The organism is Desulfovibrio piger, assembly GCF_951793255.1.
GTDB lineage: Bacteria > Desulfobacterota > Desulfovibrionia > Desulfovibrionales > Desulfovibrionaceae > Desulfovibrio.
Genome location: NZ_OX636706.1, coordinates 1,279,085 through 1,336,755 on the forward strand (window position 1 = coordinate 1,279,085; position 57,671 = coordinate 1,336,755).

Sequence of the window (57,671 nt, forward strand, 5' to 3'; positions counted from 1 at the left end):
CGGCTGCACTGACCTGAAGCAGGACGAGGACGTGCTGGATACCTGGTTCTCCTCGGCCCTGTGGCCCTTCTCCACCATGGGCTGGCCCGAGCAGACCAAGGATCTGGCCACCTGGTACCCCACCAGCGTGCTGGTGACCGGTTTCGACATCATCTTCTTCTGGGTGGCCCGCATGATGATGATGGGCCAGCACTTCATGGGCCAGGTGCCCTTCCACGACGTGTACCTGCACGCCCTGGTGCGTGACGAGACCGGCCGTAAGATGTCCAAGTCCACGGGCAACGTCATCGACCCGCTGGAGATGATCGACAAGTACGGCTGCGACTCCCTGCGCTTCACCCTGACGGCCTTTGCCGCCATGGGCCGCGACATCCGCCTGTCCGAAGCCCGCATCGAAGGCTACCGCCACTTCGTCAACAAGCTGTGGAACGCCGCCCGCTTCGCCCTCATGAACCTGCCCGAGACCGCGCCCGCCCCGGTGGCCCTGGAAAGCGTGGAAGGCCTGCACCACCAGTGGATCCTGCACCGTCTGGAGCAGGTCAAGCAGGACATGGACAAGGCGCTGGAGGAATACCGCTTCAACGACGCCGCCCAGCTGGGCTACAAGTTCCTGTGGAACGAGTTCTGCGACTGGTATCTGGAACTCATCAAGCCCGACATGCAGGACGAGGCCCGCAAGCCCGTGGCCCAGTATGTGCTGTGGGTGGTGCTGCGCGAGCTGCTGCTCCTGCTGCATCCCATCATCCCCTTCGTCACGGCCGAGATCTGGAACGCCCTGCCCGTGCCCGCCGGCGAGCAGCCCACGGACATCGCCCTGGAGCTCTATCCCGCCGCCCGTCCCGGCTGCCTGCATGAAGCCGAGGCCGCCCGCATGGAACTGGTGCAGGGCATCATCGTGGCCGTGCGCACCATCAAGGCCGAGCTGAACATCAGCCCCAGCCACAAGGTGAGCCTGATGCTGCATCCTGTGGACGAGGCCCAGGCCGCCCTGCTGGAAAGCTGCCGCCAGATGATGACCACCCTGGCCCGCCTGGAAGACCTGCAGATCGGTGCCGACCTGCACGCTCCCAAGGCTTCCGCCTCCTCCGTGGTGGGCGGCTGCCAGGTCATCGTGCCCCTCAAGGGCGCCGTGGATCTGGCCGGAGAACTGGCCCGTCTGGACAAGGAAATGGCCAAACTGGAAAAGGATCTGGTGGGCGTGCAGAGCAAGCTGCACAACGAAAGTTTCGTGAGCCGCGCTCCCGCCCAGGTTGTGGAACGCGAACGCGCCCGTGCCGAACAGCTGCTGGATGCCAAGGCCAAGATGCAGGCCCTGCGCCAGCGCTTCAGCGAAGCCCTCAACGAGGAATAAGGAACAACGTCATGAAGATGTCCGCCGTTGCCACGCCCCCCATGCTCTGCGCTTCCGGGCGCGGAGCGGTGGGCGTCGTGCCCGGCGCGGTCGTCGCCTCCGGTCTTTCGGGCCGGAGGCCGGCGGCCGCGCCGCTGTTTTGTCTGCTGCTCCTGCTGGTGTTCTGCCTGTCCGCCCTGCCGGCCCGTGCCCATGTGGTGGACGAGCTGGCCCCCCTGCTGGACAGCGATGCCATCGTGAACAGCATCCAGGATATCGGCCTGCTCAAGAAGGCCGGTTTCATCTATCAGCCCGACCTGACCATCACAGGCGAGATGTGCCCCGTGGACGGCAGCCAGGACCAGCTGGCCGTGCTCAGCGGCATGCTGGCCGCTGACAGGATGTATGCCTTCTATTTCGGCGATGTGTCCGACGCGGCCAAGAAGAACGAGCTGCTCCAGCAGCTAGTGGGCAAGCCCCTGCCCACGCTGAACAGCAAGGACATGGCCCGCATCCGCAAGGCCCCGCACAGTCAGGAGTCCGCGAACATTCTGGCGCGCTTCCGCCAGCAGGAGCTTTCCCGTCTGCTGGAGGCCGCCCGTCAGGACGACCAGCTGCTGCGCCTGCTGGGGGCGCATCTGTACGGCCTTTATCTGGAACGCCTGTACATGGCCTCGGTCATGGTGCTGGCCGCTGCGGAAAGCGACACGCTGGAGCCGCTCTATCAGGTGCATACCGGTCTGGCCACCCGGCACGGCAAGGCCCTGGAGATCCTTGGCAAGAAGGGCTTGCTGGGCCTGGAAGACTGCGAGGCCCGCGCGGCTCTGGTCAAGAAGCTGCAAGGCCTGCTGACCGCCAACAAGGGGCAGCCTACGCTGGAAGGCCTGCGCGAGATCGTCTCGCTGGTACAGGAGGAGCGTGCGTTCTTCCTGACGCCCTGCCCGCTGCCGCAATAAGAATGTTTTGTGAGGGGGGAGAAGGAAACCTTTTTGGAAAAAGGTTCTCCTTCTCCCCCCTCACGCTCCCCCCACATCCTTCCAAAAACTTTTATCATGGGCCTGAGTGGCCCTGTGAAGCGGCGAGAGCGCCTTTCCCTGAGGGGAAGGGCGCTCTCGCCGCTTCTGGCGTCAGGAAGGGCGTAGGGCGTCAGGAAGGGCGTAGGGCGTCAGGAAGGGCGTAGGGCGTCAGGAAGGGCGTAGGGCGTCAGGAAGGGCGTAGGGCGTCAGGAAGGGCGTAGGGCGTCAGGAAGGGCGTAGGGCGTCAGGAAGGGCGTAGGGCGTCAGGAAGGGCGTAGGGCGTCAGGAAGGGCGTAGGGCGTCAGGAAAGGGGGGAGGGGAGGCGGGAGGGACTGTGAAAGGAGGGGGCCGGTATTCGATGCCGCCCGCGCTGGTCATAAAAAAGCGCTCCGTCCTTCAAGGAGGGAGCGCTTTGGCTGCTTGCATTTGAGGCACAAAGGAAGTCCGCCAGGCCTGTGACGGCATGGGACCTTGTGCAGGGCTGCCCCGGTAGGGGGACAGGCTATTTTTTGTCCGGGTCTTCCGTTTCGGCCTTGCTCACCCAGTCCACCAGGCGGGCCATACGGGCCAGGCTGTAATGACCGGGTTCGGGCTGCTGGCCGATCTCCTGCAGGGTGCCGTTGAGGCGGTAGATGCGCCAGTCCCCGGCGGGCAGGGCACCGTTGTCCATGGCGGTCTTCAGACCGGCACGGGCTTCTTCGGGCGAGCAGAACAGGGGGAAGTCCTGCACGGCCGGGTCGAGGACGACCATGGAGCCGCCCGCGATATCGATGATGTAATTGCCGGGAGCCACGGTATAGACTTCCTGGCAGTCACGATCGGGCGGCAGGGGGGCCGTATTGGGGCCTGTGGTGGCACAGCCGCCCAGCATCAGAAGGGACCCAAGCAGGGCGGGGGCAAGGATCACGGGGAAACGTTTCATGTCATTCTCCTGCCGGGCGTACCGGCATCAGATTCGCCCCCGGGCACGACAAAAGCGGGCAGGTGGCGTCATTGCTGACTACACACCAAGCCCGCTTTTTTGTCAAAAGGTTCGTATGCCGGAGGGGCGGGGATGGCCGTTAGCGGGCCTGACGGCTCATCTCCTGCAGACGGGCGATGCGTTCTTCCAGCGGCGGGTGCGTGCTGAACAGGTTGGCCATGCTGCCGCCGCCGAAGCCGAACAGCGGCGAGACGATGAACATCTGCTCGGTGCTGGGGTTGCCGTTCTGCATGGGGATCTGTCCGCTGGCCACGCCCAGCTTGTGCAGGGCACCGGCCAGGGCCAGGGGCTGGCCGCAGATGCGGGCGCCGGTCTCGTCGGCCAGGTACTCACGCGAGCGGGAGATGGCCATCTGGATGATACTGGCGGCGATGGGGGCCAGGATGGCCAGCAGGAACGCGGCGATGGGGTTGGTGCCGCCTTCCTCGTCATTGCTGCTGCCGCCGAAGATGGCGGCGAACTGCATGAAGTTGGCGATGCTGACGATGACCGAGGCCAGCACACCGGCGATGGTCTGGATCAGGATGTCACGGTTGGCGATGTGGCCGATCTCGTGGGCGATGACGCCGCGCAGCTCTTCGGGGCTGAGGATGCGCATGATGCCGTCGGTGACGGCCACCACACCGTGCTCGGGGTCGCGGCCGGTGGCGAAGGCGTTGGGCGCGTCTTCGGGGATGACACAGACGCGGGGCTTGGGGATGCCGGCATTGGCGGAAAGCTCGGCCACCATGCGGTGCAACATGGGGGCTTCGTCTTCGGACAGCTCGCGGGCCTGGTACATGGAGAGCACGATCTTGTCCGAATACCAGTAGGAACCCACGTTCATGATCATGGCGATCACGAAGGCGATGATGATGCCGGTACGGCCGCCCATGATGCCGCCCAGGCCGATGATGATGGCGGAAAGCAGGGCGAGAAGCAGCACGGTCTTGATCTGGCTGGTCATGGTATCTCCTTGATGTGCGAGGTAGGGATTCGCTCACTGTAGATAAGCATGCGTCAGCAAAGTGGCAAGAGGTGGGGAAATGAAGCTGGGGAAGGGCGGCAGAAATGGCCGGGGAAATAGATGTCCCTGCGACAGAAAAGGAGAGGCGGAGAAGCACGGCGATGCCGTGTTTCTCCGCCTCTCCCTGATAAAGCGCGTTTGGGGAGGAAGGGGGGAGTTTGAGGGGGGAAGGAGGCCCTTTTGGCGCCGGCAAAGGGCCTCCTTCCCCCCTCATAAAAAACCTCTCGCGCTTACGAGCGGTAATCGGCGTTGAGGCTGACGTATTCGTGGCCGAGGTCGGAGGCGCGCAGATCGTAGCAGCCGTCGCCCAGACCCATATGGATCTCCACCGGGATGTCGGTGGCCTTGAGCAGCTCGGAAAGCTCGGCTTCCTTGTCGCCGTTGACGGGCTGGCCGTCGCGGAAACGCTCGATGCCGCAGAGCACCAGGCGCACGCGGCTGGGGTCCACCTGGGCCCCGCTGCGGCCCACAGCGGCCACGATGCGGCCCCAGTTGGCGTCCTGGCCGTAGATGGCTGTCTTGACCAGCTGGGAGTGGCCCACGGTGCGGGCGATGCGGCAGGCGTCCTCATCGGAGGCGGCGCCGCTCACGGTGATGTGCATGACCTTGCTGGCGCCTTCGCCGTCCTTGACCAGCATGTAGGAGATCTGGCCCAGGGTGTCGGTAAGGCCCTTTTCCAGCAGGGCGGCGTCCTCACCTTCGGCACGGATGCCGGAAGCGCCGTTGGCCAGGCCGAGGATAGTGTCGTTGGTGGAGGTGTCGCCGTCCACGCTGACGCGGTTGAAGGTCTTGTCCACGGCGCGGGCGAACATGGCCTGCCAGGTCTCGCGGTCCACATCGGCGTCGGTGAGCATGACGGCCAGCATGGTGGCCATGTTGGGGCAGATCATGCCAGCGCCCTTGGCCATGCCGGTAAGGCGCACGGTGCCGCCGGACAGGGGCACGGTGATGCTGGCGAACTTGGGAAAGGCGTCGGTGGTCATGAACGCGCGGGTAAAGCCTTCGGCATCGCGGCTGCCCAGGCTTTCCACCAGGGAGGGCACGGCCTCGCGCCAGCGGTCCATCTTGAGCTGGTCGCCGATGACGCCGGTGGACATGGGCATGATCTCATGCGGGGCCAGCCCGGTGAGGGCGGCGACCATGCGTCGGGTCTCGAGGCAATTCTCCAGGCCTTCGTCGCCGGTGCAGGCATTGGCCTGGCCGGAGTTGGCCAGCACGGCGCGGCAGGTGCCGTACTCGCGCAGGGTCTGCTGGCAGACCTGCACGGGGGCGGCCTTGAAGGCATTGGTGGTGAACAGGCCCGCCAGTACGGCGGGACGGTCGGAAACAATCAGCCCCAGGTCGTCGCGGCCGGCTTTTTTGAAACCGGCGGCAGCGGCCCCGGCGGAGAAGCCGAGGGGCAGGTCGTTGCGCGTATCGCTCATGGGAACATCCTTTCCGGTCATGGGCTTCCGGGAGGAAAACGATGAAAAAAAGGCGGGGATCTTGCCTTGCAAAATCCCCGCCGTCATATCAAGCAACCAGCGCTGTCCGGTCTTTGTGGGAACGGACGTTCAGGACGCTAGTTTTTGCTCTTCTGGATCTCGTCGGCGATAGCCTGGGGCACACGCTCGTAGTGATCGAACTGCATGGTGAAGGTAGCGCGGCCCTGGGTACGGGAGCGCAGGTCGGTGGCGTAACCGAACATGGAGGCCAGGGGCACCTGGGCACGCACGCTCTGGGCACCGCCGGCGCGGGCTTCCATGCTCTGCACGCGACCACGGCGGCCGTTGAGGTCGCCCATCACGTCGCCGAGGTATTCTTCGGGGGTGACCACTTCCACGTCCATGATGGGTTCCAGCAGGACCGGGCCGGCCTTCAGCATGGCGTCCTTGATGGCCATGGAACCGGCCACGTAGAAGGCCTGTTCGGAGGAGTCCACTTCGTGGTAGCTACCGAAGACCAGGTTGACCTTCAGGTCCACGCAGGGGAAGCCGGCCAGCACGCCGGACTTCATGGCATCCTGGATACCCTTGTCGATGGCGGGGATGTATTCCTTGGGGATCACGCCGCCGGTGATGGAGTTGACGAACTCGTACCCCTTGCCCGGGTTGGGTTCCACCTCGATCACGCAGTGACCGTACTGACCGCGACCACCAGACTGCTTGGCATGCTTCATGTCGGTCTTGGCAGGCTTGGAGATGGTTTCGCGGTAGGCCACCTGGGGCTTGCCCACGTTGGCGTTGACGTTGAACTCGCGGGTCAGGCGGTCAACGATGATTTCCAGATGCAGTTCGCCCATGCCGGCGATCAGGGTCTGGTTGGTTTCTTCGTCGCCCTTGACGCGGAAGGAGGGGTCTTCCTTGGCCAGCTTGTTCAGGGCGGCGGAAAGGGCATCACGGTCGGCCTTGGTCTTGGGCTCGATGGCCACTTCGATGACGGGCTCGGGGATGTTCAGGGATTCCAGGATCACCGGGCGCTTTTCGTCGCACAGGGTGTCACCGGTGGAGGCGTTCTTCAGGCCCACCAGAGCCACGATGTCACCGGCGCCGGCCCACTTGATGTCTTCACGCTTGTTGGCGTGCATCTTCAGGATACGGCCGATGCGTTCCTTCTTGCCGGTATTGGCGTTGTACACGCTGGTACCGGATTCCAGGCAGCCGGAGTAGATGCGGAAGAAGGACAGGTGACCGATGAAGGGGTCGGAGAACAGCTTGAACACCAGGCCGGCAAGGGGTTCCTTGTCGTCGCAGGGGCATTCGATCAGGTGTTCTTCGTTGCCGGGCTCATGGCCGGTCATGACGGCGATGTCCACGGGGGAGGGCAGGTAGTCCACCACGGCGTCCAGCAGGGGCTGCACGCCCATGTTGCGGAAAGCGGAGCCGCAGAGCACGGGCACGATGTTGCGGGCGATGGTGGCCTTGCGGATGCAGGAAACGATCTCTTCGCGGGTCAGATCTTCGCCGCCCAGGTACTTTTCCAGCAGGGCTTCATCTTCCTCGGCCACGGCTTCGATGAGTTCGTGGCGCTTTTCCTCATACATGTCCTTCAGTTCGGCGGGCACGTCTTCAACAGTGAATTCGGCACCCTTGGAGCTTTTGTCGAAGCGGTGGGCCTTGCCTTCGATGAGGTCCACGATGCCTTCGAACTTGTCTTCAGCGCCGATGGGCAGCTGCAGGGGCACGGCCTTGGCGCCCAGACGTTCGTGGATCATGCCCACGCAGCGGAAGAAGTTGGCACCGATGCGGTCCATCTTGTTCACGAAGCAGATGCGGGGCACATGGTAGCGGTCGGCCTGACGCCACACGGTTTCGGACTGGGGCTCAACGCCGGCCACGGCGTCGAACACGCACACGGCACCGTCCAGCACGCGCAGGGAACGTTCCACTTCGATGGTGAAGTCCACGTGGCCGGGGGTGTCGATGATGTTGATGCGGCAGTCCTTCCAGAAGCAGGTGGTGGCGGCGGAGGTGATGGTGATGCCGCGCTCCTGTTCCTGTTCCATCCAGTCCATGGTGGACTCACCGTCGTGGGTTTCGCCGAGCTTGTGGGAAACACCGGTGTAGAAAAGGATGCGTTCGGTGGTGGTGGTTTTGCCGGCGTCAATATGGGCCATGATGCCGATATTGCGCTGTTTGTCTACGGGGGTGGTGCGGGACACGTTATCCTCCAGAAAAGGGGCAGTGGGGCGGGGGGAAAAGCGCCGCGCCCTTGCGGGCGCGGCAGCAGTCACTCGGAATCGAGCTTACCAGCGGTAGTGGGCGAAAGCCTTGTTGGCTTCGGCCATACGGTGGGTATCTTCGCGCTTTTTCACCGCGCCGCCGCGACCGTTGTAGGCGTCCAGCAGTTCAGCGGAAAGCTTGGAGGTCATGCCCTTTTCGCCGCGCGAACGGGCATAGTTGATCAGCCAGCGGATGGACAGGGAAATCTGACGTTCGGGACGGACTTCCATGGGCACCTGGTAGGTGGCACCGCCCACGCGGCGGGCCTTGACTTCCAGATGGGGCTTGACGTTGTCCATGGCCTTTTCAAAGGCGCGCATGGGGTCTTCACCGGTCTTTTCGCCCAGGGTTTCCAGCGAGCTGTAGAAAATCTTTTCAGCCGCGCCTTTCTTGCCGTCGTACATGAGACGGTTCACGAACTTGGTGACCAGACGGCTGTTGTACAGCGGATCGGGCAGCACTTCCCTCTTCGGGACAGGACCTTTACGGGGCATGATATTCTCCTTGAGAATCTCTGTGTTTCGGCGTCACCAGCCCCGCAGCGCCCCGGCGCGCCGTGAGAGGGCAGCCTAGGTGCGTTGCATGACGTACGCCGGAGTTGGCAAAAAATAACCTATTTTGGACGCTTGGCGCCGTACTTGGAACGGCTCTTGCGACGGTCGGCCACACCGGAGGTATCCAGGGTGCCGCGCACGATGTGGTAACGGACACCGGGCAGGTCTTTCACACGACCGCCGCGGATGAGCACCACGGAGTGTTCCTGCAGGTTGTGGCCTTCGCCGGGGATGTAGGCCGACACTTCGATGCCGTTGGTCAGGCGCACACGGGCGACCTTACGCAGAGCGGAGTTAGGCTTCTTGGGGGTGGTGGTGTACACACGGGTGCACACGCCGCGGCGCTGGGGGCAAGCCTGCAGGGCCGGGGTCTTCTTGCGCTTCACCACCGCAGTCCGCTCGATGCGGATGAGCTGGTTGATAGTAGGCATGGTTTCCTCCAAAGTTTCACTGCCTGCCCAGGACGGACAGGCAGCGCATGAATGCCGTAGAGCGGCAACACATACAATGCACGGACGCGCTTGTCAAGTCCTGACGCCCCAACTTTACGGCAGGAAGACGGGACGGCGGCGAATCGCCGACGAAGTGCGGCAGCCGCAGGGCAGGGCGAGTCCCCTTTTTATGGATGCGGCGGCCGGAGCAGGGGGGATGACGGCAAAATCGCCGCAGGCGCAAGGCCTGCGGCGATCCCCGGTACGGGGGAGATGCCCGGCCCCAGAGCGGGGCCGGACATCCTGCGAGGAGGAACGTCCGCCGGTGTCCTGCCGGCGGGCGGGGTGTGTCGTCGGCGGGTTACAGCTTTTTCACTTCCACGTACCAGGCCGCGGCCTGTTCCAGCAGATGGCTGCTGCGGCCGGCCAGCATCTGGGCATCGCGCAGGTAGCCTTCCTGGAGCATGCAGGCGTCGAAGAGGTTCTCCACCATGCCGGCCAGGGTCTTGTCCCGGGGATCGGCCTTGAACATCTTGAGCAGGCTGCGCAGCAGCACATGGTCGCGGTTGACTTCCAGCACCTTGACGGGCAGGGAGTCGTCCTTTTGCATGGCGCGCATGAGTTTTTCCATGGACGAGGTCATGCCGTCGGGCGAGACCAGCACGGCCGGGCTGTCGGCCAGGCGGTGGGAGACGCGCACATCGGCCACGCGTTCGCCCAGGATCTCCTTGATGCGTTCCAGCAGCTTGTCGAAGCTGGCGTTGTCGTCGTCGGAAAGGGGCGCGGCGGCGGGCTTTTCGCTGTCGGCCTTGTCGGCGAAGGCGTCCAGGGCGTCATCGGCGGCGTTCTCGATGGCCTTGAATTCCCAGTCCTTGTACTTGCCCATGCCTTCCATGACGAACTCGTCCACGGGCTCGTAGAGGAAGAGCACTTCGATGCCCTTGCGGGTGAAGCGTTCCAGGTGCGGGCTCAGGCGGGCGGCCTCACGGTTGGGCGCGGAGACGTACCAGAAGGTCTTCTGGCCTTCGGGAGCGCGGGACATGTATTCGTCCAGGCTGGACAGGGCCTCGCCGTCGTCCAGGGCCGAGGTGTTGAAGCGCAGCAGACCGGCGATGCGTTCGCGGTTGGCGAAGTCCTGGTAGGAGAGCTTGAAGATGCGGCCGTGCAGGCGCCAGAAAGCGGCGTACTTCTCGGCATCCTTGGCGGCCAGCTTTTCCAGGTGGCTCAGGGTCTGCTTGATGATGGTCTGGTTGATCTTGCGCAGGACCACGTTTTCCTGAAGGGTCTCGCGGGAGATGTTGAGGGGCAGGTCCTCGGTGTCCACCACGCCCTTGAGGAAGGCCAGCCAGTCGGGGATCAGTTCCTTGTTGCGGTGCTGGATGAGCACGCGGCTGGCGTAGAGGTCCAGGCCCCAGAAATCACGGTCGAGGCCGAAGAGGTCCTGACGCGCGTCGGGGATGTAGAGCAGGGCGTTGAACTGCACGGGCGCGTCCACGGAGATGTGCAGCACGTCCAGCGGCGCCTTGCTGTCATAGGTCAGGGCCTGGTAAAAGGCATCGTACTGTTCCCTGGTGACGGAGGACTTGGGCTCGCGCCACAGGGCGGGCTGGGTATTGACCTGCTCGCCGTCCACCAGCACGGGGAAGGGCACGAAGGCCGAATGCTTGCGGATGACGGATTCCACGCGGAACTTTTCGAGGAACTCCGCGGCGTCTTCCTTGAGGTGGGCCACGATGCGCGTGCCGCGCTGCGGGGCGTCGTCACCGGCGGGGGCCACGGTGTAGGTGCCCAGGCCGTCGCTGGTCCAGGTGGCGGCGCTGTCGTCATCGCCGAAGGCCGGGCGCGAGGTCACGTCCACCTTTTCGGCCACCATGAACACGGAATAGAAGCCCACGCCGAAGCGGCCGATGATGTTGGCGGCATCGGCTTTTTCGCCGTCGGCCTTGGCTTCCTCGGCAGCCAGCTGGGCGCGGAAGGCCTCGGTGCCGGATTTGGCGATGGTGCCCAGGTTCTCGGCCAGTTCGGCGGCGGTCATGCCCAGGCCGGTGTCCTCGACGGTCAGGGTCTTGGCGTCCTTGTCGAGGCTGATGCGGATCTCCAGCGGCAGGTCGTCATGGCGCGGGGTCTCGCCCCGGTTGCTGCGGAAGCGCAGTTTGTCCAGGGCGTCGGAAGCGTTGGAGATGAGCTCGCGGAGAAAGATCTCGCGATTGGTATACAGAGAGTTGGTGAGAATGCTCAGCACTTTGCGCACTTCGGCGCGAAATTCACAGGATTGAGCCGTATTTTCCGGCATGATGACAACCTCCATGGATACTTGCTGGGGAATAAGTAATCTTTCCCAATCAGCCGTCAAGGCCTTGCAGGGTCTAAACTTTGTCTTGCTTTTCGCTAAGGATAACGGTATGCAGGTCGCTCCATAAGGAGGACGATCTATGGATGATGTCATTCTGCTTTCGCGGCTACAGTTCGCCGTGGCCGTCTTTTTCCACTTCATCTTCGTGCCGCTGACGCTGGGCCTGTCCCTGCTCATCGCGCTGATGGAGACCCGCTATGTGCGCACCGGGGATGAGGTCTGGCGCAAGCATGCCAAGTTCTGGGGCAAACTTTTCATCATCAACTTCACCCTGGGCGTGGTGACGGGCATCACCCTGGAATTCCAGTTCGGGACCAACTGGGCCCGGTATTCGGAATACGTGGGTGACATCTTCGGCTCCCTGCTGGCCATCGAAGCCACTGTGGCCTTCTTCCTGGAGTCCACGTTCCTGGCTGTCTGGCATTTCGGCTGGCATCGCGTGGGCAAGAAGACCCATCTGCTGGCCATCTGGCTGGTGGTGCTGGCCGGCAACCTGTCCGCCCTGTGGATCATCCTGGCCAACGGCTTCATGCAGAACCCGCTGGGCTATGTGATCCAGAACGGCCGCGCCGAACTGGCCGACTTCATGGCCGTGGTCACCAACCCCTACGCCTGGGGCATGTACGCCCACACCCTGCTCTCCGCCTGGACGCTGTCCTGCTTCTTCGTGCTGGGCGTGTCTTCCTGGCACCTGCTGCGCAAGAGCAACGTGGAATTCTTCCGCCGCTCCTTCCGCATGACCGCTCCCATTTGTCTGGTGCTGGTGCTGGCTCTCGCCCTGAGCGGCGACATCCAGGGCAAGGTGGTGTCCGAACTGCAGCCCGCCAAGCTGGCCGCCATGGAATCCCACTGGGAGACCACCAAGAACGCTCCCTTCTATCTGGCCGTGGTGCCGGACGAAGCCAACGAGACCAACTCCGTGGAATCCATCGGCATCCCCGGCCTGCTGAGCTGGATCTCCTACGGCGACGCCGATGCCGAAGTGAAGGGCCTCAAGGACTTCCCCAAGGAAGACCGTCCGCCGGTCACGCCCGTGTTCTGGGGCTTCCGCGCCATGATCTTCTTTGGTGTCATCTTCCTGGCCCTGGCCGCCTGGGCCACGCTGCAGCGTAACCGCGAGACCATCAACCCCACGCTCATGCGTGCCCTGGTGTGGTGCATCCCGCTGCCCTACATCAGCATCGCCATGGGCTGGCTGGTGGCGGAAATGGGCCGTCAGCCCTGGATCGTCTACGGTCTGATGCGCACCAGCGACGCCGTGTCGCCGGTGCCCGCCGAGCATGTGTCCACGTCGCTGCTGGCCTTCATCATCGTTTACAGCGTGCTGGGCCTTCTGGACATTTTCCTGCTGCGCAAGTACGCCATCAAGGGCCCGCAGGGGCAGGAGGACTAAGTCATGCTGGAAACCTTGCAAGTAATCTGGTTCATCCTGTGGGCGCTGCTCTGGACCGTGTATTTCGTCCTGGACGGCTTCGACCTGGGCCTGGGCAGCCTGCTGCCCTTCATCGGCAGCAATGAGGAAGAACGCCGCATCATGTACAACGCTGCCGGTCCCTTCTGGGACGGCAACGAAGTGTGGCTGATCTCCGCCGGCGGCGTGACCTTCGCGGCCTTCCCCAAGGTCTATGCCGTGATGTTCAGCGCCCTGTACGCTCCCCTGCTGATCCTGCTGTTCGCCCTGATCTTCCGCGCCGTGTCCTTCGAGTTCCGCGGCAAGGTGGAAAGCGGCGTGTGGCGCGGCTTCTGGGATCTGGTCCACTTCCTGTCCAACCTGGTGCCCTCCCTGCTGCTGGGCGTGACCTTCGCCAACCTGTTCATGGGCATCCCCATCGACGGTGAAGGCGTGTTCCACGGCACGCTCATGGGCCTGGTCAACGGCTACGGCATCGCCGGCGCCATCTTCTTCCTGGTGATGTTCATGCTGCACGGTTCCCTGTGGCTGGCCATCAAGAGCCAGGGCGAACTGCAGACCCGCGCCGTGGCCAGCGCCAACCTGCTCTGGCCCGTGATGCTCATCCTGCTGGTGGCCTTCCTGGTGCTGACCTTCTTCAACACCGACCTGTTCAGCAACTACTGGAGCAATCCGCTGCTGCTCCTGCTGCCCGTGGTGGCCCTGGCCGGTCTGCTGGGCGTGCGCTGCATGCTGCGCCGCGGCCAGCTGTGGAAGGCCTGGATGTGCAGCGCCGTGTACATTATCGGTGTGACCTTCTTCGGCGTCATGGGCATGTTCCCGCGCATGCTCATCTCGTCCATCGATCCCACCGCCACCCTGACGGCCTTCAATGCCTCCTCGTCCGAGCTGACCCTCAAGATCATGCTGGGCGTGGCTCTGGTCATGGTGCCTATCGTGCTGCTGTACCAGTTCTGGGTCTACCGCCTGTTCTCCCACAGCCTGAGCGCTGAAGACCTGAAGGACGAGCACGCTTACTAGCAGCGACGATCCGTCCGCCTCATCGAGCCCGGCAGACAGGCATGCCCTGTCCGCCGGGCTTTTTTCATGCCCGCTGCGGGATGCGCGGGTAACGGACCGCCTTCGCGGCCGGGGAGGCCGCCTGCCGTCATGTGGCAACGAAAGCGGACTGTGCTGCGGAAGGGGCGGAAGACGGGCAGGAATAGCGGAGGGCAAAGATGCCGCCTTGCCGTCAGGAGGACGGAGATTTGCTTTTGGCCTGCTTATCCGGGAAGATGGCGGAGCAGAGCGGAGGCCGTATGAAGACCAAGATAGATGCAACGGATGTGAGGATCGTCGAAGAACTCAGGAAGAACGCGCGCATCACCATGAAGGAACTGGGCGCGCGGGTCTTCCTCACCGGGCAGGCCGTCAGGAACAGGGTGGAACAGCTGGAGGACATGGGCATCCTTCAGCGCTACACCATCAACGTCAATTGCCCGGTCTTCGGCTACAAGGTCCATGCCGTCATCCGGGTGCAGCTCAGGCACGGCCCTGTGGAGGCCCTGAAGGCCTGCTGCCGCAAGGAGGGCAGGCGCACCATCCATTGCTACCGCACCACAGGCGACAACCTCTATTTCCTCGACATGTATTTTCTGGATATGGAGGCCCTGGATGCCTTCCTGGCCGAGGTGGAACCGCTGGGCAGCTACGAGCTGCATGTGGTCCTTCGGGAAGCGGAAGATCTGGCGGAATGAAGGCCCCCGCCGGAGGGGGAAGAGGAAGGAAGGCGTTCTGCCTGGGGACCGGCGGGGACCTGATTCGGGGAGGGCACAGGGCAGGGGTGCCGGGCGGAGCCGTGGACCTGCCGGAGCGCAGGCACCGTGGCGGGACGGATCCCTCCTGCCTGCCACGCTATGCGTCAGCCCGTCCGTCTGCGGGCCGTGCGGAGTTTTCCTGCCGTTAAAAATCGGCGCTCTGGCCGTCGTCGGGCATGAAGACGGCCTCCCGGATGCCGCGACGGCGCAGGGCCTGGTCCATGTCCTGCCGGGTCAGGGCCGCATGGGGCACGGTGTCCATATGGCTGACGATGATCCGCGCTTCCGGGCGGGCGGCGTGCAGGGCGGCCACGTCCGCGTCGTCCATGATCAGGCGGCCCTCGTCCAGCAGTTCGGCCGCGCAGGCATTGACCACGACCACATCGGGCCGGTAACGGCGCAGGCTTTCGGCCACACCGTCGAACCAGATGGTGTCACCGGCCACATAGAGCGTCTTTTCGTCAGGATGCCGGAAGACCACGCCGCAGGACGGCCCGCAGGGGATGATGGTGCCGTGGCGTCCGGGCGTCTTGCTGAGGCGGATGTCCGCAAAGACGGTCTCCTCTCCCAGCACTTCCACCCGGGCGAAGCCGGAGCGCCAGAGCACGGCGGCATCCTCTTCGCTCTGCACGAACACGGGCACCGTCTTGTCCAGCGGCGCGCCCACGCTGCCGTCGGCGGCCATGTCGATATGATCGGGATGCACATGGGTCACGATATAGGCATCCACACCGGCCAGGATGTCGGCCACCGGCATGGGCAGGTCGCACAGGGGCAGGTCCAGCCGTTCGGGGCGGCAGCGGAACATGGGATAGTCGCGGAACGTCCCCATGCTGCCCCTGGGCGCCAGCCAGGGGTCGGTGAGGAAGGTCTTGCCGGCGTAGCGGATGCGGACCATGGCGTTGCGGATCTGCTGTATCTTCATCTGGGTCACCTCTCTGGGATGTTGTTACGGAGTCCCGGTATCCGGAGGGAAAGGTATCAGGGGCGCCGGGGCCGGGCCAGAAGCCGGGCCAAGAAATGCGTGCCGTTTTCTTGAAAAAATCAAGTGGCGCGGCGCGGACGCCACGAGGCGCACGTTTGATGGGCTTCCCTTTCTTGCAAGGCACTGCTGGGGCCTTCCGTGCCGGAGCGGTGTGCCCAGGCGGGACATATGTCGGCTTATCCATGCATTATTTCTATGGTGAAGCATTCGATATAGGTATTTGTCATGGATAGGAGCTGCGGCTACACAGAAAAGAACGCCGGCAGGCACGTTCCTGCCGGACAACTTCAAGCCGGAGCGACATGATGAGCATGTGCAAAACACTGGCGGCGACGATCCTGGCAGGCACGATGCTGTTTGCCGGATCTGCGGCCGCAGCGGACAAGGCCCTCTCTGGCACGACTGCTTTCAAGGATGGTAAGGCTATGGAACTGGTACAGGAATGGGACAAGGTCTTTCCCAGGAGCGACAAAGTGGAACACCGCAAGGTGACCTTCCGCACCCGTTACGGCACTGTCCTGGCGGGCGATCTGTACGTGCCCCGGGATGTCAGGGGCAAGCTGGCGGCCCTGGCCGTGAGCGGCCCCTTTGGCGCGGTGAAGGAACAGGCGTCCGGGCTCTATGCCCAGACCATGGCCGAACGCGGCTTCCTGACGCTGGCCTTCGACCCCTCCTATACGGGCGAGAGCAGCGGCGAGCCGCGTCATGTGGCCTCGCCGGACATCAATACCGAAGACTTCAGCGCCGCGGTGGACTTCCTCACCACGCTGGACGCGGTGGATGCGGAGCGCATCGGCATCATCGGCATCTGCGGTTTTGGCGGCATGGGCCTGAACGCCGCCGCCATGGATACCCGCATCAAGGCCACTGTGGCCGTCACCATGTACGACATGAGCCGCGTCACGGCCAACGGCTATTTTGACGCCATGGATGCCGAGGCCCGCTACGCGCTGCGCCAGCAGCTGAACGCACAGCGCACCCGGGACGCACGTTCCGGCAGCATCGCACCGTCCGCCGCGGGCCTGCCCGAGGCCCTGACGGGCGACGAGCCGCAGTTCGTCAAGGATTACTTCGATTATTACAAGACCAGGCGCGGCTTCCATCCCCGTTCCATCAACTCCAATGGTGCCTGGAACGCCACCTCGGCCCTGTCCTTCCTGAACATGCCGTTGCTGGCCTATGCGGGCGAGATCCGCAGCGCGGTCCTGCTGGTCCACGGGGAAAAGGCCCATTCCCGCTACTTCAGCGAGGATGCCTTCAAGAAGCTCAGCGGTAACAACAAGGAACTGATGATCGTGCCCCGGGCCTCGCATACGGACCTGTACGACCGGGTGGACATCATCCCCTTCGACAGGATCGAGGCGTTTTTCAAAGCCAACCTCTGATACCTCTCTCCCTTCCTTGCTGCATGATGCGGAGCCCCGCTGCCGGGGCTTCGCTTTTTTTGTCCCTGCCGGCGGACGCTGGCCCCGCAGCACGACCCTCCGGCCGGGATGGGCCAGATTGCCGGGCCGTCGCCGGTAGGGCTTTCGCCGGGGCATCTTGCCGGACCATGCGCTCCGGTTTCGCCAGGGCCGCCGGGAGGCGGACAGATTGAAAAGTCCAAGCCCCTGGGGGATAATGCCATATGGCTTCCCCTCATCTCGGCCGGGGAGGGCATGGACTTTTGCTTCCCCTCCGGCAGGGCAAGGCGCTCTGCCCGGAGGCGTATGGTGCGCGGGGCCGCTCCGCTGCCATGCCGCGGTTGCTCTCTGGCACTCTTTTTGCTGATTCACTGGTGTAGCCTGTCCGTTGCCAACGCTGTCGGCAGTACCGCCAACATCAGGAACAGGCCGAAAATATCCCCTGAACTTCTTTAGACCTCTGCACGGAAGGAGGCATCATGATAAGCCGCGAGACCGCCAACACGCTTCTGGAAGAATTTTCCCGCCAGCAGGAGATCGAGCCTTTGCAGCTCGATGACGCCAATTACTGCGCCCTGGCTTCGGCCGACGACCATGTGGTGCATCTGCGTTTCGATGAAGGGCAGGGCACGTTCATCGCCTTCGGCAGCATAGGTACGCTTTCCGAGGATGAGGAAGTGGCCCTGCGGGAACTGCGGGCCCTGCTCACCGCCAACCTCATGTGGCAGGATACCCAGGGCGCCACCATCACCCTGGCCCCGGAGAGCGACACCGTGCTGTTGCAGCAGATGTGGCTGCCCGAACAGGCCACGGCGGACAAACTGGATGCCTTCCTGCAATCCTTCGCCCTGTCGCTGGACTTCTGGACGCAGCGCTGCGCGACCCTGGGCGACACCGTGATGGAGAGCGAGCAGCCCTTTTATGTGAAGGTCTAGGAGGGGAGCCATGCCTATCGATTCCATAGCCGGCCTGCGCCACCTGAGTCAGGCCCAGGGCAGTTTCGTCCGCCTCGACCAGAGCACGGACAAGCTCCAGACGACGACCGCCAAGGCCCGTTTCTGGCAGTTGTCGCAACGCAGCCAGGAAAAGGCCGGGAACAGGGCCGCGGCCGAGCGCGTGCGCGACAGCGTCTGCGCCTACTGCGGCAAGGCCGAGGGCACACGTTTGTTCAACCAGTACATCGGCAAAAAGTCCCTGGAGGGCAAGGCCTTCACCGGCGGCAACCTGTCCAGGCTCCTGGATGCGGCGGCGGAGCGCAACCTGGCCTGCCTGGGGCGCGGCATGGTGGCCACGGGGCGACGGGCCCTCCGGCCGGAGCTTATGGCGGAGCTGGGCCGGGCCGGTGTGGATCCCGACTATTTCGTCAGCCTGGTGAGCCAGGGCGTGCGTCTGGTGGGGAACGATTTCTGGGGGCAGCAGTCCGTTGCCGAGGGCGAGCGGGAGCTTGCCTCGGTCTCCTGGGCGGTGGACGCCATGCGCAGGGATCTGGACACCTTCCAGGCGGGGCTGCCCGCAGGCGCGGAGGGCGTGGCCGGGGTGCTCCATTGTCTGGAAGGGCTCAAGGCGCAGCTGGATACCAAGCGGGACATCATGGCCGCCCAGAAGGAGCAGAGCCCCTTCACGGCCGGGAACGTGCGTCTTGCCTTTCAGCAGACCTATGCCGCCTACGAACGGGTCATAGGGGAACATGTACGCCGGACGGGTGTGGAGCTGGGTACCCTGGATCCCGCTTCGGACAAGGGCATGCGCCTTGCGGAACGGGCCCGGGATCTCAGCAGGCTGATGGCGGCCATGCAGGACAAGATGACCGATCCGCCCGAGCTGCGTGGCCTGGCCGACGGGGAACGCGTCCCCGATGCGGTGATGAAGTCCTTCAACGAGCTCCCCGGAGAGCTGGGCAAGGAACTGCACCGGCTGCTGCCCGGCCTGTCGGCGGGGAAGCTGGCCAGGGAGATCAAGGAGGCCCATATCCAGGTGCTCAACGAGCAGGGCTGGGGCGTCATCCGGCGCGATCTGCAATATCTGGGACGCGGGGGCGCTGGAGTGACGGCCACGTCCACTATCACGCCCGCCTGCCATATCGGTGCGGGCGCACAGCCCGGCCCCATCGGCCGGAGCATGGCCCGGCACGGCATCCATGGCGTCTCCTGCGAGGACAGGGGCCAGCCCAACCATGCCCTGAACCTGGCCCGCACGGAGATCGCCGTGGGCGGCAACACTTTGTTCCGGGGCCTCCGGCACGGTATCAACAGCGCCTATTCCATCAAGAATCCCGCGGCCAGACGGGCGGCCAACGCCACCCGCGCCACGGAGATCTTCACGGCGGCCCTGCAAAGCTCCCCGAAGCTGGCGGACGTCCAGCGCAGGCTGGCGGTGAACCCCGATGCCGTCATCGACCTGCCTTTGCTTTCCACCAGTCTGGTCACGCCTGATGTGCCGCGTGAGATCTTCGGCACGTCGGAAAAGACCTATCTGGCCGAGCAATGCGCTTCGTGGAAGGATGCCTGCGGGCCTGACGGCACCTGCACGGTGAACGTGGTCCTGCCTGACGGGCAGGAAAGGGCGGTCAAGGTCAGGCCGCAGGTGCTCACCTTCAATTTCGGCGTGAACACCGGCGCGCAGGGCGGGCTCCAGGGCCTGATCGGCGGCTGGGGCACGTCCGACCGGTACAACAGGGAAGCCATGGCCCTGCTTTTCGGGGACGACATGCTCGGCGGGATGGTGGAGACCTATCTTGCGCGGTCGGACATCTCCGCCAGGGACAGGCAGAACATACAGGCCCTGCGCTACGAGATCCACGCGCTCTGGGCCGCCGGAGGCTACAGGATGAGCGGGGCCGACCCCTATCGCCTGCCTGCGCGTCTGGCCATGCTGGGGCACATCATGGGCATGATGCCGCTGTTCAACTGCAAGAGCGGCAAGGACCGCACCGGGCAGATGGACGTGGCCTGCAAGACCCTGGCCCTGCAGATGCACGAGAACGGCGGCCTGCTGCCGCCCTTCAATGCCCCGCGCAGCTCCATGGACCAGCAGATCTTCCAGCAGGTGGCCCTCAACGGCGGCAATCTGGAGATGCAGCGCCTGAACACCGGTCTGGCGGGCTTCAAGACCAAGGGCGTGGCCGGTCTCGATGCCCTGTTCACGGACGAGGCCAGGGAGATCCACCGGGGCCTCAGCAGCTATGTGAAGGCATAAGGCGTCAGCACGACCAGGCGGTCTTCTCCACGCATCCCTTCTTTTCAAACCTCATTCAGGGGCGGGCCTCGGCCTGCCCCTGTCGTTTGCTGTCCGTCCCAAATAGCGCCAACCCATGGGGGAGCGTCTTCCCGGGCCTGTGGTGCACCCTTGTCTCTTTTCCCAACCCGTATGAGCGGTTTTTAAGGGGTGGGGGAGCGCGAGGGGGCGGGGGAACTTTTTTCCGCCAGGAAAAGTTCCCCCGCCCCCTCGTCCATCCCGGAAGGCTGCCAGCCGTACCGGGCCTCTTTTTTTATCCGTTACATCCCCCGGGCGCGCAGCCAGAGCTGGAGCACGAGCAGCGTCCAGAGCGGCTTGCGCAGGTCGGCCTTGCCGGAGCAGTGGGCGTCCACCAGGGAGCGCACGGCCTCGGGCCGGAACAGGCCCTGGGCACGCAGGCGCTCGGGAGCGAAAAGCTCTTCCATGAGCGGACGCATGCGCCCGCGCAGCCAGGCCGCCACGGGGATCTGGAAGCCGCGCTTGTTGCGGTGCAGGATCTCGGGCGGCAGCACGTCGGTGAAGGCCTTCTTGAGCAGGTATTTGCGCTGGAAACCGTGCAGCTTGTGCCGGATGGGCAGGCGGGCCACATATTCGGCAAAATCCTTGTCCAGGAAGGGCGCGCGCACTTCCAGCGAGTGGAGCATGGAGCAGCGGTCCACCTTGACCAGGATGTCGTCCAGCATGAACTGGCGGGCATAGACGTGGAAGGCCCGTGCCAGGGGCGAGGGACCGGCGGGCCAGTGCTCGAACTGCTCCCGCGTGGGCGCGAAGAGGTTCTCGCGGCGCAGGAAGTCGTGGTCGGGCCGGGCCAGCAGCTCGGCCTGCATCTCGGGCGTGAAGGAGGTGAGCAGGGTCTGCACCCGTTCCCAGGCCGGGGCGTGGGCACCGCGCAAAAAGGTCTCCACCGCCAGACGGGGATTGATGTATCCGGCCGAAGCGGGCAGGAGCCGGGTCAGGGGCTCGATGACGCCGCGGCGCAGGATGCCGGGGATGGCGTTGTACCATTCGGCGATCTTGAAGGCGATGTAGTGCTCGTACCCGGCCCAGAGCTCGTCGGCACCGTCGCCGCCCAGGGCCACGGTGACTTTTTCGCGGGTCACGCCCGAAAGCAGCCAGGTGGGCGCCACCGAGGCGTCGGCCATGGGCACGTCCATGCGGCTGATGATGTTGGGCAGATGCTCGGCGCAGTCCTCGGCCGAGAGCACGCGCTCGTGATGGTCGGTGTTCCAGCGCTGGGCCACCACGCGGGCGTAGCGGCTCTCGTCGTAGCTGGCCTCGGTGAAGCCGATGGAAAATGTCTTGATGGGCGTGGAAGACTGGCGGGCCATGAGACCGGCCACGATGGACGAGTCGATGCCGCCGGAGAGGAAGACCCCCAGGGGCACGTCGCTGACCATGCGGCGGCCCACGGCGCGGGTGAGCAGCTCGTGCACGTCGGCGCAGATGTCGGCCTCGGAGCGACGGTCGTCCTCATCGGCCGGGGGCAGGTCCCAGTAACGGCGGATGCTCAGGCGCCCGTCCTCCACCAGCAGCCAGTGCGAGGGCGGCAGGCTCTTGGCCTCGCGGTACATGGTGTCCGGGGTGGGCACGTATTCGTAGGCCAGGTAGCGCATGACGGCCTGCGGATCGAGGGTGAGCTCCAGCCCCGGCACGGCGGCCAGGCAGTTGAGCTCCGAGCCGAAGAACAGGCTGCCCTGCTGCAGGGTGTAGAAGAAGGGCTTTTTGCCGAAGCGGTCACGGGCGCAGAACAGACGGCGGCGGGGAGCATCCCAGAGGGCGAAGGCGAACATGCCGTCGAAGCGCTGGAGGCAGTCCGTGCCCCAGACGCGGTAGGCCTGGAGGATGACCTCCGTATCGGAGTGGCTGCTGTGGAAGCGGGCGCCCGCCTGCAGCAGTTCCTGCCGGAGTTCGGCAAAGTTGTAGATCTCGCCGTTGAAGACGATGCAGAGCTCGCCGTCCACGTCCTGCATGGGCTGGCTGCCGCCGGAAAGGTCGATGATGGACAGGCGGCGGTGCCCCAGGCTGACGGGCCCTTCCTGCCAGATGCCGCTGCCGTCGGGGCCGCGGTAGGTGATGACGTCGGTCATGGCCCGGACATGGGCCCGGGCGTCCTCGTTCAGGGGCTGGCCGTCAAGACGGCAGATACCGGCTATTCCGCACATGGCATATCCACAGGGCGTACCGGAGGTTCAGGCCGCCGGCCGCCGGTTGCAGGTGTCGGGGAAGGGGCTCCGGCGGAAGACCGTCGCGGAGCGGGGAAAGGGGGATTGTTTGCGTTCCCGGCAGGGGGCGCTGCCGGAGGGAGCGCCGCGGCTGACCACGGCAGGGCAGCTTTCCGAAAGTGCCCCGGAAAAGAGGGCCGGGGAAGGGCCAACTTCCGTACTGGCGGAAGGGCCCCTTCCCCGGTGATCCCTTTCTAAACGTTGGGGCCGTGGGTGGTGCGCCACTGCGTGTACTGTTGGCAGTAGAGATCCTGCAGGGCCGCGATATTGGTCTCGGTATCGAACATGCGGAAGACGAGCTCGCGCCCGGTCTGGGCCATGCGCAGGGCCGCCTCGCGGTCGGAGAGCATGCGGCGGATGGCATCGGCCAGGGCGGCGGGATCGCGCTGGGGGATGAGGTAGCCGGTCTCGCCGTTGCGGATGACCTCGCCCACGCCGCAGACATCGGTGGCCACCACGGGCATGCCGCAGGAAAGGGCCTCCATGATGACGTTGGGGATGCCGTCGCGGTCGCCGTTGGTGTGCACCACGCTGGGCACCACCAGCATGTCGTGCTCTTCCATGAAGGTACGGATGCGGTCATTGGGCACGAAGCCCGGCATGTCCACCAGATCTTCCAGATGCAGGCGCTTGCGCATCTCCACCAGCTTGCGCTTCCAGTTGCCGTCGCCCACCAGGGTCAGACGCACGGGGAAGCCGTCGTCACGCAGACGGGCCATGGCCGTGAGCAGCTCGGGGAAGCCCTTGGTGCGGGCAAAGCGGCCGATGGCCAGCAGGCGGTAGGGCTTCTGGAAGGGAGCGCGGCAATCCACGCGGCGGCCCAGGGTCAGGCCGTTGTAGATGACGTGCACCTTGTCCTTCTGTCCGGCGGGGCAGAAGCTCTGGAGCCAGGGCTTGTTGGCCATGTTGTTGGTGCGGATGAAGATGGCGTCGCGCGATTTTTCGGCCAGGATGCCGTCCTGCGGGTAGATGTCGCCCGCGCGGCCGGTGAAGGCGAAGGGGATGCCCGACAGGCGCGAGGCCACCCAGACGGCGGTGGCGGGCCCGTTGCCCCAGGAGGAGTGCAAAAGCTCGATGCCGTCGCGCTGGGCTTCTTCGGCCAGCAGGAAACCGGCCAGGAAACACCAGAGGTTCTCGGCATAGGCCTCCAGATTGCGCATCTTGCGGAACAGGCCGCGACGCATCAGGGTCTTGACGGTCTCGCGGTCGCGTTTCCAGGCGCGCCAGAAGGCCTTGAGCAGGCGCAGGGTCGCCACGGAGCCGAAGCGTTTGATGGGCCCGGCGTAATTCTTCATCTCGTCGCTGCAACCGCGCAGCTTCTCGCCGTACATGGTGTAGACGCGGATATCCATGCCGCGCTGGACCAGCTGCTGGATCTCACGGAAGACGAAGGTCTCGGAGGAGAGGGGGAACCAGAGCAGCACATAGGCCATACGGGGGGACAGCATAGGGACCTCGGATGGGCAGGATGTTGGGGAAGAAAAAAAAGGCCGGGCAGGGTGCCCGGCCTCGTGCTGTGCGACAGACTAGGCGTTCTGTTCGTCCTGGTGCTCGCGGCGGAATTTCTCCACGATCTCCCGGGCCACGGGGATCTCTTCGACCACGGTGTCGATGGTCTTGCGGATCTGCTCTTCCGTGTGGGAGGCGGAAAGGAAGAAGCGCAGGCGGGCGGCGCCTTCCTTCACGGCGGGGAAGGTGATGGGCATCACATAGATGCCGCGGGCAAAGAGGCGGGTGGCCAGGAAGCCGCTGACCATGGAGTCGCCCACCATGATGGGCACGATGGCGTAGCCCTGGGCGGCGCCGGTATCCAGGCCCTTTTCCTGGGCGTAGTTGAGGAAGAACTGGGAGATCTTCTGCAGCTTGTGCACGCGCTCGGGCTCACGCTGCATGAGTTCCAGGGCCTTGTGGCAGGCAGCGGCCACGATGGGAGGCATGCCCACGCTGAAGACGAAGCCCGGGGAACCGTACTTGAGGTATTCCACCAGCTCCTTGCGACCGGCGATGAAACCGCCGCAACCGCACATGGCCTTGCTGAGGGTGCTCATCCACATGTCCACTTCGTTGGCGTCGATGCCGAAGTATTCGTGCACGCCGCGGCCGGTGGCGCCCAGCACACCAAAGGAGTGGGCCTCGTCCACCAGCAGCATGCAGTCGTACTTCTTCTTCAGCTCGATGATGCGCGGCAGGTCGGGGATGTTGCCGTCCATGCTGAACAGGCCTTCGGTGACGATGCAGGCGCGCTTGTGCTTGCCGCGGTGCTCCTTGAGCATCTTCTCCAGGGCATCGCAGTCGTTGTGCTCGTAGGCGTAGCGGTCGGCGCCGGAAAGGCGGGCGCCCTGCATCAGGGAGTTGTGGGCGAGACCGTCATAGAAGATGGCGTCGCGGTGACCGAAAAGGAAACCCAGGGTGGAGACGTTGGTGGCGTGGCCGCTCACATAGGCGATGCAGTCCTCGACACCGTAGAAGTCGGCCAGGGCGCGCTCGAGCTGGCGATGGGGCGGACGTTCGCCCCCCACCAGGCGGCTGGCGCCGGCGGAGCTGCCGAAGACCTTGGCGGCTTCGGTGACGGCTTCGGTGATCTCGGGATGGGTATTGAGGTCCAGATAGTCGTAGGTGGAGAAGTTGATGTACTCCTTGCCATTGATCACCGTGGTGGCCTTAGCCGCCCGCTCGTGGCACAGGAAGAGCGGGTTTTCCATGCCCATCTTGGCACCCATTTCCACCATGCGCTCAAACGACAGTTTGGAGCGCAACCGTGTGAAACTGCTGGTGCCGCTCTCCTGGGCGTTCTGGCTGGAGTGGTTTTCTTTCATTCCGGATCCTCTCAGATATAGTATAAAAACCGTACGTTACAGGTGACGTACAGTAAACGTTCCGGGCAAACTGCCCGTAAAAATTGTTTTTAACGGCTAACCATATCCCAAGAGTTCCACCAAGGCAAGCGAGAAAGCCTCGCGGTTGGCGCGGGCTGGACAAGCGGCCTGAGATGGCCTAAAATTTGCTTTTAACATTGTGATAGAATGGCCGCGGCTCCCCTGGGCCGCGGGCTGTACATACCGGACCCCTCCGGGTCCCTTACCCGCCGGTGGCGGTATTCCCGGTATCCTTACGATGCAACGACCCGAATCTTGCGGAGCGTCTGCGGCTCTCGAACTTTGGCCCCTTGCCGGGCGCGAGGGCGCCGACAGCGGCGAGTCCTGCCGCCTGCTCCTCGAAGAAGCTTCCCGCCTGCCCCAGCTCCGGGGCAAGGCCCCCCGTCTCGTCCTCAGTCCCGCCGGCAGCGGGCAGGCCACAGCCGCCGCGCTCGACATGCTCCGTCCTCTGGCTGCCGGGCTTTGGCCCGGTCTTGAGCCCGAGGCCCTTCCGGCTGTCCCCGGTCCCGGCGATCTGGCCCGGCTGGCCGGTGGAGACCGTCCTGTCCTGCTCCTCCAGCCCCGCCCCGAAGGCCCCTGGGAAGGCATGCTGCTTGCCCGCAAGGATGACGTGGCGGCTCCTGCGCCGGAGGCTGCCGTGGTGAGCATGCCCGACATGCCCGCACCGTCCTGTGAGCCCGGAGAAGGGGAGATCGCCTGTGACGGCGTGCGCTTCGCCGACCTGCCGCACGGCGGGGCCATCTGGCACGCAGGCTCCGTGGTGCCCGCCTGGCGTCAGGAACTGCTGGCCCTCGGGGCCCGTCCCGATGCCGCGGCCCTCGAAGCCATGGGACAGCGGGGCATCTGGCTGCATCCGCAGGGCGACGTGCCGCCGCTGGCCGTCATGTGCTGCGGCCAGGGGGCCGTCTGGCCCGGCATGGGCCGCGAGCTCTACGACCACTTCCCGGCGGCCCGGGCCGCCATGGACCGCATCGCCCGCGCCGCCGACTGGGACGTGCTGGCCCTGCTGGACGAGACCGATGTGGAAAAGATCGGTCTGACCCGCTGGCAGCAGCCCTACCTCTTTTTGCTGGAATACGCCCAGTGGAGCCACCTGGCCTCGCTGGGACTGCGGCCTTCCCTCATTTGCGGGCACAGCCTGGGCGAGCTCATCGCCCTGTGCCTGGCCGGCGTCTACGAACCGGAAGTGGCCTGGTACATCCTGGACACCCGTTCCACCCACATGGCCGAACTGGAGGCCCGCGCCACCCGCGAGACCGGCATGATGGCCGTGCCCGCCGAGGCCTCGGTCATCGAAGAGGCCCGCAAGACCTGGCCCCAGCTCTACGTCTCCAATTACAACTCCCCGCGCCAGTTCATCATCAGCGGCCCCCGCGACGTGCTGCTGGAGGCCCGCAAGAGCCTGCGCAAACGCCGCATCCCGGCCATCATGCTCAACGTGAGCCTGGCTTTCCATCACCCCAGCATGCGCGTGCTGCGCGACATGTCCCTGCGCCGCCTCAATGCCCTGGCCATGCAGGCGCCGCAGATCCCCATGCTCAGCTGCATCACCACGCGCCCCTATCCCGATGACCAGCCCGGCATCTGCGAGCACATCGGCGACCTGGACGAGAATTCCGTGCGCTGGGTGGAATGCGTGCAGGCCATGTGGCAGCGCGACGGCATCCGGCATTTCGTGGAAGTGGGCCCGCAGGATACCCTGTGCGGTCTGGTGAACGACATCGAGCCGCAGGCCCTGTGCCTGGCTGCCGGCCGCAAAGGCAAGGAGGCCGAAGGCATGCGCCAGACCTGCGCGCGCCTCTATGCCCTTGGCCATCTGACGCATGACGGCGTGGCGCGGCACCGGCAGCGCTGGCTGGATGCGGCCCCCGCTCCGGCCGCCTCTGCGGAGGCCCCTGCCGCCCCGGCGGCGCGCGCGGCTGCTCCGGCCAGGGACGAGCTGCCCGAGGCCGCCCGCAAGGTACTGGAGATCCTGGCCGCTGCCTGCGGTCGTGACGCGGATTCCCTGAAGCCGGAGATGGATCTGCGCTATGACCTGGCCCTGCGCTCCAGCCGCTTCCCGCTCATCGTGCAGGAAGTGGAGGAAGAGCTGGGCATCAGCGTGGATTTCGAGGCCCTGCTGCACGTGGCCACCGTGGGCGACCTGCTGCGCGTGCTGGCCAGCCTTGCCCCGGCGGAAAGGGAGCCCGGAGAGGTCGCTCCCCTGAGCGCGCCGCAGCACGGCTCCGGTGAAGATCTGCCGCCCCTGTGCTGCTTCGATCTGGGTTGCTGCGACGAAGACGGCCGGCCGTTGCCTCTGGTCCTCGATCCGGCCGCCCGGGGCATGGGTGCCCACGCCGGTGACGTGCTGGCTGTCTGGGGGCCCGATGCCCAGGCATTGCCTCTGGCCGAGCTGCTGGGGTCGCTGGCTCCTCTGGGCATGACCTTTGCCCTGCCTGATGCCGCGCTGGAAGATTGTCTGTCGCTGGAGCAACTGGGCGGCCACCTGTACGGCCTGCCCGCGCTGACGGCCCTCACGGCCCTGCCCGAGACCGTGCATCGTGCCTGCGGGCGCCTGGACGGCATCCTGCTGTGCGCACCCGCGGACAGGGCGCTGGCCGCTGACGAGATGGAAGCGCTGTGCCGCTCGGCCAAAGCCTGCGGTGTGCGCTATGTCTATGCCCTGCGCTGGCTGCATGCCGGTGATGCGGCCCATGCGGCCCCCTGGCAGGAAGCCGGTGAAGCGGCCGCCCGTGAGCTGGACCTGCCCTGGCGGGTGGTCTGCGTGGACGACGGCGGACGGCCTCCCATCCCCCGCGAACTGGGCGACCTGCTGGCCCGTGCCCTGACGCACGGGACGTCCGACAGGGTGCTCTGGCGGCGCGCCCCGGCCGATGCCCCCGTCCGTGACTGGCAGTGGCTGGAGCGGCCCGAGCTCTTCCCCCGTGTGTTTTCCGCCGCTGTGGCGCACGAGGCCATGCCCTGGCCAGAAGCCGCCCGGCCTTCTTCCCGCCAGATGCTCGCCTGCGCGCAGTTCTCCCGCTATGCCGATCCGCGTCTTGCCGGGCATGGTGCCCTGCCGCAGGACGGCCAGCCCTGGCTGCCCCTGAGCGAACTGCTCCAGACCATGCTGGAGAGCGGTCGTTTGCAGCTGCCGTGGCTGGAACCCACCGGGTTCTCCGACCTGCGCTTTGCCGCGCCCCTGCCCCTGCCCGAGGCCGTGACCCGGGAGTGCCGCATCACGGCCCGTTCCCAGTCCTGGCTGCTGCAGGACGGCGTGATGACGCGCATGTGCCATGTGCGCCTGCAAAGCCGCGATCTGGCCCCCAACCTGCGGCGCATCAACCATTTTTCGCCTCTGGCACGGGGCATGGTCTTCCTGGCCGCTGCCGCGGGGAGCCTGCCGCCCCTGTGGGACGGCGAGATGACCGTTACCGGCCCTGATCTGCCTCTGAAAGACTTCTACGCGGGCTGCGGCATGGCGGAAGGCTGGCGCCTGCTGGAAGAGCTGGCTCCGGCGGGCGATGACCTGTGGCAGGGCCGCTTCGACGGCATGGCGCAAGGCATTGCCCCGGCTGGCAAATCCGGCTATTGTAGCTTGCTGTCCGCTGTGGACGCCATTTTGCAGGCAGCCTGCCGTATCATGGAAGAGACCGTCCCCGGGGCGGAGCTTGCCGGAGGACGTCTGCTCTGGCCGCAGGGCTGGCGTCTGAGCGGCATCGGCTTCATCCGTTTCGCGGATGCGGGGCTGCTGTGCGGTGCCCGGATGCCCTGGCGCATCCAGTTGCGCCGCGGCTGGGACGATGAACGTCTGCAGCGCTATGACGCCCAGGTCGTGGATGCGGACGGCCGGGTGCTGCTGACATTGCACCAGATGGAATTTGAAAAGGATGTCCGGCCGCAGGAAGGCGCCGGTGCCTAATATTTGTCGCAAGGGAATGACCATGACGAAAAGAAGGGTTCGCTGGAAACGGGGACTGGCTGTGGCGGCCTTGTGCGCCGGGATGGCGCTTTCGGGATGTGCTTCGCAGAAGGCCGGGTCGGATGCCCCGGAACTGCCCGCCAAGCACTGGCTGGAAGACGTGCCCGGTGTGCCGGTGGAGAACAAGGGCAAGCTCGATGCCGTGATCCCCAACCTCTATGACCCGGCCAAGAAATTCTCGTTTGAGGATTGCGTGTTCCTGACCATCCAGCAGTCGCCTCTGCTGGTCAACAGCGCCGTGGAACTGGAGATCAAGCGCCTGGCCCTGACCGATGCGGTCTGGAAGTATCTGCCCGAACCCCGCATGACCGTGGAAGTGGGCAATACCCTGACCTATTACAATGCGGACCGTGACGATGTGCCCAGCAATTACGGCAAGGTGGTGCCCCGCATCGGCTTCTACGCGCGTTTCCCCAACCCCGTAGAGTCCTATTTCAATCATCAGGCCCAGAAGATCATGGTCAACCTGGCCATCTCCACGCACCGCAAGGCCGTGGGCGAGGCCATCTACAAGGTGGCCCAGGCCTACCTGCGTCTGGAGGCCAAGAACGAGATTTTGCGCATCCAGAAAGAAGTCGCTCCCCTGGCCAGGGAAACGACCCGTTACTGGGAGCAGCTGGAGTCCGCTGACGGCCGTCAGGGCGTGGCCCTCAATCTGGCCCAGCAGCACGAGCGCGAAGTGGAGCTGACCAGCGAGCGCATGACCATGGAAGAGGTCATGGAGCGCACCAGCCTCAAGATCCTGGCCGGTGTGGAGCCGCAGCAGCGCCTGAACATCGACAGCAAGAGCGCCAACGACATCCTGCGCGGTTTCAACGGCAAGGATTACCGCTGGGAAGACCGCTGGCTGGTCACGGAAGACAATCTGCTGCTGCGTTCCCAGATCCGTCTGGGCGATTACAACATCATGCTGGCCTGGGCCGAATACGTGCCCGACATGACCATCCGCGTGGACAAGAACCCGCCCGCCGGTCAGTACCAGCCCGCTGACGGCCAGGAAGACTACTTCTGGCGCCTGACCTTCGACTTCCCGCTCATCGACTGGAACCGCCGCTATCGCGGCGTGCAGGCGGCCCGCATGAAGAAGGCCCAGGCCTTCCATGAGTTGTCGCGCAAGCGCACGGATTACTCCAACACCTGGCTGCAGTGCGAACAGCGCGTGGCCCTGGCCGAGACCAACCGCCGCCTGGCCAAAGTCCATTTCGAAACGGCCGAGATGCGCTACAAGGAAGCCCGCATCTCCTTCGAGACCGGTCTGGGCGACATGCCCGCCATGAGTTCCGCCCACGAGGCCATGGTCCAGAGCCGCATCAAGCTGATCGAAGCCGAACTGGAACTCAAGCTGGCCAATCTGGAATGGATGTACGTCGCCAACCTCTTGCAGGAACGCTTCCTGGGCCTTCCTGCCATGGAGATTGAAAAATAATGAAAAGACTGACCGTTTTCTGGGCCCTGCTGGCCTGTCTGCTGCTGGCCGCCCCGGCCATGGCCGTGGAGACCACCGCCACCGGCAAGGTGGTGGCCACCGTGACGCGTGATGTGCGTCTGCCCTTCAATGCCGTCATCGACGAGGTGCTGGTCCGTCCCGGGGATGCCATCAAGGCCGGGGATCCGCTGGTGCGTTATCATCTGCAGGACGAGGCCGAACGCGTGCTGCAGCGCGAAGTGACCACCGGTGCCGCCACCGAGAGCCTGCGCGGCCAGATCCTCGATCTGGAGCGCGAACTGGTGCAGGCCCGCGCCGAGCGCAATCGCGCCAGCCAGCTGGCCGCTTCCGGGCTGGGCTCGCGCCAGGCCCTGGGGCGTCTGGAAGAGAGCGTGCGCTCCCTGCAGCACCGCATCGAGCTGACCCAGATCTCCATCAAGAAGAACGAAGAGAGCTTCCGGGCCCGCCTGAAGGAATTGGAAGGCTATTACGGCCAGCCCATCCGGGAGGGCGAGACCCTGCCGGATCAGCTGGTGCTGACCTCCCCCATCGACGGCTATGTGCTGCAGCTCATGCCCAACCTCAATCCCGATGTGCTGCTGCCTGCCCAGGCCACGCCCGTGACCGTGGGCCAGCTGGATCCCGTGCTGATCCAGGTGCCGGTCTATGAAGGCGACCTGGGCCGCATCAAGGAAGGCGGCCATGCCCGCGTGGAGATCCCCTCGCTGGGCGACAAGGTGTTCTCGGCCACCATCACGGAGATCTCGTGGATCTCCACCAACATGGATGTGGCCCAGCCCTCGTATTACACGGTGGAACTGACCGTGCCCAACAGCCAGCTTGAGCTCAAGCCCGGCTTCAAGGCGCTGGTGCGCTTTGGCGCTGCCGAGTAGCCCATGAAGCTGAAAAGCCTGCCGCGCCAGCTGGGATACATCCTGGGGGCCCAATGGACCAGGGACCTTTCCTGGACCATCTTCACCATCCTGCTGGCACGGCGCAGCCCCGAGATGCTGGGCCAGATCGCCGTGGCCCTTTCCTGCGGCTATCTGGTCAAGACCGTCTCGGACGTGGGGCTCAACGACTTTCTGCTGTCCACGTTCGCCCGTCGGGAAGAACGTCCCCGTACCCTGCTGGGCGAGGTGACGGGCCTCAAGACCTGTTTCATGATGCTGGCCCTGATCGTCACCTGGTTCGTGACGGGCTGGCTGGGGTACAGCTTCGAGCTGCGGCTCATCGTCCTGTTCATCGCTACGGGCTTCGGTCTCGACGGGGTGACGGACTCTTTCTTCGCGCTCTGCCAGGCCCGCGGGCGGCAGGACGTGGAGATGCGCATCCGCGTGCCTTCGGCCCTGCTGGGCATAGGCTACGGCATCGTCTGCGTGGTGGCCGGAGCGCCCCTGATCTTCATCGCCCTCTACAAGCTCATCGAATCCGTCCTCTGCACGGGCTTCGCCTTCCGTGCTCTGGGCCGCAATCCCTTCGTGGGGTTCGGCTACGACAATGTGCGCGACCTGGCCGTGAAGATGAAGAGCGGCTTCATCTTCACCATCATGGCCGCCTGCGCCATGTTCTACAACAAAATCAATGTGTTCTTCCTCAAGAACTACGGCGGCGACGCTGCCGTGGGCGGCTACAACGTGGCCTGGGAGACCGTGGAAGGCCTGTCCGTGCTGGTCTCCAGCGCGCTGCTCGGCAAGGTCATCTTCCCCTTGCTGGCCCGCTACTGGGCGCAGGACAGGGCCGCGTTCCGTCAGCTGGCGGGGCAGACGGCCCGCTCGCTCTGGGCGGCCTCCCTGCCGCTGATCTTCCTGATCTGCGTGGAGAGCGACCGCTTCCTGCCCACCATCTACGGCCCGGGCTACGAGATGGCCGCCACGGCCCAGCGCCTGCTGACGCCCTGCCTGGCCACGGCCTTCCTGCACAATCTGGCGGCCTATGCCATGATAGGCATGAGGAAGCATACCCTGCTGCTTTTCTTCTATCTGAGCGGTCTGGTGGTCAACATCGTCTGCTGCCTGACCATCATCGAGCCCATGCCGCTGGAAGGGGCCGCGCTTTCCCTGACCGCCACCAAGGTCTGGGTGGCCATCCTCACTGTGGGCTATTTCCAGTGGGTGGCCCGTCCCATGAGCCTGGGGCAGTGGCTGCTGATGCTGGCCGCCATCGCCGTGGCCGTGGGCCTGTGGTGGTCGCTGGGCATGATCCTGGCCCTGCCGCGCGAAGTGGCGGAACTGGCCGGCCTGCTGCCCCTGCTGGCGCTGTTCTGGTACTGGCGCCCGCCGCCGGCTTTTGAGAAGGAGCAGCGTCAGGAGGCCTGATCATATGGAACGACGCGGCTTTCTCAAATCGCTGGCAGGTGCCGGCCTGGGAGCGGGGATGCTCTCTGCCTGGGGAGCTGCGCCCCCGGCTCAGGCGGCCGGGCTGGAAGATTGCCTTGCTGTGGTCGTGGATGTGGATGCCTGCACGGGCTGCGGGGCCTGCGTGCAGGCCTGCCATGAGCGGGCCGCCGCCCGGGTCCCCCAGCCGGTATCGCCCATCCCGGCTTCCCGCTGGGGCCGGGACAGGAAGCCCGACTGGTGGGGACGGCGCAACGTCACGGATCGGCTGACCCCCTACAACTGGCTGTATCTGCAATCCTGTACCGTACAGACGGCCCGGGGCGAGCGCCGGGTCTTCATGCCGCGGCGCTGCCTGCAATGCCTCAACCCGCCCTGCGTCAGCCTGTGCCCGCTGGGGGCCGCCCGGCAACGTCCCACCGGTGCCGTCTACACGGAGATGTCCCTGTGCTTCGGCGACAGTCAGTGCATCGCCGTCTGCCCGTGGCACATCCCGCGCCTGCAGGCCGGGGTGGGGCCCTACCTGCATCTGGCGCCCGGTTACCTGGGCTACGGCCAGACCTTCAAATGCGATTTTTGTGAAGACATCATCAGCGACGGCAAGCCCCCGCTCTGCGTGGCAGCCTGCCCGCACGGCGCGCAGCATTTCGGGCCCTATGCGGAGATGACGGCCCTGGCCCGCCGCATGGCGGAGGAGCGGCACGGCGATCTTTTCGGTCTGCAGGAGAACGGTGGCACCTGCCTGATATATGTCTCGTCCATACCCTTCCGGGATATCGAAGCCTCATTGCTGCGGCAGGGGCTGATCTCCGCCGGACGGCCCAGCCTGCGCCCGGCCGGGGCCAGTCTGGAACGCGAGAACGATCTTGTGGGCACGGTGCTGGCTGCGCCGCTGGCCGGGGCCGCACTGGCCGGCCTGCGCCTGCTGCGCGACCACTGGAGGGACAAGGATGAGGACTGAGCGACGTCCCCTGTTCGGCTTCCTTTTCCGTTTGCTGTGGCGGATCAGCGTGGTCTGGGCGGTGGTCAGCGGCTTCGCGCATCTGCCCGTGATCTACCGCTACGCCGAAGCGGCCCTGCCCTGGCTGCGGCCCGCAGCCTATTCGGGCACAGTGGCCCATTATTGGGCCGCAGCGGCCATGCTCTGTCTGACCAGCTACGCGGCCATCGTCTGGCTGGTCAGGGGCTCGCGCAGCTACAGCCTGACCCCCTTCGGCATGCTGCGCCTGGTCTTGCTGGCCCTGCTCATGCTTTCCGGTCTGGGCCTGATCCTGCACAACTTCCAGGACTTTTCCTTCTACGGCCCTGTGTACACCCTCATCAAGCATGGCCACCTGGGCTGTGCGTTGCTCTGGGCCCTGCTGGTCCTTGTCCGTCTGGCCCGCCGCGGGCTGTGGTGGGATCGCCGCCGGGGCACGGACCGACGGGCTCGCGCCTGAGCTTGTCAGCCATGCCCTGCGATATGGCCTAACAAAACACCCATCGCTCCAGATAACGAAAAAAGACGCCCTGAGGGCGTCTTTTTTGTTTATGGGCTTTAGCCTGTTGAGCGCCTGACAGGCGCGAAACAAAAAACCACCCGCTATGCGGGTGGAGACAATACGTTATACACACAAAAACACCTTTCCGCTACGATGAAGTTGTTCAAGCCCATCGCAACATTAACGGAAAGGTGTTTTTGTTATGGGAACCAAGGCTCATAGCCTAGCGCATACGAAATGGTTGTGCAAGTATCATATCGTCTTTACTCCAAAATATAGAAGAAAAATAATCTTCGCACAGCTCCGTGAAAGTATAAAAGAAATTCTGCAATGCCTCTGCAAATATAAAGGGGTTGAGATTCTGGAAGGGCATCTGATGCCGGATCATGTCCACATGCTGGTGTCCATTCCTCCTAAAATCAGTGTGGCAAATTTCATGGGCTACCTGAAAGGGAAAAGTTCGTTGATGATATTCGATAAGCACGCAAACCTTAAATATAAGTTTGGCAACAGAAAATTTTGGGCCGAAGGATATTATGTCAGTACGGTGGGGCTTAATGAGGCAACGATCAAAAAATATATCCAGGATCAGGAACGTCACGACATTATGAGAGACAAGCTGACATCACGCGAATATCAAGACCCCTTTAAGGGGTAGCCAAGGCGGCAAGGGCACTGGGCTTGAACAGCGTGAAAGCCAGCGTCTTTAGGCGCAGCCGGTAACAGGCCCTTACAGGGCCAGAGCAAACCACCCGCTTTGCGGGTGGTTCTGATTTGCATGTCTCTCTTTCCGGACATTTGTTTTTCTGCGTCCAGAGGGGCGCTGGGAGGGGATAAAAAGGGTCTCCTAACCCTGTGACGGTCTTCGAGCTGCTTTCCCCACCTGCTCTAGAAAAAGCGCGTTTGAAGAGGAAGGGGGACGGGGGAGGAGGCACGTTAGCGCGGGCAAAGCGCCTCCTTCCCCCGGAAAGCATTCCCGTCTAGGCCTGTTCCCCGGACTCGTTCTGGCGGGCGGCCTTGAGCTGGCCACAGGCCGCCTTGATGTCCTGCCCCTTGCTCTTGCGGATGATGGCCGTGATGTTGCGGTCCCAGAGGTACTGCTCGAAGGCCAGCACGCGTTCCGGCGAGGGGGCCTTGTAGGGATCGCCCTCGGAGGGGTTGTAGACGATGAGGTTGAGCTTGCCCTTGACGTCGCTGACCACGCGGGCCAGCTGCCGGGCCTGTTCCAGACCGTCGTTGACGCCGCCCAGCAGCAGATATTCGAAGGTGATGCGCTCGCGGGTCTTGAGCGGATAGGACTTGAGGGCCTGGAGCAGGTCCTCGAGGGGCCAGCGGGCGGCCTTGGGCATGATGCGGGCGCGCAGCTCCTGGGTGGGAGCGTGCAGGGACACGGCCAGATAGGCCAGGCCGCTCTCGCCCAGTTCGCGCAGGCCCTTCTCGATGCCGCAGGTGGAGACCGTGATGCGGCGGGGCGAGAAGTTCAGGCCCTTGTCGTTGTTGAGGCTCTCCAGGGCGCGCATGACGTTCTTGAGGTTGAGCAGGGGCTCGCCCATGCCCATGAAGACCAGGTTGCGCAGCACGGGCCAGTCGGGGCGGGTATCGCCCAGGTGCTCGCGGGCCACCAGGATCTGGCCCAGGATCTCGCCCATGGTCATGTTGCGCTCGAAGCCCATGGTGCCGGTGCTGCAGAAGGTACAGGCCATGGCGCAGCCCACCTGCGAGGACAGGCACTGGGTCCAGCGGCGCACGCCTTCGCGGGAGTCGCTGGGGATGAGCACGGTCTCCACTTCGGCGCCGTCCTGGAGGCGGAGCAGGAACTTGGTGGTATCGTCGCTGCTCTGTTCCACGGTGACGATCTCGGGCCAGCGGATCTCGGCACACTGGGCCAGGCGTTCCCGGCAGGCTTTGGAGACATTGGTCATGGCATCGAAATCGCGGGCCATCTTCTGCCAGATCCATTGCCAGACCTGGACGGCCCGGAACTTGGGCTCGCCCAGCTCGTTCTGCATCCAGTCGGTGAGTTCGGGCAGGGTATAGTCGAGGAGATTGATCATGGTCTTCGGGGGTGCCACGGCAGGGCTCGACCGTGGGTTGGAGGACAGGCAGGGCGGCGGGGCGGCTGTGGCCCCGTGTCCGGCACAAGGGCCGCCTGCCGGGAAAATGCCGGAGCGGGAATATGAGAGGGAGAGGGAGACGGCATGGCGCCGTGCTTCCTCTCCCTTATGGTCGTGTCGTAGCGGTCCCGTTTGGGGTCGCAGGGGGCGGGAGGCGTCTAGCCCACGGACTTGCGGGCGTATTCGCACACGAAGTGCAGGGCCGAGGCACGATCCGTGACTTCGCCCGCGATCTGGGCCTGGAGCAGGGCATCGCGGATGACGCCCACCAGCGGGCCGGGGGCCAGCTTGGTCTCGCTCATGATCTCGTTACCGTTGAGCAGGGGCTCCAGCATCTGTTCGGGGGTCTCGGCGCGCTCCAGATACTTCATATTGTGGTTGAAGTAGGTGTAGCTGCCGTCGCGGGCCTGGATGTCCGCACGGGACATGGCGATGAGGCGCGGGTATTCGTCCAGGGCCTTGAAACGGCGGATGCCGCGGTCCGTGAGCATGAAGTGGAAGCGCATGTGGTAGCGCACCAGATGGCAGAGCAGGTCGATGTCTTCGGGGCTGAAGTGCAGACGGCGCAGGATCTTGCGGGTGACCTTGGCGCCCACGCGGTGGTGCTGGTAGAAGGTCCACTGGCCGTCGAAGTATTCGCCGGTGAAGAGCTTGCCCACATCGTGGAAGAGCATGGCCATGGTGCCCAGCCAGTCGTAGTGGAAGCCTTCTTCGGGGTAGTGGCGCATGCACTCCAGGGTGTGGTCGAAGACCGTCTCCTCGGTGTCGTCATCATCGTTGCGGCGCTGGCGGATGCAGGCCAGGGCGGCCACTTCGGGGATGAGGCCCTGGAGGATGTGGGCGTCGAACATGAGCTTCACGAAGCGGTACATGGATTCGGCGGCCACTTTGCGCCATTCGTCCATGATGTCGGCGGCGGGCACGTAGTCCAGCACGCGGGTGGACGAACGCACGATGGCCAGCCAGGTGTTGGGCTCGATGGGGATGTCGAAGTTGGCGGCGAAGCGCAGGGCGCGGATGGCCAGCAGATAGTTGTGGCGCAGGGTCTCGTCCGGCAGGCCGGTGAGCTGGATGAGGCCGCCCTTGACGTCCATGAACCCGTCATAGACGTCCCCGGTGGGGGCCGGGCTGCCGAAGCCGGTCATGCGCAGCTGCAGACGCTCCTGGGGGTCCATCATGTTGGCCATGGTGGGGGTGATGCGCAGCAGGGAAAGCTCGGGATGGCTGGCATCCTCCACTTCCAGGGCATAGAAACGGAAAAGAACGCCGTCTTTTTCCATCTGGGCGATGGCACGCTGGTCCGGCTCGACGCGGGCTTCGGGGAAGAGCTTGAGAAGCGTCTCGAGGTCGGGCTCACAGGCGATGTCCACAGCCAGCTGTTTGCTGTGTTTCAAAAGATGTTCCTGCACGGGCGCATTGATGACGTGGGCGTCATAGCCGTTGCGCAGCAGGGTTTTGCAGATGGTGATGGCGTCTTTTAGCGCTTTTTCCATGAAAACTCCTCAAGCGGCAAAGCCGCATCCAGGGAAATCCCCGGCATACATGCGTTGTGAAGGCCTGACCGCATTGCAGGCCGCTGATTTCAGTATCGGCGGCAATGGGGGCAAAGTCAAGCAACAGTGCGCTCCGGGCGCGATGTCTCCCGGTGGCAAAAGGGGCTGGAAACGATGCCCTGGCCTGCGGGGAGAGCCTTGCCCGGATGCCCGCACAAGCTGCCGGTGCGCCCCTCACGACCGCCCCCGGAACGCCTGGGGGCGGGCAGGATGAGAAGGCATGAATCCCGGCATCAGGCCGTGCGTTCAGGGGAGGGGCAGACCTGTGAGAGGCATGCCGCCGTCCGGCGGGGGGCCGTGCTGTCCTTTCAGGTAAGGTGGGCGGTCTCGCTCACGCGGAGGCCCCGGGCAACAAAAAAGGCCCCGTGCGAGCACGGGGCCTTTGGAGTGCGGGATCGTGAAACTAGTCGCTGAAGTGACCGGTTTCGCGCTTCACGCCCAGGGCGATCTTCCAGAGCAGGGAGAGCACCAGGGCGCCCACGGCGTACACGCCCAGGGCCACGATGATCTCACGGCCGGTGGGGGCGTATTCGGTGACGGTCTCAAACATGTTGGGAGTGAAACCACCGATGAGCAGGCCGAGGCCCTTGTCGATCCAGGAAGCGGCAACCAGCAGCACCAGAGCCAGGGGCAGCAGGGGGCCGGTACGCCACTGCGGCGGGATCAGGATGATCAGGGAAGCGGCGGCCATGACCACAGCGGCCCACATCCAGTTGGTCACCCAGGAAACGTGGCCTTCATGACCAGCGAACAGGAAGACCAGAGGATGCTGATGACCGGGGATGCCACTGTAGAACGCGGTGAAGACTTCCAGCAGGTAGAAGAACACGTTGATGCACATGGCATAGGTGATGATGGTCGTCAGGGTCTTGATGGCGTCGCGGCCGGGATCGAAGCCGGTGAGGCGGCGCACGATGAAGATCAGCAGCAGCAGGATGGCGGGACCGGAGCAGAACGCCGAGGACAGGAAGCGGGCGGCCATGATGGCGGTCAGCCAGTAATGGCGGCCGGGGATGCCGGCGTACAGGAAGGCGGTCACGGTGTGGATGGAGAAGGCCCACAGGATCGAGAGGTAGATCAGGGGCTTGATCCACTTGGGCGGTTCCACGTCATGGCGCTCGGCTTCCAGGGTGACCCAGCCGATGACGGCGTTGAGGGTCAGGTAGCCGATGAGCACGATCATGTCATAGAACATGACCGAATTGGGCGTGGGATGCAGCAGCACGTTCATCATGCGCTGGGGCTGGCCCAGGTCCACCACGATGAAGAGGGCGCACATGACCACGGCCGAGATGGCCATGAATTCACCGAAGATGATCATGCGCTTGAACTTCTTGTAGTGGTGGAAGTAGGCGGGCAGCACCAGCATGACGGCGGAGGCGGCCACACCCACAAGATAGGTGAACTGCGAGATGTAGAGGCCCCACGAGACATCGCGGCTCATGCCGGTGATGGAGAGGCCTTCCTGCAGCTGCTGCAGGTAGACCAGGCCGCAACCGGCGATGACTGCGAGCAGGAAGAGCAGCCACAGGTAGTAGGTCTTGGGACCGGTAAGCAATTTTTCAAGCATGGCCTGTTCTCCCTAGATGAGGTAGTAAACGCCGGGCTGGGTGCCCAGATTGGGCTTGCGGCGAATGCTGTAGTTGGAGGCGAGGGCCTTGCACACATCGGACTTGGGATCGTTGAGATCGCCGAAGAGGATGCGGCCGCCGGCAGCTTCCACGCAGGCGGGCATCTGGCCCACGGCCAGGCGCTCGGCGCAGAAGGTGCATTTTTCCACCACACCGATCATGCGGGTGGGGTAGGCGGGGTTCGGCACGGGATCGCTCAGGTACTTGCGGGGATCCACAAAGTTGAAGGAGCGGGCGCCGAAGGGACAGCCGGCCATGCAGAAACGGCAGCCGATGCAGCGATGGTAGTCCATGGCGATGATGCCGTCTTCCATCTGATAGGTGGCCTGGGTGGGGCACACGCGCACGCACGGCGGGTTGGTGCAGTGGTTGCACAGCAGGGGATAGCTGGCATCCTTCACACGGGAGGTCAGGTGTTCGTTCAGGTCGTCGGGGAAGGCGTGGTCGAACTTTTCGAGCCACATCCACTTGATGTCCTGATGGCCTTCCATGGTGGGCACGTTGTGGGCCTTGTGGCAGGCTTCGATGATGGGAGCGTATTCCTTGGCGTTCTTGAAGGCGCGGGTGTCGATGACCATGGCCCAGCGCTTGGCCTTCAGGGCCTTGGCGTTGGGTTCATAGGAGCCGATGCGCGCACCGGCCTGGGCAGAGCCGGCCATGGTGGCCAGGCCGCTGCTCAGGGCAAAGACCGAGAGGCCCGCCACCTTCAGAAAGGATCTTCTGCTTTTGTTCATTACTTGTTCCCCTTGGGAAGAATGTGGCAGGTCCAGCAGTAAGGATCGACGCTGTTGGACACGTGGCACTTGTCGCAGAACTCTTCGTAGTTGCTGTGGCACTTCAGGCAGGTGTTCTGCAGGCTGATGGTCCACTTTTTGCCGGTGGACGACACATAGGTGCGGTTCTCATAGCGCAGGGCCTGATCGCGCCATTCGTTGAGCAGGTACATGTGCTCGGCGCGCATGAACTCGACGGGTTCCACGCATTCCTTTTCATTCTGGGGCAGGACGATGGCAGGACGCTTGTAGTCCTTGGTACCGCCGAAGTTGGCCCAGAAGGGGGTGGAGAACAGGACCGCGAAAACGAGGATCCCGAGAATGACAGCTTTGGCGTTGTACATGTTGTTATTCCTCCTCGGCCTCGGCGGTCACATTGGGCAGGTCTTCCTGACGCAGGTCCATGGTGCGCTTGCATTCGCCCTTCATGACCAGGGCATTGGCCACCAGTTCGTGCACGCCGCTCACGGTCACGCCGGGGGCCCAGTAGTCGGCCAGGGGCGGCAGGGTGGCGCGGTCGATGGCGCAGACGCAGGCCATGTGGTTGACGCCGTACTTTTCCTGCACATAGCGCAGGGCGTTGCCACGAGGCATACCGGAACGCATGCGCAGTTCCATGATTTCTTCGGTGTTCAGACCGGAACCGGCGCCGCAGCAGAAGGTCTGCTCACGGATGGTGTTCTCGGGCATTTCCACGAAGTTGTTGCACACGGCCTTGAGCACGTAACGGGGTTCTTCCAGCAGACCCATACCGCGAGCGGGGTTACAGGAGTCGTGGAAGGTGGTGATGATATGGTCGTTACGGCTGGGATCCAGGTTCAGCTTGTTGTGCTTGATCAGGTCGGCCGTGAACTCGGTGATGTGCACCATCTTGGTGGCAGCCGCGTTGGTGAACTTGGTGCCGGTGATGGGGGAGGTGGGCACATCCATCATGCAGGACGGGGCCGGGCCGTTGTAGGTGGCCATGTACTGGTTGATGACGCGCCACATGTGGCCGCATTCGCCACCCAGGATCCACTTGGCGCCCAGACGTTCGGCTTCGGCGTACATCTTGGCGTTGAGCTTCTTGGCCATGTTGAAGGTGGTGAAGGAACCGAAGTTGCCGCCTTCAGAGGCATAGGTGGAGAAGGTGTAGTCCAGATCCAGTTCGTGGAACAGCATCAGGTAGCCCATGAAGGTGTAGATGCCGGGGTCCGCGAACACGTCGCCGGAAGGCGTGATGAACAGGATCTCGTGGCCCTTTTCGTTGAAGGGGGTCTTGGGACGGATGCCGGTGATGGTTTCGCAGTCATCGGCCAGCATTTCCACGATTTCCACGAAGGAGTGGGGCTGGATGCCCAGGTGGTTGCCCGTGAAGGAGCAGTTTTTCACCGGGTCCATGATCCAGTGGATGCCCAGGCCCACTTCGTGCAGCAGTTCACGCACGATGGCCGTGATCTCGGCGGTGTCGATGCCGTAGGGGCAGAACAGGGAGCAGCGGCGGCATTCGGTGCACTGGTAGGCGTAGTAGAAGAGTTCCTTCACCACTTCCTTGTCCCAGCTGCGGGCGCCGGCGCGCTTGCCGAGGATCTTGCCCAGCTTGGTGTAGTCGCGGCGGTACAGGGAGCGCAGCAGCTCGGCACGCAGCACGGGCATGTTCTTGGGGTCGTTGGTGCCCAGGAAGAAGTGGCACTTGTCGGCGCAGGCGCCGCAGCGCACACAGATGTCCATGAACAGCTTGAGGGAGCGGTGCTTCTGCAGGCGTTCCTCAAAGGCGTCACAGAGGATCTGTTCCCAGTTTTCGGGCAGGTTCCAGTCTTCGGCCGCCGGATCCCAATCGTGGGGATTGGGCATGTGCAGCAGCTCCATGGTTTCCTTCTTGGCCGGATAGCAGAAGCTGCCCGGCGCAAACTGGGGCTTGATGTCCAGCCAGGGTTCCGAGGGAAACTCGGGACGGCTGGCGATGAGTTCTTGTGGCGTAGGTAATTTAGCCATGATGTCAGCTCCTTACTCGGCGGCCTTGGAAGAGGGCTGCTTTTCCAGCGGCAGGCCGGCTTCGGCCATGGCATCGCGGTAAACGTCCTCATATTCGGCATAGGTGAAGTACTGCTTGGGCGGGTTCCAGGGGTTCACGTGGCGCACTTCGCGGGTGTTGGTGGGAAGGTTGCGCGTGGGGCTGAAGAACACGCCAGGCATGTGCATGAGCTTGGAGAAGGGGAAGTACAGCAGCAGCACGCTGACAAAGGCCAGATGCATGAAGAAGAGCGGGCTGATGCCGTCGGGGGCCACGGGCGAGAAGTGCACCAGACCCATGATGAAGACCTTGACCTGGGCGATGTCGGTCTTATCGAAGTAGCGCATGCAGATACCGCTCAGAACGACGCCCAGGATGAGGAACAGGGGGAAGTAGTCGTTCATCAGGGAGATGTAACGCAGACGCTGGTTGAACAGACGACGGGCCAGCAGGAAGAGCACGGCCACCAGCAGCAGGCCACCGGTCCAGAAGAAGCGGGGGGCGCCGATCTGCATGATGCCGTCGATGCTTTCCATGAAGGTCAGCCAGCCGGGCACCGGATCCATGAAGAAACGGAAGTGGCGGATGAAGACCAGCAGGAAACAGTAATGGAACAGCAGGGCGAAGAACCACAACCACTTGGAGGAGTAGTAGATGGTGCGGGGGCCCTTGGTCACAGGGTCGAATTCACGCACGTCGGCCGCGGTATTGCGGAACAGCGAACGGAAGAAGCAGACTTCCAGGAACATGCGGACGACCACACCGAACTTGGTGTTGGGGCAGTCCCACTTTTCATGTTTGATGAAGTCCAGCGACTTTTCCTGACCCCCGGTCGTGGGGATGCTGAAAGGCACGGGCGATTTGGCCCAGTAAACCATGCGCCAGATGACGCCCAGGAAGAAGGTGACTACCGCCACATAGGGCAAAACCACGCCGAACAGGTACGACAGACCAATGGCCGAACCTGCCCAGGCAATGGCCCCGATGAGCGCCACCACCAGCAATGATGCGAACATTCCCTACCTCGCTTCGAAGAGTGTTAGCTTTTGCCCGAAACCGGGCTGCCATCCACCGATTGCGCCCAGCGCACCAGCTGGGCATGCTGATTGCGTATTTCGGCGATGCGCGTTTCCGCCAGGGTCTCGCGCGCGGCCGAATACAAATCGAAGGCCAGCAGCGTGACGCTGTCCAGCCGAGATTCCGCGTCCAGATACTCCGCCAGATCTTCCTTCTCCCGGCACAGGGGAAGGATGTGTTCGCGCAGCAGGGGCTTCATGAGGAAGAAGACCCCCAGGCCCTGACTGGGCGTATACTGCTGCACGGCACGCAGCCGCACGAAGCGGTCCAGGGCGTGCTTGATCTTTTGCGGCGTCACATGTTCGCCGGCGATCACGTTGTAGATGAGGCCGGCGGCTTCCTTGGTCATATCCCCCACCGGATTGGTGAAAGGATCGTTCTTGGTGCGCAAAAAGCCAGTCGTTTGAAGGGGATAGGTCGAATAGACCGCATTGATCCACCCCTCGACGATGACAGCGCGCTGCTCACGGAAAATTTTTTGTACGTTCATGGCAGTACTTTGGCAAAAGGGTAAACGGGCATTCCTATAAAGTGCCCGGCTTTTCTCGTCAAGTTTTTCATCGTCCGGCGACGGCGGCTACGGGCAGGGCGCAGGGCCGCCGCACTGTCCGGCCACCTGGGGTTCCAGGGGCAGGACGGCGTCCGGGAACGTCTGGCCACCGGCCGGTGAAAATTCGATGACCGGCTCCTGTGCACGGGCAGGGGCCGGAGGCTGGGCCTGTTTTTTGAGCATGGCCGGCAGGCCGTGATACTCGAAAAACGGTACCGTACGGGAACCGGCATTGAAAATATGGGCCCGGTTGCGCTGCAGGCGCAGGCGCAGGCCCCACTGCCCCGGATGCAGGAACGCCCAGAGGCCCGGCTCCTCCACGTTCTGGCAGGCGGCCACGGCTTCCTTGAGGGGCTTGCCTTCTTTCAGCAGGAGCAGCATGCGCTCCACGCGGGCCACATCGGCATCGTTCTCCGCCACCGGACAGAAAGCGACGTCCACGCTGCCCGACAGGATGCCGATGCCTTCGCGGCAGGCCGAGCAGGACGGCGAGAAGAACATGCGCACCGTGGCCTGGTCGGAGTTCTCGCTGATGCTCCAGACCTCGCCCTGCATGCGCACTACCTGGCCCGCATTGACCACGAACAGCACCAGCCAGGCGCAAAGCAGGAGCGAACGTTCCTGCGGGCGTCTGTCGTCCCGGTGCAGCGCACGGCGGAAGAGCCAGTAGGTCAGGGCAAAAAAACAGGCCACTACCAGGCAGCTGACACAGGGGGAGGTCAGCGCCATGAGCAGCAGCAGAAAAATATCGCCCAGCAGGGTCAGTCCCGCCAGGAAGTGCCCCGCCGGAACAGCGCCCAGCAGCGCAAGGCAGGCCAGCACGCCAAAAGCGGCCGTGCCGATCCACCACATGGAGAGACCGCCGATGACAAGGTCCTGGTACAGAGAGCAGCCCGCAGTGACGCAAAAGGCCACTTCGTTGCCCAATGCCGTCCAGATGCAGAAGAGCATACCCAGAAGGGCGGCCGCCAGTGCGCCGCCGGAGATGCCGTAGGCCTGTTTCATGGCTCTCCTTGGTAAAGGAACTACGTCCGGCAGATGCAGACGCACACCCTGTATACTCCATAATCCCGGACAGGTAAAGGCATCTTGTCATGCCTGCCGGGAGTTGCGTTGTGTAATATGGCCATGATCTGGCCAAAGGGGAAAAATGGCTGTCTTGTTTTGGAAACAAACAGAGCTGACAAGGATATCCTTCTGCAAGGAAAAGAGGAAAAAAGAAAAATTTTTTTCCATTGCTGAGCAAGAGAGCCAAGTTGCAGTCATGACGCTTTCCTAAAAAAAGAACTGCATCATGGTGCGGGCAGCCTTCCTCGCAAGTCTTGCCTGATAAAGAACGGCCGTTGCATGAGGGAACATTGTGATTCCGTGCACGATGCCGGAAATATGAAAAGGCGGGCAGGCAGGGCAAAAAAAGGGGCGCCCCCGAAGGGGCGCCCGCTATCAGGATTTCGCTGGGAAAACCCGGCGATGCTTACATGGTGGAACCGGAAGCAGCGCGCTGCATCTTGATTTCGACCTTTTGGGTCAGGCCGGAGTAGTATTCGCGCAGGATGGCGAGCACTTCTTCACGACCGAAATGATCCGGCACTTCAGCGCCTTCGGACAGCATCTTACGCAGCTTGGTACCGGACAGGATGACGCGGTCTTCCTTGCTGTGGGGGCAGGTACGCATGGAGGCCATGCCGTCGCACTTCTTGCAGTAGAAGGTCCAGTCGATGTTCAGAGGCTGGCAGAGCAGACGCTTGCCTTCTTCGGCGGGCACAGGGATCTTGCGGAAGATTTCCTGGGCTTCGAACATGCCGTAGAAGTCGCCCACACCGGCGTGATCACGGCCGACCAGCAGGTTGTTGATGCCGTAGTTCTGGCGGAAGGTGGCGTGCAGCAGGGCTTCGCGGGGACCGGCATAGCGCATGTCCAGAGGATAGCCGGCCTGGATGACGAAGTCTTTCACGAAGTACTTGTCGACCAGGGTGTCGATGCATTTTACGCGCACTTCGGCCGGGATGTCACCGGGTTTCAGGGCGCCCACCAGGGAGTGGATCACGACGCCGTCGCACACTTCCACGCCGATCTTGGCCAGGTATTCGTGAGAGCGGTGCATGGGGTTGCGCAGCTGCAGGGCGGCAACCTTCTGCCAGCCGCGTTCGTCCATCTTTTCGCGCAGCTGTGCGGGGGTCATGTACACGCCGGGGAACTTTTCGGGGAATTCGCCCTGGGACAGGACCTTCACGGTACCGGCCAAGTTGTATTCCTTCTGGGCCAGGACCATCTTCACGCCGGGATGGTCATTGGGGGCCACTTCCCAGAACTTTTCGGAGTCGGGGCCTTCGCCCTTGAACACCAGCTCGCATTCCCACTTCTTGTCGGCTTCGGTCATTTCATAGACTTCTTCGACCTTCAGAGTAGCCATGATCTCGCCCTTGCGGACCAGGGCCACTTCGTCGCCGGCGTTCAGGCCCTTGGCGTCTTCAGCGGAGATGTCCAGGGTCACCGGCACGGGCCAGAAGGTACCGTCGGCCAGGGTCATCTTTTCGCACACGCTCTTCCAGTCGGCTTTGTTCATGAAGCCGTTCAGGGGAGAGAAGCCACCGATGCCCATCATGATCAGGTCGCCCTTGGCGCGAGAGGAAATCTCAATCTGCTTCAGGCCGGCAGCCTTTTTCTTTTCTTCTTCCAACGCCGCGCCTTCCAGAAGACAACACACCAGGCCCTTGCCACCATGAGGGGGAACCAGTTTGGACATTGAGAAATCCTCCATTTGATTTGTTGCTATACCGTTGCGCAAGTGGCGCATCCGTAACGTCTCTTTGTGAGTTGCATCTTGTGAATAATCTAACAAAAAGTCAACCACCTTTCCGGATTTTTCACGGAAACGACACGAAAAAGACGTAGCGGAAAACGGCTATCACATTGATTTACAACACAAAGAGTGCGAGAAAAATTTTATTGTGAAAATTGACGCGCACTCGGGCCCCATACCGTCCCGGCTGGAAGATCCCGGCACGCTCATGGCCGGGGCTCCTGCCGGAGTTTGGGAGGAACATAGCATGGCCGCCAAAGCATGAAAAGGGGGCCTGCGGGCCTGCTGCTGTATCCTTTTTCCAGCCCTGCGGAAAACAAGGACAAATTCTTGCTGCCTCGTGCGCCCGCACACGGGGCGGGCGCCGTCCCGCTCCGCCGGACGCAAAAAAGGCCCGGCACCACAAGGTGCCGGGCCGGGGATGCTGCGGGTCGTATCCGGTCAGGTCAGGTTAGCGGGCCACGGCCTCGCCCTGCACGGGACGGCCTTCATGCTGGCCGGTCAGGGTGCGCAGGAAGCCCACGATGAGGGCACGGTCCTTCTGGGGCACGTCCAGGCCGGAGCAGTAGATGCCCATGATGCGCACGGCTTCGTCCAGAGTGGTCACGGTGCCGTCGTGCAGGTAGGGATGGGTCAGCTCCACGTTGCGCAGGTTGGGCACCTTGAAGCGGTGCATGTCCTCTTCCTTGCCGCTGGCGTTGAAGCGGCCCTTGTCGGAACCCAGGGGCTTGCCGCCGCGGTCGGCGAAGTAGTCCTTCTTGAGGTCCAGATATTCGTAGGACTGGCCGCCCATGCTCTTGCCCACGTGGCAGGAGGCGCAGCGGTAGGCCTTGAAGCGCTCGTAGCCTTCCACTTCGGCGGCGGTCAGGGCGCTCTTGTCGCCGCGCAGCCAGCGGTCGAAGCGGCTGTCGGGCGAGATGAGGGTCTTTTCGTATTCGGCGATGGCGTCCGTGATGTTCTTGCCGGACCAGCCGTCAGGATAGACGGCGCGGAACTTGGCGGTCAGTTCGGCATCGGCGGCCAGACGGGCCACGATCTCGTCCCAGTCCTTGCTGCCCATCTCGATGGGGTTCAGCGGCGGGCCACCGGCCTGTTCCTGCAGGTCGGCAGCGCGGCCGTCCCAGAACTGCACGAAGTTGAACACGGCATTGAAGGTGGTGGGGGCGTTCACATCGCCCAGCTGCTTGCGGATGCCTTCGGAGAAGCGGGCGTTGTCCGTGCCGGCCTTGTCCATGGCATGGCAGGTGGCGCAGGCCACGGTGCTGTCGGCGGAGAGGCGGGCATCGTTGAACAGGGTCTTGCCCAGGGCCACCTTGGCCTCGTCCACGGGCAGACGGTGGGGGATGGGCTGGATGGGCTCGTTGGCATGCTCGGGAGCGGCGTCCGTGGCGTAGTGGGCCTTGCGGGTCTGGGCCACCCAGGTCAGGATGTCCTTCTTGTCCTGGTCGGACAGGCGGCTGCCCCAGTGCACCACGGCGAACTTGGCGGGCGGCATGGTGTCATTGAGGATGACCCATTCCATCTTGGCCAGCACGGTCTCGCCCACGGGGCGATCCTTGCGCTGCACCAGCTCCTGGTTGAGATCCATGGCGCGGATGCCGTCCCTGTAGTCTTTTTCGATGATGGCGCTGATGCCGGGGACCTTGGCATAGAACGGCAGGTCATAGCCGCGGGAGTGGCAGGCCATGCACTTGTCCTGCACGATGCCAGAGACACTGGCGAACTTGTGCTTCACATCGTCCAGCCCCTGCGCCATGGCAGGGGTACAGGCCAGCAGCACGAGGGCCGCGGAAGCCAGCAGTTTTTCCTTCATATCGTCCTCCTTGGGGGGCGATGCCGGGTCGGCATCACGGGTTTTGCCGGTGGCAGCAGGAGCTTTTTTTCACAAGTATTGCCGAAAGTCAACAGGAATTTTTACTATTAGCAGGATAAGTTGTTATTTTCTGTATATTTTTTATGAAGGATTTTTGACTGTTCGTGCTGATGGATAATTATTCCAATTAGATAACTAATATTTTGTCATGGCCGTCTACCCCGTCTGCCCCGCCTGTCCCGCGTCCTCCGGAAAGGCCGCCTGCAGGGAATCCCGGCAAAAAAAGGGGGGAACAGGGGCTGTTCGGGCCTGGCGGTCGCCGGACACAAAAAAGCAGGGCGCTCCCCGTGAGGAACGCCCTGCCATATGCTTCAGATGCGGCATCCGTGCCTAGAAGGGCACTTCGTCCATGTTGGAAGCTTCGGAGGGGAAGGCGGGACCCAGATCGTCGTCGCGCTGCTGGGGCGCGGGACGGCGCGGGGCCTGGCGCTGGCCGCCGCCCATGTTGCCGCCGCGGGGAGCGCGGGGAGCGGGCGCAGGCGCACCATAGTCGTCTTCATAGCCGCCCATGTCGGCACGGGGGCCATCGCTGCGGCGATCCAGGAACTGGACGCGCTGGGCCTTGATCTCGGTAGTGTAACGGTCCTGGCCGTTCTGGTCCTGCCACTTGCGGGTCTGCAGGCTGCCTTCCACGTAGACGAGGCTGCCCTTGGTCAGGAAGTTGGCGCAGTTCTCGGCCTGGCGCTGGAACACGGACACACGGTGCCATTCGGTACGTTCCACCTTGTTGCCGTCACGGTCCATGTAGGATTCGTCGGTGGCCACATTGAGGGTGGCCACAGGGGAACCGCTCTGGGTGTAGCGCAGTTCGGGGTCGCGGCCGAGGCGACCGATGATCATGACTTTGTTCAGCATAGATTCTGTTCCTCGAACGGTTGTTCGTTGTACCGTCTCAGCGCAGGCCGAAAAGGCGCCGGAAGAAGGACGGTTTTTTGCGTTTGGGGCCGGAGCCTGCGGCAAGCAGGCTGTCTTCCATTTCGGTCAGGGCGTCTTCCAGGGCCTCGCTGGCGCGATGGGCGGCCCGGGGATCATTGGCACGCAGGGCCGCATCCAGGCTGCTGCGCTGCGTAAGGGCATCGGCCAGAGCCTGTTTGAAGGGGGCCTGCTGCTCGGGCCAGCGGTCCTCGGCCATGCCCCGTTCCAGACGGTCCAGCAGGTCGCGGACACCGGCGCCGCCCACACCGGCATGGCCGAACGCCAGGAGACTGAGCCCGGGCCAGCATTTTTCCAGCAGGCCGGAGTTCCAGGTGACGTCCACGGTGGCGATGCGGGCCACGGGCGTGGTCAGCGGGGGCCGGATGGCGGACTGCGTGAGCGTGGCCTCCAGCGTGTCCAGCAGGGCGGCCAGGGCCTGGAGGCCCGCGGCGGCGTCTTCGGCCTGCCAGCTGCCCAGGGCGTCCTCGCAGTGGCGCGTCAGGTCGCACAGGGGGCGCAGGGCGTCCAGCGTCAGGGGCGCCAGGTCGTCCACGTTGCGCATGGTCAGGCGGCTCAGGCATTGCGCCAGTTCCAGCAGGCAGGGCTCGGCCTGTGCTTCGGGCACGGCCAGCCAGGCCGCCACGTCCTCACCATAGGGACCGGCAGCCTTGCGGGCCAGGGCCAGCAGGGCGGGCCAGCGACGGGCCGTGAGCCCCTGGGGGCTGTCGGCGGCTTTCTGGCGGATCTGCAGTGCCTTGCCCATGACGGTCTAGCCCTTTTCCGTCCACTCGGTCTGGACGCGCACGATGACGTCCTGGATGACGGGCAGCTGGTCTTCGGGGCAGACGCCGATGAGGGGGGCGTCCGCATCCATGTTCTCGTTGTAGCTGAAGTAGACGGCGTAGATGACGCCCGTGGGGCCGCTGTAGTGCAGGGGCACCTCACGCTTCATGCGCGACATGATGAGCAGCTCCATGCCGTCGCGCACCACCACGGAGTGGGCGTCCGCGGCGCGGATCTTCTTGTCCACCTCGGGGGTGAAGTAATACTTGGCCCGCTCGGGCGCGCGGAACAGGTACAGGGCCTTCTTGAGGATCTGGTGTTCCACTTCGCTGCGGGTGAGCATGTGGCGGATGACCATCAGGGGCGTGCCGGCCTCCACGAACATGCCTTCGAGCTGGCTGTGGATCTTGCTGATGATGCCCTTTTCAGGCGAGCAGATGGGTTTGGGGTTGCGTTCGCGTTCCAGGGTGGCCAGGCGGGTGCCGGGCTTTTCCTTCCACTGGCCCTGGGGGCCGAGGACCTCGTCGCCTTCCTTGATGTCGGCGAAAGTCACCACGCCGGTGTGGGGCGTACGGATGACGATCTCGCGGTAGGGGGAGGCTTTTATCTCATCCAGCAATGCGGAAATGTTGATCATGTGGTTTTCCCGCTTTTTCGTTTGTCTTGGGTGGGGCCGCACCGTCAAGGGCGGCGAAAGGCGGGGCGGAAAGTCCGCCCCGCCGTCTGCTTGCTAACGGTAGTACAGGTTGCGGCCGCCCATGGTGAGCAGCGCCTGCTTGAGGTTGGCACGGATCTGGCGGCGGTCCCAGATGCCCTGGATATGGCCGCGGGACAGGGCCCGGTAGGAGCGGTGATACTTGGGCGGGATGTCCATGCCCGTGGTCTCCTTGATGACGCCGGGGCCGGCAAAGCCGATGTTGGAGGAGCGCACCGCGAACTGGTAGGGAGCGCAACCCAGGAAGCTGGCCACGGGACCGGCGAAGGAGTTGGTATCGTACAGCACCAGGTACAGGCCGCCGGACTCGATGTAGCGGCGCACGGCCACGGTGCAGCGGGGCATCTGGATGACGCCGTGGGTGCCTTCCTGGATGCGGATGCCGGCGGTGCCGTGCACATAGGCCAGGAAGGGATAGCGCTTCTTGGCGGCGCGGGCGGCGGCCTCCACGAACTTGTAGCCTTCGGCCGCGCCGAAGGAACCGCCGCGGAATGTGCCCATGAGCATGGCCACCACCAGCTTGGTGCCGTCGATGCGGGCCTCGAAGGTCATGCAGCCGCTGCGGCAGCCGGTCTTTTCCTGGGCGGCCTTGATGCGTTCCTCGAAGTTGGGGAAGTTCAGCGGGTTGCCGGCTTCGATCTCGCGGTTGAACTCAAAGACCGAGCCCTTGTCGAAGACGTTCTGCACGTACCATTCGGGCTCCATGGGGAAGTGGTAGCCGCAATGGCTGCACACGCCCGCGAACTCGGCGAACAGATCGGGGCCCCAGAGGTCGAGGCAGCCGTACGAGGCGCTGTTGGGGCAGGTGATGGTACGGTCGACCTTGTAGCGCGGCGACAGGTAGTTCCACTTGCTCACGCGGTTGTCGTCCACCCAGTTGGAAAGGGTGGTCAGTTCCTTGGCCGTGGCCTTCTTTTCCGCCGGGCTGGCGATGCGCTTCCAGGGGCTGAAGAGGCGGCCCTTGAACACATCCCATTCGCTGCTCAGCTCTTCCATGATGTTGTGCAGCTTGCGCTGGTGACGGCGCACGAAGTCGTACTTGAAGTGCATCCAGGGCTTGGTCACCCAGTCGCGCAGGGCGGCGGCGTTCTTGGCCAGGAAGGGACGGTTGTCGATGGCGGCCGCGCGGGAGAGGCGCAGGAACTTCTGCTGGCGGCGTTCGCGCATGCGGTTCTTGGCCGCGCCGGACATGCCCCAGCGCACGTACATCTCGTCCAGGTTGGCTTCGGGGTTGCGCAGGCGCGCCAGGGCCAGGCCGCGGATCATGGGCGGCTTGGTGTTGGTGATGACCACCTCGTCGGTGGCGCGCAGCACTTCCTGCCGCAGGGAGCGGAAGAAGTCGAAGTGGTGCGGGCGGGCGCCCAGGGCGGGTTCCTGCACCACGCTGTCGATGTAGCCGAAGGAGAGGTTGTCCTGCGCGGTGATGTGCAGGTTCTGGGCGCAATGCTCGATGAGCTCGGGCGCGGCGCGCTGGCCGGCCTTGAGGCGACCTTCGATGGCGGCCCCGCCTTCGGGCGAGATGACCGAGTAGTAGCCGTGGGAGAGCATGAGGCGCTTGTCGGCCAGGCCGATGGCCTCGGCGCCGCCGGAACCGCCCTCGGAGATGATGGAGATGACGGGCACGCGCAGACCGGCCATGGTGTAGATGTTGCGGGCGATCTGCTGGGCCGCGCCGGGGTAGTCCTCGATGGGGTAGGAACCGGGCGTGAAGATGTAGCAGTGGATGGGGATGCCTTCGGTCTCGGCCACGCGCATGTACTGCAGGGCCTTGGCATTGCCCCAGGGCTTCACGGAGCCGCCGTTGCGGAACTCGGCGCCGTGGCCTTTTTCCTGGCCGATGACCATGACGGACTGGGTGTGCATCTTCTTGCCGCGGCGGCGGGTGATGACCGCACGGGCGATGAGCATGCTGGGGTCGAGGCTGTGCTCGTCCTGGCCGCCCACTTCGGTGAAGTTGTCGTAGACGTTCTCCAGGATGTCACGCAGGCAGATGCGCTGGGGATGGCGCACGATGCGCACGCGGTCCATGGGCGTGATGAGCTTTTCCAGGCGTTTTTCCACGAAGACGAAAAGGTCTTCCAGGGAAACGATCTCGGTATGGGGATCCTCGACCTCGCCGTTGCGCACACGATTGGTGAACTCGGTCAGCTTCTCGTCCAGCAGGCGGATGCTGTCCTCGTGCTTGCCGGCGAAGATGTCGCGCGTATACGAGAGCCTGTCGTTCAGGCTTTGGATGCGTTTTTCGATAGTGTTGTCCATAATCTCTTGCGCCGTTTGACGTTGATGGAAGGGGACCGCCGGGGCGGCCCGTCAGCTAGAAGCGCAGGGTGCGGGCGGTGTTGGCCCGCAGGAAGTCCACGTTGGACTTGAGCGCTTCACCGGCGTTGTTCCGGCCTTCCAGGTGCAGGTTGTCCAGGAAGGAGACGCCGCGTTCCCGGGCCTCGGCCAGATCCTTGCCCCAGATGATGGCCAGGGCCAGGTTGGGGTCGAATTCGGTGGGGATCTCGTAAGGCGTGTCGGTGGGCACGTGGGTCAGCATGGTGAGCCAGGGCTCTTCCTTCCAGGCAAAGCGCTCGATGCGGCCCACCCAGGGGGTGAAGCCGTGTTCGGGGTCTTCGGCGATGAGGCGGTATTCGATGCCCACGCCGTCGAAGGTCACGTCGTCCTGGGTGTAGCCCAGGGGCTCGCCCAGACCGATGCGGATCTGTTCGGCGATGAGGTCCACGGGGCCCTCGTGGTTGCGGATGCTGGAGATGCGGGCCGAGACGCCGTTCTCCACCTGGATGCGGGTGTTCACTTCCATGAGGAAGGGCTCGCCCTGGCGGGTGACGATCCATTCCCAGGTGCCCACGTTGTCATAGCCCACCTTGCGGGCCATGGTCAGGGAGTAGTGGACGATGTCCTGCAGCACCTTGGCGGCATCGAAGCTGTAGTCCATCTGGGCGGGCACGAAGCCGGGGGCCACTTCCACGCGCTTCTGCAGGCCGGTGGACTGGATGGAGCAGTTGCGGGTGCCGAAGTGCACGGGGTTCTTGCCGCTGCGGTCGGACACGATCTGGACTTCCAGGTGGTTGAAGTCCGTGATGCGCTGTTCGATGAGCACGCCCTCGTCCTTGAACTGGCGCAGGGCGTAGTTGCGGATGCGGCGGTACACGGAGCGGAAGTTGTCGATGTCGTACACTTCCTCGATGCCCATGCCGCCACCGCCGGCCGAAGCCTTGACCAGCACCAGCGGGCGCTTGATGCCCTGCTGCACCTGGAACTCGAACACGCTGCGGGCGATGCGCTCGGCTTCCATCTCGTCATAGATGGGGCGGTCGGAACCGGGAACGGTGGGCACGTCCAGGCTGCGGGCCAGACGTTTGGTGTTGATCTTGTCGCCCAGCTCGCGGATGATCTTCCACGAGGGGCCGATGAAGATCATCTTGCGGTCGCGCCTGGTCACGCGACGGGCAAAGCGGAAGTCCTCGGCGAAGAAACCGTAACCGGGATGCACGGCCGTGCAGCCGGCCTGGTCGGCCACGGACATCAGTTCGTTGGCGTCATGATAGGAAGAAACACGGAACAGGCTGCGTTCGCCGCCGTTCTCGCGGGCGTAGCGCACATGGCCCGAAGCGGCGTCTTCGGCGGTAAAGATGGCGGTAAAGGCCACACCCAGCTTGCGGCAGGCCCGCATGATGCGTATGGCGATCTCGCCGCGGTTGGCGACGAGAACCTTGTGTTGTTGCAAAGAGTCTTTCTGGCTGGTCTCCAAGGCGGTCTCCTGAGGGCGGTGCTGTGCCGCTCTTGTGGAATGGGCGTCAGCACGCTATAAAGCGGTTCGCTTTTGCGACTGAAAAGCAAGAGCTACTACAGCATATCGGCTTGGTCTTCAATATCTGAGGGGGTCAATTCTATGCAAAACTGGGAAGAAGTCCAGCTTGCGGTGGCGGCGCTGCGCCAGCGTCTGGGGGCCGCGCTGCCCTCCCGGCCCGATGCGGCCATCATCCTGGGCACCGGTCTTTCGGGGCTCGTGGAACGCATGGAGGACACGGTCAGCGTGCCCTATGCCGACCTGCCGGGCTTCCCGGTGTCCACGGTGGACTCCCATGCCGGGGCCTTCGTGCTGGGACGTCTGGGCGGCCGCACCGTGCTGGTGCAGCAGGGCCGCTGCCATCTGTACGAAGGCTTCGGGCCGGACAAGGTCTGCATGGGCGTGCGCGTCATGGCCGGGCTGGGCGCGGACACGCTTATCCTTACCAACGCGGCGGGCGCCCTGGACCCGCAGTTCGATGCGGGCGGGCTCATGTGCATCAGCGACCAGATCAACTTTACCGGCGTCTCTCCCCTGAGCGGGCCCAACCATGAGGCCTGGGGCGAGCGCTTCCCCGACATGAGCGCCATCTACGACGCCGGCCTGCGCGACCTGGCCTGCCGGTGCGCGCTCGAGCTGGGCATCCGGCTGGAGCGCGGCGTCTACATCGGCGTGCGCGGCCCGCAAATGGAGAGCCCCGCCGAGACCCGCATGTTCCGCCAGTGGGGCGCCGATGCCGTGGGCATGAGCTCCGTGCTGGAGGTCATCGCCGCCCGCCATATGGGCCTGCGCGTGCTGGGCATCTCCTGCCTCACCAACAAGAACCTGCCCGACTGCATGCGGCCCGCGCCGCTGGAAGAAGTCATCGCCGTGGCCGGCCGGGCCGGGAAGGACCTGGGCCGCCTTGTGGAAGCGGTGGTGACAAAGTTGTAAAAATCGCGTAAACCATGCGCCCCGGCAACGTTCCGGGGCGATTTTTTTACCAGAGCGAGACAGAACTATGCAGCAGAATGACAAACTTCGTAACGTGGCTATCATCGCCCACGTTGACCACGGCAAAACGACCCTGGTGGACGCCCTTTTCCGTCAGAGCGGCGTGTTTCGAGCAGACCAGCAGGTCGATGACCGCGTCATGGACAGCATGGATCTGGAACGCGAACGCGGCATCACCATCGCGGCCAAGAACTGCGCCGTGCACTGGAACGGCGTGAAGATCAACATCATCGACACCCCCGGTCACGCCGACTTTGGCGGTGAAGTGGAACGTTCGCTCTCCATGGCCAGCGGCGCCATCCTGCTGGTGGACGCCTCCGAAGGCCCGCTGCCCCAGACCCGTTTCGTACTGCGCAAGACCCTGGAAGCCGGTCTGCCCGTGGTCGTGGTCATCAACAAGATCGACCGCAAGGACGCCCGTCCCGATGAAGTGCTCAACGAGGTCTACGACCTGTTCATCGATCTGGACGCCAGCGACGAGCAGCTGGAATTCCCCGTGCTCTACGCCATCGGCCGCGCCGGTGTGGCCATGCGCAACATCGACGACGAGCAGAAGGACCTGACCCCCCTGTTCGAGACCATCCTCGAAAAGATCCCCGGTCCTTCCTACGATCCCGAGCAGCCCTTCCAGATGCTGGTGGCCGACCTGGACTACTCCGATTACCTGGGCCGTCTGGCCGTGGGCCGCATCATGCACGGCAGCATCTACGCCAACGAGAGCCTGGCCTGCATTGGTGAAGACGGTCAGGCCCGCCCCCTGCGCGCCTCCAAGATCCAGGTCTATGAAGGCCTGCAGCTAGCCGAAGTGGACAAGGCCCAGCCCGGCGACATCGTGGTGGTGGCCGGCATCGAGGACGTGACCATCGGCGACACCATCTGCACCCGCGAGAACCCCCGCGCCCTGCCGCGCATCCGCGTGGACGAGCCCACCGTGGCCATGCGCTTCGGCATCAACACCTCGCCCCTGGCCGGCCGTGAGGGCAAGCTGGTGCAGAGCCGCATGATCCGCGACCGCCTGAACCGCGAATGCCTGCGCAACGTGGCCGTGCGCGTGGAAGACACCACCGACAAGGACGCCTTCCTGGTCAAGGGCCGCGGCGAGTTCCAGATGGCCATCCTCATCGAGACCATGCGCCGCGAAGGCTTCGAGCTTTCCGTGGGCCGTCCCGAGGTCATCCTCAAGAAGGACGAGAACGGCAAGACCCTGGAGCCCATCGAGCACCTGTATGTGGACTGCGACGAGGTCTTCATGGGCGTGGTCACCGACAAGATCAACCAGCGCAAGGGCCGCATGCTCAACTGCACCAACAACGGTACCGGCCGCGTGCGTCTGGAGTTCTCCGTGCCTTCCCGCGGCCTCATCGGCTACCGCGACGAGTTCCTCACCGATACCAAGGGCACCGGCATCATGAACTCCTATCTGGAAGGCTACGAAGAATGGCGCGGCGACTTCCCCACCCGCTATTCCGGTTCCATCGTGGCCGACCGTCCCGGCAATGCCGTGGCCTACGCCCTGTTCAACCTGGAGCCCCGCGGCACCCTGTTCGTGGAGCCCGGCGATCCGGTCTACGAGGGCATGATCGTGGGCGAGCACAACCGTG

44 protein-coding genes (2 of these 44 running past the window's edge) are annotated in these 57,671 nt (G+C 64.0%); 17 read left to right on the forward strand and 27 right to left on the reverse strand.

Translation table 11 applies throughout. The annotated features are described in order from the left end of the window. On the forward strand, nucleotides 1-1,351 hold the 3' portion of the coding sequence (locus Q4I12_RS05830; RefSeq protein ID WP_168934908.1) for a valine--tRNA ligase. Its footprint begins 1,310 nt before the window's first position; only the last 1,351 of its 2,661 coding nucleotides appear in the window; its start codon lies beyond the left edge, outside the window; it ends in the stop codon at nucleotides 1,349-1,351. An 11-nt stretch (nucleotides 1,352-1,362) separates the two neighbouring features. Further along, nucleotides 1,363-2,286, forward strand: a complete 924-nt coding sequence (locus Q4I12_RS05835) for a hypothetical protein (protein WP_204626158.1) — start codon at nucleotides 1,363-1,365, stop codon at nucleotides 2,284-2,286. Nucleotides 2,287-2,848: 562 nt separating this feature from the next. Here the strand turns inward: Q4I12_RS05835 and Q4I12_RS05840 are convergent. The 7 genes from Q4I12_RS05840 to htpG form a co-directional block, all read right to left on the reverse strand. Further along, the gene (locus Q4I12_RS05840; protein WP_302260998.1) at nucleotides 2,849-3,268 is read right to left on the reverse strand and encodes a DVU_2496 family lipoprotein; all 420 of its coding nucleotides are present in this window, start codon (nucleotides 3,266-3,268) and stop codon (nucleotides 2,849-2,851) included. A 139-nt stretch (nucleotides 3,269-3,407) separates the two neighbouring features. Next, nucleotides 3,408-4,274 carry a zinc metalloprotease HtpX gene (locus tag Q4I12_RS05845; RefSeq protein WP_204626662.1) on the reverse strand — a complete coding sequence of 289 codons (867 nt, stop codon included), beginning with the start codon at nucleotides 4,272-4,274 and terminating at the stop codon, nucleotides 3,408-3,410. A gap of 290 nt (nucleotides 4,275-4,564) precedes the next feature. Then, complete coding sequence (argJ, locus tag Q4I12_RS05850; RefSeq protein WP_302261000.1) at nucleotides 4,565-5,758, reverse strand: bifunctional glutamate N-acetyltransferase/amino-acid acetyltransferase ArgJ; 1,194 nt, start codon at nucleotides 5,756-5,758, stop codon at nucleotides 4,565-4,567. Nucleotides 5,759-5,895: 137 nt separating this feature from the next. After that, complete coding sequence (gene fusA, locus Q4I12_RS05855) at nucleotides 5,896-7,974, reverse strand: elongation factor G (protein WP_302261003.1); 2,079 nt, start codon at nucleotides 7,972-7,974, stop codon at nucleotides 5,896-5,898. 84 nt (nucleotides 7,975-8,058) lie between these two features. After that, nucleotides 8,059-8,529 (reverse strand): 30S ribosomal protein S7, encoded by a 471-nt coding sequence (gene rpsG / locus Q4I12_RS05860; protein WP_287438725.1) that lies wholly within the window; start codon nucleotides 8,527-8,529, stop codon nucleotides 8,059-8,061. Nucleotides 8,530-8,648: 119 nt separating this feature from the next. Continuing rightward, nucleotides 8,649-9,020 (reverse strand): 30S ribosomal protein S12, encoded by a 372-nt coding sequence (gene rpsL, locus Q4I12_RS05865; RefSeq protein WP_287438724.1) that lies wholly within the window; start codon nucleotides 9,018-9,020, stop codon nucleotides 8,649-8,651. 361 nt (nucleotides 9,021-9,381) lie between these two features. Then, nucleotides 9,382-11,313: a molecular chaperone HtpG gene (gene htpG / locus Q4I12_RS05870; protein ID WP_302261004.1), complete on the reverse strand. Its 1,932-nt coding sequence runs from the start codon at nucleotides 11,311-11,313 to the stop codon at nucleotides 9,382-9,384. Between the two features lie 139 nt (nucleotides 11,314-11,452). Between htpG and Q4I12_RS05875 the strand changes: the two genes are divergently transcribed. From Q4I12_RS05875 to Q4I12_RS05885, 3 genes are all read left to right on the forward strand, one after another. Further along, a complete protein-coding gene (locus Q4I12_RS05875) occupies nucleotides 11,453-12,766 on the forward strand; it encodes a cytochrome ubiquinol oxidase subunit I (RefSeq protein WP_302261006.1) in 1,314 nt (437 codons plus the stop codon). Nucleotides 12,767-12,769: 3 nt separating this feature from the next. Continuing rightward, on the forward strand, nucleotides 12,770-13,804 hold the full coding sequence (gene cydB, locus Q4I12_RS05880; RefSeq protein ID WP_302261007.1) for a cytochrome d ubiquinol oxidase subunit II: 1,035 nt from the start codon (nucleotides 12,770-12,772) through the stop codon (nucleotides 13,802-13,804). A gap of 278 nt (nucleotides 13,805-14,082) precedes the next feature. Further along, complete coding sequence (locus Q4I12_RS05885) at nucleotides 14,083-14,520, forward strand: Lrp/AsnC family transcriptional regulator (RefSeq protein WP_302261009.1); 438 nt, start codon at nucleotides 14,083-14,085, stop codon at nucleotides 14,518-14,520. Nucleotides 14,521-14,725: 205 nt separating this feature from the next. Here Q4I12_RS05885 and Q4I12_RS05890 read toward each other — a convergent pair whose 3' ends face one another. Beyond that, the gene (locus tag Q4I12_RS05890) at nucleotides 14,726-15,505 is read right to left on the reverse strand and encodes an MBL fold metallo-hydrolase (RefSeq protein WP_302261010.1); all 780 of its coding nucleotides are present in this window, start codon (nucleotides 15,503-15,505) and stop codon (nucleotides 14,726-14,728) included. A gap of 485 nt (nucleotides 15,506-15,990) precedes the next feature. Between Q4I12_RS05890 and Q4I12_RS05895 the strand changes: the two genes are divergently transcribed. The 3 genes from Q4I12_RS05895 (at nucleotide 15,991) to Q4I12_RS05905 (ending at nucleotide 20,163) form a co-directional block, all read left to right on the forward strand. Next, nucleotides 15,991-16,950, forward strand: coding sequence for an alpha/beta hydrolase (locus Q4I12_RS05895; RefSeq protein ID WP_302261011.1), 960 nt, complete (start codon nucleotides 15,991-15,993; stop codon nucleotides 16,948-16,950). Nucleotides 16,951-17,447: 497 nt separating this feature from the next. After that, nucleotides 17,448-17,903, forward strand: a complete 456-nt coding sequence (locus Q4I12_RS05900) for a type III secretion system chaperone (protein WP_006007678.1) — start codon at nucleotides 17,448-17,450, stop codon at nucleotides 17,901-17,903. Between the two features lie 10 nt (nucleotides 17,904-17,913). Continuing rightward, a complete protein-coding gene (locus Q4I12_RS05905) occupies nucleotides 17,914-20,163 on the forward strand; it encodes an inositol phosphate phosphatase SopB (protein WP_302261012.1) in 2,250 nt (749 codons plus the stop codon). Nucleotides 20,164-20,462: 299 nt separating this feature from the next. Here the strand turns inward: Q4I12_RS05905 and asnB are convergent, their stop codons facing one another. From asnB to Q4I12_RS05920, 3 genes are all read right to left on the reverse strand, one after another. After that, complete coding sequence (gene asnB / locus Q4I12_RS05910) at nucleotides 20,463-22,364, reverse strand: asparagine synthase (glutamine-hydrolyzing) (protein ID WP_168934921.1); 1,902 nt, start codon at nucleotides 22,362-22,364, stop codon at nucleotides 20,463-20,465. 254 nt (nucleotides 22,365-22,618) lie between these two features. Next, nucleotides 22,619-23,872 (reverse strand): glycosyltransferase family 4 protein, encoded by a 1,254-nt coding sequence (locus tag Q4I12_RS05915; protein WP_302261013.1) that lies wholly within the window; start codon nucleotides 23,870-23,872, stop codon nucleotides 22,619-22,621. Between the two features lie 78 nt (nucleotides 23,873-23,950). Next, nucleotides 23,951-25,240: an aminotransferase class I/II-fold pyridoxal phosphate-dependent enzyme gene (locus Q4I12_RS05920; RefSeq protein ID WP_297158459.1), complete on the reverse strand. Its 1,290-nt coding sequence runs from the start codon at nucleotides 25,238-25,240 to the stop codon at nucleotides 23,951-23,953. 298 nt (nucleotides 25,241-25,538) lie between these two features. Here Q4I12_RS05920 and Q4I12_RS05925 point away from each other — a divergent pair, with 298 nt between their 5' ends. The 7 genes from Q4I12_RS05925 to tnpA all read left to right on the forward strand — a co-directional run bounded on the left by Q4I12_RS05925 (nucleotide 25,539) and on the right by tnpA (nucleotide 35,162). After that, nucleotides 25,539-29,201 (forward strand): acyltransferase domain-containing protein, encoded by a 3,663-nt coding sequence (locus tag Q4I12_RS05925; RefSeq protein ID WP_302261015.1) that lies wholly within the window; start codon nucleotides 25,539-25,541, stop codon nucleotides 29,199-29,201. 22 nt (nucleotides 29,202-29,223) lie between these two features. Further along, nucleotides 29,224-30,687 carry a TolC family protein gene (locus Q4I12_RS05930; RefSeq protein WP_302261017.1) on the forward strand — a complete coding sequence of 488 codons (1,464 nt, stop codon included), beginning with the start codon at nucleotides 29,224-29,226 and terminating at the stop codon, nucleotides 30,685-30,687. Then, entirely contained in the window at nucleotides 30,687-31,580 is an 894-nt protein-coding gene (locus Q4I12_RS05935) for an HlyD family secretion protein (RefSeq protein ID WP_168934925.1), read from the forward strand. The genes Q4I12_RS05930 and Q4I12_RS05935 overlap by 1 nt, the downstream gene beginning before the upstream one ends. A gap of 3 nt (nucleotides 31,581-31,583) precedes the next feature. Beyond that, nucleotides 31,584-33,005 carry an oligosaccharide flippase family protein gene (locus tag Q4I12_RS05940; RefSeq protein ID WP_006007699.1) on the forward strand — a complete coding sequence of 474 codons (1,422 nt, stop codon included), beginning with the start codon at nucleotides 31,584-31,586 and terminating at the stop codon, nucleotides 33,003-33,005. A 4-nt stretch (nucleotides 33,006-33,009) separates the two neighbouring features. Beyond that, complete coding sequence (locus Q4I12_RS05945) at nucleotides 33,010-33,984, forward strand: 4Fe-4S dicluster domain-containing protein (protein ID WP_302261022.1); 975 nt, start codon at nucleotides 33,010-33,012, stop codon at nucleotides 33,982-33,984. Beyond that, entirely contained in the window at nucleotides 33,974-34,462 is a 489-nt protein-coding gene (locus Q4I12_RS05950; protein WP_204625785.1) for a FeS-binding protein, read from the forward strand. Before Q4I12_RS05945 ends, Q4I12_RS05950 begins: the two co-directional genes overlap by 11 nt. 244 nt (nucleotides 34,463-34,706) lie before the next feature. Next, a complete protein-coding gene (gene tnpA / locus Q4I12_RS05955; RefSeq protein ID WP_072333439.1) occupies nucleotides 34,707-35,162 on the forward strand; it encodes an IS200/IS605 family transposase in 456 nt (151 codons plus the stop codon). Between the two features lie 322 nt (nucleotides 35,163-35,484). Here the strand turns inward: tnpA and rlmN are convergent, their stop codons facing one another. The 16 genes from rlmN to Q4I12_RS06035 all read right to left on the reverse strand — a co-directional run bounded on the left by rlmN (nucleotide 35,485) and on the right by Q4I12_RS06035 (nucleotide 55,038). Continuing rightward, nucleotides 35,485-36,558, reverse strand: coding sequence for a dual-specificity RNA methyltransferase RlmN (gene rlmN / locus Q4I12_RS05960; protein ID WP_204674311.1), 1,074 nt, complete (start codon nucleotides 36,556-36,558; stop codon nucleotides 35,485-35,487). 218 nt (nucleotides 36,559-36,776) lie between these two features. Continuing rightward, nucleotides 36,777-38,111: an HD domain-containing protein gene (locus Q4I12_RS05965; protein WP_168934929.1), complete on the reverse strand. Its 1,335-nt coding sequence runs from the start codon at nucleotides 38,109-38,111 to the stop codon at nucleotides 36,777-36,779. A gap of 463 nt (nucleotides 38,112-38,574) precedes the next feature. After that, nucleotides 38,575-39,741, reverse strand: a complete 1,167-nt coding sequence (dsrP, locus tag Q4I12_RS05970) for a sulfate reduction electron transfer complex DsrMKJOP subunit DsrP (RefSeq protein ID WP_006007720.1) — start codon at nucleotides 39,739-39,741, stop codon at nucleotides 38,575-38,577. 12 nt (nucleotides 39,742-39,753) lie between these two features. Then, nucleotides 39,754-40,536 carry a sulfate reduction electron transfer complex DsrMKJOP subunit DsrO gene (gene dsrO / locus Q4I12_RS05975; protein WP_006007722.1) on the reverse strand — a complete coding sequence of 261 codons (783 nt, stop codon included), beginning with the start codon at nucleotides 40,534-40,536 and terminating at the stop codon, nucleotides 39,754-39,756. After that, nucleotides 40,536-40,919: a sulfate reduction electron transfer complex DsrMKJOP subunit DsrJ gene (gene dsrJ / locus Q4I12_RS05980; RefSeq protein ID WP_006007724.1), complete on the reverse strand. Its 384-nt coding sequence runs from the start codon at nucleotides 40,917-40,919 to the stop codon at nucleotides 40,536-40,538. Before dsrJ ends, dsrO begins: the two co-directional genes overlap by 1 nt. A 4-nt stretch (nucleotides 40,920-40,923) precedes the next feature. Beyond that, the gene (dsrK, locus tag Q4I12_RS05985; protein ID WP_204625787.1) at nucleotides 40,924-42,549 is read right to left on the reverse strand and encodes a sulfate reduction electron transfer complex DsrMKJOP subunit DsrK; all 1,626 of its coding nucleotides are present in this window, start codon (nucleotides 42,547-42,549) and stop codon (nucleotides 40,924-40,926) included. A 12-nt stretch (nucleotides 42,550-42,561) separates the two neighbouring features. After that, a complete protein-coding gene (dsrM, locus tag Q4I12_RS05990) occupies nucleotides 42,562-43,584 on the reverse strand; it encodes a sulfate reduction electron transfer complex DsrMKJOP subunit DsrM (protein WP_168934931.1) in 1,023 nt (340 codons plus the stop codon). A 23-nt stretch (nucleotides 43,585-43,607) separates the two neighbouring features. After that, nucleotides 43,608-44,135 (reverse strand): RsbRD N-terminal domain-containing protein, encoded by a 528-nt coding sequence (locus Q4I12_RS05995; protein WP_302261027.1) that lies wholly within the window; start codon nucleotides 44,133-44,135, stop codon nucleotides 43,608-43,610. A gap of 87 nt (nucleotides 44,136-44,222) precedes the next feature. Next, nucleotides 44,223-45,200 (reverse strand): hypothetical protein, encoded by a 978-nt coding sequence (locus tag Q4I12_RS06000; protein WP_302261029.1) that lies wholly within the window; start codon nucleotides 45,198-45,200, stop codon nucleotides 44,223-44,225. A 469-nt stretch (nucleotides 45,201-45,669) separates the two neighbouring features. Beyond that, nucleotides 45,670-46,941 (reverse strand): sulfate adenylyltransferase, encoded by a 1,272-nt coding sequence (gene sat, locus Q4I12_RS06005; protein ID WP_297158447.1) that lies wholly within the window; start codon nucleotides 46,939-46,941, stop codon nucleotides 45,670-45,672. Nucleotides 46,942-47,449: 508 nt separating this feature from the next. Further along, on the reverse strand, nucleotides 47,450-48,811 hold the full coding sequence (locus Q4I12_RS06010; protein ID WP_302261032.1) for a cytochrome c peroxidase: 1,362 nt from the start codon (nucleotides 48,809-48,811) through the stop codon (nucleotides 47,450-47,452). A gap of 390 nt (nucleotides 48,812-49,201) precedes the next feature. Continuing rightward, on the reverse strand, nucleotides 49,202-49,726 hold the full coding sequence (locus tag Q4I12_RS06015) for a single-stranded DNA-binding protein (protein WP_006007739.1): 525 nt from the start codon (nucleotides 49,724-49,726) through the stop codon (nucleotides 49,202-49,204). Between the two features lie 37 nt (nucleotides 49,727-49,763). Continuing rightward, nucleotides 49,764-50,549: a hypothetical protein gene (locus Q4I12_RS06020; RefSeq protein ID WP_302261033.1), complete on the reverse strand. Its 786-nt coding sequence runs from the start codon at nucleotides 50,547-50,549 to the stop codon at nucleotides 49,764-49,766. Between the two features lie 6 nt (nucleotides 50,550-50,555). Continuing rightward, complete coding sequence (locus tag Q4I12_RS06025) at nucleotides 50,556-51,206, reverse strand: biotin/lipoyl attachment domain-containing protein (RefSeq protein ID WP_302261034.1); 651 nt, start codon at nucleotides 51,204-51,206, stop codon at nucleotides 50,556-50,558. A gap of 93 nt (nucleotides 51,207-51,299) precedes the next feature. Further along, nucleotides 51,300-53,543 carry a carboxyl transferase domain-containing protein gene (locus Q4I12_RS06030; protein ID WP_297158442.1) on the reverse strand — a complete coding sequence of 748 codons (2,244 nt, stop codon included), beginning with the start codon at nucleotides 53,541-53,543 and terminating at the stop codon, nucleotides 51,300-51,302. A 55-nt stretch (nucleotides 53,544-53,598) separates the two neighbouring features. Further along, complete coding sequence (locus Q4I12_RS06035; protein WP_297139206.1) at nucleotides 53,599-55,038, reverse strand: biotin carboxylase N-terminal domain-containing protein; 1,440 nt, start codon at nucleotides 55,036-55,038, stop codon at nucleotides 53,599-53,601. A 141-nt stretch (nucleotides 55,039-55,179) separates the two neighbouring features. Here Q4I12_RS06035 and Q4I12_RS06040 point away from each other — a divergent pair, with 141 nt between their 5' ends. After that, nucleotides 55,180-56,010 carry a purine-nucleoside phosphorylase gene (locus Q4I12_RS06040; RefSeq protein WP_302261035.1) on the forward strand — a complete coding sequence of 277 codons (831 nt, stop codon included), beginning with the start codon at nucleotides 55,180-55,182 and terminating at the stop codon, nucleotides 56,008-56,010. A gap of 67 nt (nucleotides 56,011-56,077) precedes the next feature. Continuing rightward, nucleotides 56,078-57,671, forward strand: the 5' portion of a protein-coding gene (typA, locus tag Q4I12_RS06045) for a translational GTPase TypA (protein WP_168934940.1). 236 nt of this gene lie beyond the right edge of the window; 1,594 of the gene's 1,830 nt are visible here — the first part of the coding sequence; it begins with the start codon at nucleotides 56,078-56,080; its stop codon lies off the right edge, out of view.

What these genes read in the sequence shown, in the direction of transcription:
- dsrM (WP_168934931.1), bottom strand. Translation starts at nt 43,584, where the DNA reads ATGTTCGCATCATTGCTGGTGGTGGCGCTCATCGGGGCCATTGCCTGG.
- asnB (WP_168934921.1), bottom strand. Translation starts at nt 22,364, where the DNA reads ATGTGCGGAATAGCCGGTATCTGCCGTCTTGACGGCCAGCCCCTGAAC.
- Q4I12_RS05875 (WP_302261006.1), top strand. Translation starts at nt 11,453, where the DNA reads ATGGATGATGTCATTCTGCTTTCGCGGCTACAGTTCGCCGTGGCCGTC.
- Q4I12_RS05885 (WP_302261009.1), top strand. Translation starts at nt 14,083, where the DNA reads ATGAAGACCAAGATAGATGCAACGGATGTGAGGATCGTCGAAGAACTC.
- Q4I12_RS05965 (WP_168934929.1), bottom strand. Translation starts at nt 38,111, where the DNA reads ATGGAAAAAGCGCTAAAAGACGCCATCACCATCTGCAAAACCCTGCTG.
- cydB (WP_302261007.1), top strand. Translation starts at nt 12,770, where the DNA reads ATGCTGGAAACCTTGCAAGTAATCTGGTTCATCCTGTGGGCGCTGCTC.
- Q4I12_RS05915 (WP_302261013.1), bottom strand. Translation starts at nt 23,872, where the DNA reads ATGCTGTCCCCCCGTATGGCCTATGTGCTGCTCTGGTTCCCCCTCTCC.
- dsrJ (WP_006007724.1), bottom strand. Translation starts at nt 40,919, where the DNA reads ATGTACAACGCCAAAGCTGTCATTCTCGGGATCCTCGTTTTCGCGGTC.
- Q4I12_RS06025 (WP_302261034.1), bottom strand. Translation starts at nt 51,206, where the DNA reads ATGATCAACATTTCCGCATTGCTGGATGAGATAAAAGCCTCCCCCTAC.
- Q4I12_RS05905 (WP_302261012.1), top strand. Translation starts at nt 17,914, where the DNA reads ATGCCTATCGATTCCATAGCCGGCCTGCGCCACCTGAGTCAGGCCCAG.
- Q4I12_RS05995 (WP_302261027.1), bottom strand. Translation starts at nt 44,135, where the DNA reads ATGAACGTACAAAAAATTTTCCGTGAGCAGCGCGCTGTCATCGTCGAG.
- Q4I12_RS05930 (WP_302261017.1), top strand. Translation starts at nt 29,224, where the DNA reads ATGACGAAAAGAAGGGTTCGCTGGAAACGGGGACTGGCTGTGGCGGCC.
- Q4I12_RS06010 (WP_302261032.1), bottom strand. Translation starts at nt 48,811, where the DNA reads ATGAAGGAAAAACTGCTGGCTTCCGCGGCCCTCGTGCTGCTGGCCTGT.
- htpG (WP_302261004.1), bottom strand. Translation starts at nt 11,313, where the DNA reads ATGCCGGAAAATACGGCTCAATCCTGTGAATTTCGCGCCGAAGTGCGC.
- tnpA (WP_072333439.1), top strand. Translation starts at nt 34,707, where the DNA reads ATGGGAACCAAGGCTCATAGCCTAGCGCATACGAAATGGTTGTGCAAG.
- sat (WP_297158447.1), bottom strand. Translation starts at nt 46,941, where the DNA reads ATGTCCAAACTGGTTCCCCCTCATGGTGGCAAGGGCCTGGTGTGTTGT.
- Q4I12_RS05945 (WP_302261022.1), top strand. Translation starts at nt 33,010, where the DNA reads ATGGAACGACGCGGCTTTCTCAAATCGCTGGCAGGTGCCGGCCTGGGA.
- dsrP (WP_006007720.1), bottom strand. Translation starts at nt 39,741, where the DNA reads ATGCTTGAAAAATTGCTTACCGGTCCCAAGACCTACTACCTGTGGCTG.
- Q4I12_RS05940 (WP_006007699.1), top strand. Translation starts at nt 31,584, where the DNA reads ATGAAGCTGAAAAGCCTGCCGCGCCAGCTGGGATACATCCTGGGGGCC.
- Q4I12_RS05895 (WP_302261011.1), top strand. Translation starts at nt 15,991, where the DNA reads ATGGAACTGGTACAGGAATGGGACAAGGTCTTTCCCAGGAGCGACAAA.
- Q4I12_RS05920 (WP_297158459.1), bottom strand. Translation starts at nt 25,240, where the DNA reads ATGAAAGAAAACCACTCCAGCCAGAACGCCCAGGAGAGCGGCACCAGC.
- argJ (WP_302261000.1), bottom strand. Translation starts at nt 5,758, where the DNA reads ATGAGCGATACGCGCAACGACCTGCCCCTCGGCTTCTCCGCCGGGGCC.
- Q4I12_RS05890 (WP_302261010.1), bottom strand. Translation starts at nt 15,505, where the DNA reads ATGAAGATACAGCAGATCCGCAACGCCATGGTCCGCATCCGCTACGCC.
- Q4I12_RS06020 (WP_302261033.1), bottom strand. Translation starts at nt 50,549, where the DNA reads ATGGGCAAGGCACTGCAGATCCGCCAGAAAGCCGCCGACAGCCCCCAG.
- Q4I12_RS06015 (WP_006007739.1), bottom strand. Translation starts at nt 49,726, where the DNA reads ATGCTGAACAAAGTCATGATCATCGGTCGCCTCGGCCGCGACCCCGAA.
- Q4I12_RS05840 (WP_302260998.1), bottom strand. Translation starts at nt 3,268, where the DNA reads ATGAAACGTTTCCCCGTGATCCTTGCCCCCGCCCTGCTTGGGTCCCTT.
- Q4I12_RS06000 (WP_302261029.1), bottom strand. Translation starts at nt 45,200, where the DNA reads ATGAAACAGGCCTACGGCATCTCCGGCGGCGCACTGGCGGCCGCCCTT.
- Q4I12_RS05835 (WP_204626158.1), top strand. Translation starts at nt 1,363, where the DNA reads ATGAAGATGTCCGCCGTTGCCACGCCCCCCATGCTCTGCGCTTCCGGG.
- Q4I12_RS06040 (WP_302261035.1), top strand. Translation starts at nt 55,180, where the DNA reads ATGCAAAACTGGGAAGAAGTCCAGCTTGCGGTGGCGGCGCTGCGCCAG.
- Q4I12_RS06030 (WP_297158442.1), bottom strand. Translation starts at nt 53,543, where the DNA reads ATGGACAACACTATCGAAAAACGCATCCAAAGCCTGAACGACAGGCTC.
- Q4I12_RS05935 (WP_168934925.1), top strand. Translation starts at nt 30,687, where the DNA reads ATGAAAAGACTGACCGTTTTCTGGGCCCTGCTGGCCTGTCTGCTGCTG.
- rpsL (WP_287438724.1), bottom strand. Translation starts at nt 9,020, where the DNA reads ATGCCTACTATCAACCAGCTCATCCGCATCGAGCGGACTGCGGTGGTG.
- Q4I12_RS05900 (WP_006007678.1), top strand. Translation starts at nt 17,448, where the DNA reads ATGATAAGCCGCGAGACCGCCAACACGCTTCTGGAAGAATTTTCCCGC.
- Q4I12_RS05925 (WP_302261015.1), top strand. Translation starts at nt 25,539, where the DNA reads ATGCAACGACCCGAATCTTGCGGAGCGTCTGCGGCTCTCGAACTTTGG.
- rpsG (WP_287438725.1), bottom strand. Translation starts at nt 8,529, where the DNA reads ATGCCCCGTAAAGGTCCTGTCCCGAAGAGGGAAGTGCTGCCCGATCCG.
- Q4I12_RS05950 (WP_204625785.1), top strand. Translation starts at nt 33,974, where the DNA reads ATGAGGACTGAGCGACGTCCCCTGTTCGGCTTCCTTTTCCGTTTGCTG.
- dsrO (WP_006007722.1), bottom strand. Translation starts at nt 40,536, where the DNA reads ATGAACAAAAGCAGAAGATCCTTTCTGAAGGTGGCGGGCCTCTCGGTC.
- dsrK (WP_204625787.1), bottom strand. Translation starts at nt 42,549, where the DNA reads ATGGCTAAATTACCTACGCCACAAGAACTCATCGCCAGCCGTCCCGAG.
- rlmN (WP_204674311.1), bottom strand. Translation starts at nt 36,558, where the DNA reads ATGATCAATCTCCTCGACTATACCCTGCCCGAACTCACCGACTGGATG.
- Q4I12_RS05845 (WP_204626662.1), bottom strand. Translation starts at nt 4,274, where the DNA reads ATGACCAGCCAGATCAAGACCGTGCTGCTTCTCGCCCTGCTTTCCGCC.